Origin of the sequence: Pseudomonas sp. NY5710 (assembly GCF_013305665.1) — a bacterium.
Taxonomy (GTDB): domain Bacteria; phylum Pseudomonadota; class Gammaproteobacteria; order Pseudomonadales; family Pseudomonadaceae; genus Aquipseudomonas; species Aquipseudomonas juntendi.
This window is the reverse complement of sequence record NZ_CP045554.1, coordinates 3,530,877-3,582,604: the sequence shown is the minus strand read 5'-3', so window position 1 is coordinate 3,582,604 and position 51,728 is coordinate 3,530,877. Positions and strand designations below refer to the sequence as shown.

70 protein-coding genes, 1 tRNA gene and 1 pseudogene (2 of these 72 cut by a window edge) are annotated in these 51,728 nt (G+C 62.0%); 34 read left to right on the top strand and 38 right to left on the bottom strand.

Annotated elements, in window-relative coordinates; genetic code table 11:
* The 3 genes in view from GEV39_RS16505 to mfd are tightly spaced (at most 9 nt apart) and all read right to left on the bottom strand, a layout consistent with a single transcriptional unit that may run on beyond the window.
* Window positions 1-3,283 carry the 5' portion of a DEAD/DEAH box helicase gene (locus GEV39_RS16505; RefSeq protein WP_173890498.1) on the bottom strand. It extends 32 nt beyond the left edge of the window, so the window shows 3,283 of its 3,315 coding nt (coding positions 1-3,283); it begins with the start codon at window positions 3,281-3,283; its stop codon lies off the left edge, out of view.
* 4 nt (window positions 3,284-3,287) lie between these two features.
* Complete coding sequence (locus tag GEV39_RS16500; RefSeq protein WP_173890496.1) at window positions 3,288-3,860, bottom strand: CsiV family protein; 573 nt, start codon at window positions 3,858-3,860, stop codon at window positions 3,288-3,290.
* 9 nt (window positions 3,861-3,869) lie between these two features.
* Window positions 3,870-7,319, bottom strand: coding sequence for a transcription-repair coupling factor (gene mfd, locus GEV39_RS16495; protein WP_009686288.1), 3,450 nt, complete (start codon window positions 7,317-7,319; stop codon window positions 3,870-3,872).
* A 167-nt stretch (window positions 7,320-7,486) separates the two neighbouring features.
* On the opposite strand from mfd, the gene GEV39_RS16490 reads away from it, so the two are divergent.
* From GEV39_RS16490 to sthA, 3 genes and pseudogenes are all read left to right on the top strand, one after another.
* Entirely contained in the window at window positions 7,487-8,950 is a 1,464-nt protein-coding gene (locus GEV39_RS16490) for a glyceraldehyde-3-phosphate dehydrogenase (protein ID WP_173890495.1), read from the top strand.
* Between the two features lie 82 nt (window positions 8,951-9,032).
* A pseudogene (locus tag GEV39_RS26575) lies at window positions 9,033-9,240 on the top strand (FAD:protein FMN transferase); the annotation flags it as partial.
* A 203-nt stretch (window positions 9,241-9,443) separates the two neighbouring features.
* A complete protein-coding gene (gene sthA / locus GEV39_RS16485; RefSeq protein ID WP_173890493.1) occupies window positions 9,444-10,838 on the top strand; it encodes a Si-specific NAD(P)(+) transhydrogenase in 1,395 nt (464 codons plus the stop codon).
* 42 nt (window positions 10,839-10,880) lie between these two features.
* Here the strand turns inward: sthA and GEV39_RS16480 are convergent, their stop codons facing one another.
* A complete protein-coding gene (locus GEV39_RS16480) occupies window positions 10,881-11,603 on the bottom strand; it encodes a glycerophosphodiester phosphodiesterase (RefSeq protein WP_173890491.1) in 723 nt (240 codons plus the stop codon).
* Between the two features lie 30 nt (window positions 11,604-11,633).
* Window positions 11,634-12,218 (bottom strand): PilZ domain-containing protein, encoded by a 585-nt coding sequence (locus GEV39_RS16475; protein ID WP_173890489.1) that lies wholly within the window; start codon window positions 12,216-12,218, stop codon window positions 11,634-11,636.
* 93 nt (window positions 12,219-12,311) lie between these two features.
* On the opposite strand from GEV39_RS16475, the gene GEV39_RS16470 reads away from it, so the two are divergent.
* The 3 genes from GEV39_RS16470 to GEV39_RS16460 all read left to right on the top strand — a co-directional run bounded on the left by GEV39_RS16470 (window position 12,312) and on the right by GEV39_RS16460 (window position 15,556).
* Entirely contained in the window at window positions 12,312-13,562 is a 1,251-nt protein-coding gene (locus GEV39_RS16470; protein ID WP_173890487.1) for a lipoprotein-releasing ABC transporter permease subunit, read from the top strand.
* Between the two features lie 7 nt (window positions 13,563-13,569).
* On the top strand, window positions 13,570-14,253 hold the full coding sequence (gene lolD / locus GEV39_RS16465) for a lipoprotein-releasing ABC transporter ATP-binding protein LolD (protein ID WP_173890486.1): 684 nt from the start codon (window positions 13,570-13,572) through the stop codon (window positions 14,251-14,253).
* Window positions 14,254-14,314: 61 nt separating this feature from the next.
* Window positions 14,315-15,556, top strand: a complete 1,242-nt coding sequence (locus GEV39_RS16460; protein WP_173890484.1) for a lipoprotein-releasing ABC transporter permease subunit — start codon at window positions 14,315-14,317, stop codon at window positions 15,554-15,556.
* 53 nt (window positions 15,557-15,609) lie between these two features.
* Here the strand turns inward: GEV39_RS16460 and GEV39_RS16455 are convergent, their stop codons facing one another.
* Window positions 15,610-16,953, bottom strand: a complete 1,344-nt coding sequence (locus GEV39_RS16455; protein ID WP_173890482.1) for a heavy metal sensor histidine kinase — start codon at window positions 16,951-16,953, stop codon at window positions 15,610-15,612.
* Window positions 16,950-17,630 (bottom strand): two-component system response regulator CinR, encoded by a 681-nt coding sequence (gene cinR / locus GEV39_RS16450; RefSeq protein WP_173890480.1) that lies wholly within the window; start codon window positions 17,628-17,630, stop codon window positions 16,950-16,952. The genes GEV39_RS16455 and cinR overlap by 4 nt, the downstream gene beginning before the upstream one ends.
* 200 nt (window positions 17,631-17,830) lie before the next feature.
* Here cinR and GEV39_RS16445 point away from each other — a divergent pair, with 200 nt between their 5' ends.
* Entirely contained in the window at window positions 17,831-18,358 is a 528-nt protein-coding gene (locus tag GEV39_RS16445; protein WP_173890478.1) for a cupredoxin domain-containing protein, read from the top strand.
* A 68-nt stretch (window positions 18,359-18,426) separates the two neighbouring features.
* Complete coding sequence (gene queF / locus GEV39_RS16440) at window positions 18,427-19,257, top strand: NADPH-dependent 7-cyano-7-deazaguanine reductase QueF (RefSeq protein WP_173890476.1); 831 nt, start codon at window positions 18,427-18,429, stop codon at window positions 19,255-19,257.
* 43 nt (window positions 19,258-19,300) lie between these two features.
* On the opposite strand, the gene GEV39_RS16435 is transcribed toward queF, so the two are convergent.
* Both GEV39_RS16435 and pcrP read right to left on the bottom strand, forming a co-directional pair.
* Window positions 19,301-19,564, bottom strand: coding sequence for a DUF4404 family protein (locus GEV39_RS16435; RefSeq protein WP_009686300.1), 264 nt, complete (start codon window positions 19,562-19,564; stop codon window positions 19,301-19,303).
* 122 nt (window positions 19,565-19,686) lie between these two features.
* Complete coding sequence (gene pcrP / locus GEV39_RS16430) at window positions 19,687-20,250, bottom strand: HAD superfamily inactivated hydrolase PcrP (protein ID WP_173890474.1); 564 nt, start codon at window positions 20,248-20,250, stop codon at window positions 19,687-19,689.
* 200 nt (window positions 20,251-20,450) lie between these two features.
* Here pcrP and GEV39_RS16425 point away from each other — a divergent pair, with 200 nt between their 5' ends.
* Window positions 20,451-21,158 (top strand): MlaA family lipoprotein, encoded by a 708-nt coding sequence (locus tag GEV39_RS16425; RefSeq protein WP_173890472.1) that lies wholly within the window; start codon window positions 20,451-20,453, stop codon window positions 21,156-21,158.
* Between the two features lie 60 nt (window positions 21,159-21,218).
* On the opposite strand, the gene GEV39_RS16420 is transcribed toward GEV39_RS16425, so the two are convergent.
* Window positions 21,219-21,518: a PilZ domain-containing protein gene (locus tag GEV39_RS16420; RefSeq protein WP_173890470.1), complete on the bottom strand. Its 300-nt coding sequence runs from the start codon at window positions 21,516-21,518 to the stop codon at window positions 21,219-21,221.
* Window positions 21,519-21,798: 280 nt separating this feature from the next.
* On the opposite strand from GEV39_RS16420, the gene rssB reads away from it, so the two are divergent.
* Entirely contained in the window at window positions 21,799-22,980 is a 1,182-nt protein-coding gene (gene rssB / locus GEV39_RS16415; protein WP_029885859.1) for a two-component system response regulator RssB, read from the top strand.
* The gene (rssC, locus tag GEV39_RS16410; RefSeq protein WP_009686305.1) at window positions 22,977-23,459 is read left to right on the top strand and encodes an anti-sigma factor antagonist RssC; all 483 of its coding nucleotides are present in this window, start codon (window positions 22,977-22,979) and stop codon (window positions 23,457-23,459) included. Before rssB ends, rssC begins: the two co-directional genes overlap by 4 nt.
* A 77-nt stretch (window positions 23,460-23,536) precedes the next feature.
* Here rssC and GEV39_RS16405 read toward each other — a convergent pair whose 3' ends face one another.
* From GEV39_RS16405 to dusA, 3 genes are all read right to left on the bottom strand, one after another.
* A complete protein-coding gene (locus GEV39_RS16405; RefSeq protein WP_173890468.1) occupies window positions 23,537-25,387 on the bottom strand; it encodes an alkaline phosphatase D family protein in 1,851 nt (616 codons plus the stop codon).
* A gap of 180 nt (window positions 25,388-25,567) precedes the next feature.
* A complete protein-coding gene (gene tal, locus GEV39_RS16400; protein ID WP_173890466.1) occupies window positions 25,568-26,494 on the bottom strand; it encodes a transaldolase in 927 nt (308 codons plus the stop codon).
* Between the two features lie 195 nt (window positions 26,495-26,689).
* Window positions 26,690-27,700 (bottom strand): tRNA dihydrouridine(20/20a) synthase DusA, encoded by a 1,011-nt coding sequence (gene dusA / locus GEV39_RS16395; RefSeq protein ID WP_173890464.1) that lies wholly within the window; start codon window positions 27,698-27,700, stop codon window positions 26,690-26,692.
* 97 nt (window positions 27,701-27,797) lie between these two features.
* On the opposite strand from dusA, the gene GEV39_RS16390 reads away from it, so the two are divergent.
* Window positions 27,798-28,940, top strand: a complete 1,143-nt coding sequence (locus tag GEV39_RS16390; protein WP_173890462.1) for a site-specific integrase — start codon at window positions 27,798-27,800, stop codon at window positions 28,938-28,940.
* Here the strand turns inward: GEV39_RS16390 and GEV39_RS16385 are convergent.
* The 11 genes from GEV39_RS16385 to GEV39_RS16335 form a co-directional block, all read right to left on the bottom strand.
* A complete protein-coding gene (locus GEV39_RS16385; protein WP_173890460.1) occupies window positions 28,909-29,190 on the bottom strand; it encodes a pyocin activator PrtN family protein in 282 nt (93 codons plus the stop codon). The genes GEV39_RS16390 and GEV39_RS16385 overlap by 32 nt on opposite strands.
* Window positions 29,191-29,200: 10 nt before the next feature.
* On the bottom strand, window positions 29,201-29,377 hold the full coding sequence (locus GEV39_RS16380) for a hypothetical protein (protein WP_173890458.1): 177 nt from the start codon (window positions 29,375-29,377) through the stop codon (window positions 29,201-29,203).
* A gap of 38 nt (window positions 29,378-29,415) precedes the next feature.
* A complete protein-coding gene (locus GEV39_RS16375) occupies window positions 29,416-29,772 on the bottom strand; it encodes a hypothetical protein (RefSeq protein WP_173890456.1) in 357 nt (118 codons plus the stop codon).
* 51 nt (window positions 29,773-29,823) lie between these two features.
* Window positions 29,824-30,309: a class I SAM-dependent methyltransferase gene (locus GEV39_RS16370; protein WP_173890454.1), complete on the bottom strand. Its 486-nt coding sequence runs from the start codon at window positions 30,307-30,309 to the stop codon at window positions 29,824-29,826.
* Window positions 30,310-30,355: 46 nt separating this feature from the next.
* The gene (locus tag GEV39_RS16365; RefSeq protein WP_173890452.1) at window positions 30,356-30,619 is read right to left on the bottom strand and encodes an ead/Ea22-like family protein; all 264 of its coding nucleotides are present in this window, start codon (window positions 30,617-30,619) and stop codon (window positions 30,356-30,358) included.
* Window positions 30,616-30,885: a hypothetical protein gene (locus tag GEV39_RS16360; protein ID WP_173890450.1), complete on the bottom strand. Its 270-nt coding sequence runs from the start codon at window positions 30,883-30,885 to the stop codon at window positions 30,616-30,618. The genes GEV39_RS16365 and GEV39_RS16360 overlap by 4 nt, the downstream gene beginning before the upstream one ends.
* A complete protein-coding gene (locus tag GEV39_RS26145) occupies window positions 30,882-31,391 on the bottom strand; it encodes a hypothetical protein (protein ID WP_249414284.1) in 510 nt (169 codons plus the stop codon). Before GEV39_RS26145 ends, GEV39_RS16360 begins: the two co-directional genes overlap by 4 nt.
* Window positions 31,392-31,475: 84 nt before the next feature.
* A complete protein-coding gene (locus GEV39_RS16350; RefSeq protein ID WP_173890447.1) occupies window positions 31,476-31,700 on the bottom strand; it encodes a hypothetical protein in 225 nt (74 codons plus the stop codon).
* A complete protein-coding gene (locus GEV39_RS26140; protein ID WP_249414283.1) occupies window positions 31,697-32,608 on the bottom strand; it encodes a hypothetical protein in 912 nt (303 codons plus the stop codon). Before GEV39_RS26140 ends, GEV39_RS16350 begins: the two co-directional genes overlap by 4 nt.
* A gap of 22 nt (window positions 32,609-32,630) precedes the next feature.
* Window positions 32,631-33,662: a DNA cytosine methyltransferase gene (locus tag GEV39_RS16340; protein ID WP_173890445.1), complete on the bottom strand. Its 1,032-nt coding sequence runs from the start codon at window positions 33,660-33,662 to the stop codon at window positions 32,631-32,633.
* Between the two features lie 68 nt (window positions 33,663-33,730).
* A complete protein-coding gene (locus GEV39_RS16335) occupies window positions 33,731-34,327 on the bottom strand; it encodes a hypothetical protein (RefSeq protein WP_173890443.1) in 597 nt (198 codons plus the stop codon).
* 318 nt (window positions 34,328-34,645) lie between these two features.
* On the opposite strand from GEV39_RS16335, the gene GEV39_RS16330 reads away from it, so the two are divergent.
* Window positions 34,646-34,999, top strand: coding sequence for a hypothetical protein (locus tag GEV39_RS16330; RefSeq protein ID WP_173890441.1), 354 nt, complete (start codon window positions 34,646-34,648; stop codon window positions 34,997-34,999).
* Here the strand turns inward: GEV39_RS16330 and GEV39_RS16325 are convergent.
* The 12 genes from GEV39_RS16325 to GEV39_RS16270 form a co-directional block, all read right to left on the bottom strand.
* The gene (locus GEV39_RS16325; RefSeq protein ID WP_173890439.1) at window positions 34,996-35,520 is read right to left on the bottom strand and encodes a hypothetical protein; all 525 of its coding nucleotides are present in this window, start codon (window positions 35,518-35,520) and stop codon (window positions 34,996-34,998) included. The genes GEV39_RS16330 and GEV39_RS16325 overlap by 4 nt on opposite strands.
* A gap of 242 nt (window positions 35,521-35,762) precedes the next feature.
* Window positions 35,763-36,233: a hypothetical protein gene (locus GEV39_RS16320; RefSeq protein ID WP_125855385.1), complete on the bottom strand. Its 471-nt coding sequence runs from the start codon at window positions 36,231-36,233 to the stop codon at window positions 35,763-35,765.
* A gap of 17 nt (window positions 36,234-36,250) precedes the next feature.
* The gene (locus GEV39_RS16315) at window positions 36,251-36,760 is read right to left on the bottom strand and encodes a single-stranded DNA-binding protein (RefSeq protein WP_173890437.1); all 510 of its coding nucleotides are present in this window, start codon (window positions 36,758-36,760) and stop codon (window positions 36,251-36,253) included.
* A gap of 8 nt (window positions 36,761-36,768) precedes the next feature.
* Window positions 36,769-37,440 carry a 3'-5' exonuclease gene (locus GEV39_RS16310; protein WP_173890435.1) on the bottom strand — a complete coding sequence of 224 codons (672 nt, stop codon included), beginning with the start codon at window positions 37,438-37,440 and terminating at the stop codon, window positions 36,769-36,771.
* Window positions 37,437-38,303 (bottom strand): ATP-binding protein, encoded by an 867-nt coding sequence (locus GEV39_RS16305; protein ID WP_173890433.1) that lies wholly within the window; start codon window positions 38,301-38,303, stop codon window positions 37,437-37,439. The genes GEV39_RS16310 and GEV39_RS16305 overlap by 4 nt, the downstream gene beginning before the upstream one ends.
* 10 nt (window positions 38,304-38,313) lie before the next feature.
* Window positions 38,314-38,460, bottom strand: coding sequence for a hypothetical protein (locus tag GEV39_RS16300; protein ID WP_172227661.1), 147 nt, complete (start codon window positions 38,458-38,460; stop codon window positions 38,314-38,316).
* Window positions 38,461-38,578: 118 nt separating this feature from the next.
* On the bottom strand, window positions 38,579-38,773 hold the full coding sequence (locus GEV39_RS16295) for a hypothetical protein (protein WP_173890431.1): 195 nt from the start codon (window positions 38,771-38,773) through the stop codon (window positions 38,579-38,581).
* Complete coding sequence (locus GEV39_RS16290) at window positions 38,770-39,015, bottom strand: hypothetical protein (protein ID WP_173890430.1); 246 nt, start codon at window positions 39,013-39,015, stop codon at window positions 38,770-38,772. Before GEV39_RS16290 ends, GEV39_RS16295 begins: the two co-directional genes overlap by 4 nt.
* Window positions 39,012-39,266: a hypothetical protein gene (locus GEV39_RS16285; RefSeq protein ID WP_173890428.1), complete on the bottom strand. Its 255-nt coding sequence runs from the start codon at window positions 39,264-39,266 to the stop codon at window positions 39,012-39,014. The genes GEV39_RS16290 and GEV39_RS16285 overlap by 4 nt, the downstream gene beginning before the upstream one ends.
* Window positions 39,267-39,286: 20 nt before the next feature.
* Window positions 39,287-39,544, bottom strand: coding sequence for a DUF551 domain-containing protein (locus tag GEV39_RS16280; protein ID WP_173890426.1), 258 nt, complete (start codon window positions 39,542-39,544; stop codon window positions 39,287-39,289).
* A complete protein-coding gene (locus GEV39_RS16275) occupies window positions 39,541-39,807 on the bottom strand; it encodes a hypothetical protein (protein WP_173890424.1) in 267 nt (88 codons plus the stop codon). Before GEV39_RS16275 ends, GEV39_RS16280 begins: the two co-directional genes overlap by 4 nt.
* A gap of 477 nt (window positions 39,808-40,284) precedes the next feature.
* Window positions 40,285-40,581 (bottom strand): hypothetical protein, encoded by a 297-nt coding sequence (locus GEV39_RS16270; protein ID WP_020191074.1) that lies wholly within the window; start codon window positions 40,579-40,581, stop codon window positions 40,285-40,287.
* 514 nt (window positions 40,582-41,095) lie between these two features.
* Between GEV39_RS16270 and GEV39_RS16265 the strand changes: the two genes are divergently transcribed.
* Entirely contained in the window at window positions 41,096-41,422 is a 327-nt protein-coding gene (locus GEV39_RS16265) for a DUF1654 domain-containing protein (RefSeq protein WP_173890422.1), read from the top strand.
* A gap of 146 nt (window positions 41,423-41,568) precedes the next feature.
* Here the strand turns inward: GEV39_RS16265 and GEV39_RS16260 are convergent, their stop codons facing one another.
* Together GEV39_RS16260 and GEV39_RS16255 are read right to left on the bottom strand one after the other, a co-directional pair.
* The gene (locus tag GEV39_RS16260) at window positions 41,569-42,279 is read right to left on the bottom strand and encodes a DUF3800 domain-containing protein (protein ID WP_060537454.1); all 711 of its coding nucleotides are present in this window, start codon (window positions 42,277-42,279) and stop codon (window positions 41,569-41,571) included.
* Window positions 42,280-42,317: 38 nt separating this feature from the next.
* Window positions 42,318-43,160 (bottom strand): S24 family peptidase, encoded by an 843-nt coding sequence (locus tag GEV39_RS16255; protein WP_060537455.1) that lies wholly within the window; start codon window positions 43,158-43,160, stop codon window positions 42,318-42,320.
* 96 nt (window positions 43,161-43,256) lie between these two features.
* Between GEV39_RS16255 and GEV39_RS16250 the strand changes: the two genes are divergently transcribed.
* From GEV39_RS16250 to GEV39_RS16160, 20 genes are all read left to right on the top strand, one after another.
* On the top strand, window positions 43,257-43,505 hold the full coding sequence (locus GEV39_RS16250) for a transcriptional regulator (protein WP_016486618.1): 249 nt from the start codon (window positions 43,257-43,259) through the stop codon (window positions 43,503-43,505).
* Between the two features lie 27 nt (window positions 43,506-43,532).
* Window positions 43,533-43,724 (top strand): hypothetical protein, encoded by a 192-nt coding sequence (locus GEV39_RS16245; protein WP_012053015.1) that lies wholly within the window; start codon window positions 43,533-43,535, stop codon window positions 43,722-43,724.
* Window positions 43,725-43,742: 18 nt separating this feature from the next.
* Window positions 43,743-43,928 carry a hypothetical protein gene (locus GEV39_RS16240; protein ID WP_029885826.1) on the top strand — a complete coding sequence of 62 codons (186 nt, stop codon included), beginning with the start codon at window positions 43,743-43,745 and terminating at the stop codon, window positions 43,926-43,928.
* A gap of 129 nt (window positions 43,929-44,057) precedes the next feature.
* On the top strand, window positions 44,058-44,864 hold the full coding sequence (locus GEV39_RS16235) for a Rha family transcriptional regulator (RefSeq protein ID WP_457253071.1): 807 nt from the start codon (window positions 44,058-44,060) through the stop codon (window positions 44,862-44,864).
* Window positions 44,861-45,271, top strand: coding sequence for a DNA translocase FtsK (locus tag GEV39_RS16230; RefSeq protein ID WP_173890420.1), 411 nt, complete (start codon window positions 44,861-44,863; stop codon window positions 45,269-45,271). The genes GEV39_RS16235 and GEV39_RS16230 overlap by 4 nt, the downstream gene beginning before the upstream one ends.
* A complete protein-coding gene (locus GEV39_RS16225; protein WP_173890418.1) occupies window positions 45,268-46,002 on the top strand; it encodes a phage replication initiator YdaU family protein in 735 nt (244 codons plus the stop codon). The genes GEV39_RS16230 and GEV39_RS16225 overlap by 4 nt, the downstream gene beginning before the upstream one ends.
* Complete coding sequence (locus GEV39_RS16220) at window positions 45,999-46,742, top strand: replication protein P (RefSeq protein ID WP_173890416.1); 744 nt, start codon at window positions 45,999-46,001, stop codon at window positions 46,740-46,742. Before GEV39_RS16225 ends, GEV39_RS16220 begins: the two co-directional genes overlap by 4 nt.
* Window positions 46,739-47,500: a phiTE_015 family protein gene (locus GEV39_RS16215; RefSeq protein ID WP_173890414.1), complete on the top strand. Its 762-nt coding sequence runs from the start codon at window positions 46,739-46,741 to the stop codon at window positions 47,498-47,500. The genes GEV39_RS16220 and GEV39_RS16215 overlap by 4 nt, the downstream gene beginning before the upstream one ends.
* Window positions 47,497-47,922, top strand: coding sequence for a hypothetical protein (locus GEV39_RS16210; RefSeq protein WP_173890412.1), 426 nt, complete (start codon window positions 47,497-47,499; stop codon window positions 47,920-47,922). The genes GEV39_RS16215 and GEV39_RS16210 overlap by 4 nt, the downstream gene beginning before the upstream one ends.
* On the top strand, window positions 47,919-48,086 hold the full coding sequence (locus GEV39_RS16205) for a hypothetical protein (protein WP_173890410.1): 168 nt from the start codon (window positions 47,919-47,921) through the stop codon (window positions 48,084-48,086). Before GEV39_RS16210 ends, GEV39_RS16205 begins: the two co-directional genes overlap by 4 nt.
* Window positions 48,079-48,252 carry a hypothetical protein gene (locus GEV39_RS16200; RefSeq protein ID WP_173890408.1) on the top strand — a complete coding sequence of 58 codons (174 nt, stop codon included), beginning with the start codon at window positions 48,079-48,081 and terminating at the stop codon, window positions 48,250-48,252. Before GEV39_RS16205 ends, GEV39_RS16200 begins: the two co-directional genes overlap by 8 nt.
* Window positions 48,245-48,715, top strand: coding sequence for a hypothetical protein (locus GEV39_RS16195; protein WP_173890406.1), 471 nt, complete (start codon window positions 48,245-48,247; stop codon window positions 48,713-48,715). The genes GEV39_RS16200 and GEV39_RS16195 overlap by 8 nt, the downstream gene beginning before the upstream one ends.
* On the top strand, window positions 48,712-49,050 hold the full coding sequence (locus GEV39_RS16190) for a hypothetical protein (RefSeq protein WP_173890404.1): 339 nt from the start codon (window positions 48,712-48,714) through the stop codon (window positions 49,048-49,050). Before GEV39_RS16195 ends, GEV39_RS16190 begins: the two co-directional genes overlap by 4 nt.
* Window positions 49,041-49,643, top strand: coding sequence for a recombination protein NinG (locus tag GEV39_RS16185; RefSeq protein WP_173890402.1), 603 nt, complete (start codon window positions 49,041-49,043; stop codon window positions 49,641-49,643). The genes GEV39_RS16190 and GEV39_RS16185 overlap by 10 nt, the downstream gene beginning before the upstream one ends.
* Entirely contained in the window at window positions 49,640-49,762 is a 123-nt protein-coding gene (locus GEV39_RS26365; RefSeq protein WP_274297664.1) for a hypothetical protein, read from the top strand. Before GEV39_RS16185 ends, GEV39_RS26365 begins: the two co-directional genes overlap by 4 nt.
* Complete coding sequence (locus GEV39_RS16180; RefSeq protein ID WP_060709501.1) at window positions 49,759-50,295, top strand: hypothetical protein; 537 nt, start codon at window positions 49,759-49,761, stop codon at window positions 50,293-50,295. Before GEV39_RS26365 ends, GEV39_RS16180 begins: the two co-directional genes overlap by 4 nt.
* Window positions 50,296-50,659: 364 nt before the next feature.
* A tRNA-Gly gene (locus tag GEV39_RS16175) sits at window positions 50,660-50,736 on the top strand.
* A gap of 95 nt (window positions 50,737-50,831) precedes the next feature.
* Window positions 50,832-51,164, top strand: a complete 333-nt coding sequence (locus GEV39_RS16170) for a phage holin, lambda family (protein WP_054830717.1) — start codon at window positions 50,832-50,834, stop codon at window positions 51,162-51,164.
* 50 nt (window positions 51,165-51,214) lie between these two features.
* Complete coding sequence (locus GEV39_RS16165) at window positions 51,215-51,379, top strand: hypothetical protein (protein WP_012273044.1); 165 nt, start codon at window positions 51,215-51,217, stop codon at window positions 51,377-51,379.
* On the top strand, window positions 51,376-51,728 hold the 5' portion of the coding sequence (locus GEV39_RS16160) for an Ntn hydrolase family protein (protein WP_173890400.1). 100 nt of this gene lie beyond the right edge of the window; 353 of the gene's 453 nt are visible here — the first part of the coding sequence; its start codon is at window positions 51,376-51,378; its stop codon lies beyond the right edge, outside the window. Before GEV39_RS16165 ends, GEV39_RS16160 begins: the two co-directional genes overlap by 4 nt.

The window sequence follows — 51,728 nt, the reverse complement described above, 5'->3', positions numbered from 1 at the left end:
ACAGGGCATCGATCTCTTCATCCCCCAGTCGCCACTGCCCAGCCTGGCCGCCATCGAGCAGGCTCGCCGCCAGCGCGGCCTTCTCCTGCTGCAGTGCCTGTATTTTTTCTTCCACCGTGCCGCGGGTAATCAGCTTGAACACGAACACGGGTTTGTCCTGGCCTATGCGGTAGGCGCGGTCGGTGGCCTGGTTTTCGCTAGCCGGGTTCCACCAGGGGTCGAAGTGGATCACCGTGTCTGCCGCCGTCAGGTTCAGGCCCACGCCGCCGGCCTTCAGGCTGATCAGGAACACCTCGCTGTCACCCTGCTGGAACTGCTGCACTGGCGTACGCCGGTCGCGGGTATCGCCGGTGAGCAGGCTGTAACGGATCTGGCGCTTTTGCAGTTCCTGCTCGATCAGTGCAAGCATCGACGTGAACTGCGAAAACAGCAGTACCCGGCGGCCTTCGCTGAGCAGCTCATCGAGCATTTGCAGCAGTGCCCCCAGCTTGCCCTTGTCGGCCTGGTTACCCTTGCTCTCCGCGCCTTTTACCAGGCGCAGGTCGCAGCACACCTGGCGCAGCTTGAGCAGCGCATCGAGAATCACGATCTGGCTGCGCGCGGCACCGTTGCGGGCAATTTCATCGCGGACTTTTTTGTCCATGGCCACGCGCACCGCTTCGTAGGTGTCACGCTGGGCGTCGCTGAGCTCGACCCAGTGCACCATCTCGGTTTTGGCCGGCAGCTCGGTGGCCACCTGCTCCTTGGTGCGGCGCAACAGAAACGGCCGGACGCGGTTGGCCAGGTGGGCCATGCGCTCGCTGTCACCGTGGCGCTCGATCGGCGTGCGGTAGTCCTGGTTGAAGCGCTTCAGTTCACCTAGCCAGCCGGGCATCAGGAAGTGGAAGATCGACCACAGTTCGCCCAGGTTGTTTTCCATCGGCGTGCCGGTCAGGCACAGGCGCTGGGTGGCCTGCAGTTCGCAGGCGGCCAGGGCCGCCTTGCTGGTGCTGCTTTTGATGTTCTGTGCCTCGTCCAGCACCAGTACGTGCCACGCGTGAGCGCGCAGGTGCTGCAGGTCGCGGGGCAGCAGCGCATAGGTGGTGAGGACCAGGTCGTAGTCGCCCAGCTTGGCAAAATGCTGGCTGCGCCCTGGCCCGTGCAGGGCCAGTACACGAAGGTCGGGGGCGAAGCGCGCGGCTTCGTCCAGCCAGTTCGGTATGAGGCTGGTCGGCATTACCGCCAGGGCTGGGCTGACGAGGCGCCCGCCTTCCTTTTCCAGCAGCAGGTGAGCCAAGGCCTGCAGGGTCTTGCCCAAGCCCATGTCGTCGCCAAGAATGCCGCCGGTACCCATTTCGCGCAGGGCCTGCAGCCAGTTCAGGCCTTGCTGCTGGTAGGGGCGCAAGCTGGCCTGCAGCGCGACTGGCGGTGCGACCTGCAGGTCACGCGCGTCACGCAGGCGGCGGCCCAGGTCGCGCACATGCTCGCCACCTTCCCAATGCAGCGGCATGCCTTCGATCTGGTTCAGGCGCGCGGCGTCGGCGCGGTCCAGGCGCAGGGCCGGGCCTACGCTGCCTTCGTGCAGGTACAGCTCGCCGGTGCCCATCACCGCCTTGATACGGCCATAGGGCAGGGCGACGCGCAAGGGCGGGGCATCCAGGCGGCCGCGGTTCAGGTCGATCAGCAGGTGCTCGTCATCACTACGCCGGGCCAGTTCGCTGGGGCGTAACAGCTCTGGGCTGCTGCGCAGCAGTTGCAGCACGATCGGCAACAGGCTATGGCGCTGGCCATCGACCACGATGCCCAGTTCCAGGTCGAACCATTCATGGCCCGGCGCTTCGTCGATGGTCGCGTACCAGTCTTCCACCTCTTGCAGGTTGAAGGCGAAATCGCGGTGGGTGTCGATGGCCCAGCCGGCTTCGCGCAGGCGTGGCAGGCCTTCGCGGGCAAAGTGCAGCCAGGCTTCGTCGTCGGGCAGTTGATACATTTCCCCGGCACTGTCGGGCAATGCCTTGCTCTGCCGGGTTGCAGGCCTGAAGCCGAAGTCCCGCAGCACTTTGCGCAGGGCTTGTTCAGCCTGGGGCTGGCGGCGGATGCGCTGGCTGGTGTTGCCTGCAAGGCGGGTCAGCGGCTTGTCGTCGCTACCGCTGGCTTGCAGGCCGTCATAGTCGAACGCCAATGCGGCGCGATGTTGCATCTGCCGTTGCATGCGCCCGGTTTTCGGCATGTAGGCGGTGTACTCGAGGCTGCCGAGGGCCAGAAGGGCCTGTGGCTGGATGTCCTCGATCACTTGCTCTCGCACGGGGGCTGGGGTCGGCACCTTGTGGCTCAGGGCATTGAGTTTGTGGCTCAGGGGCACGACCAGGTGTTCCGGCACATCGGGGGCGATGGTCAGCTGCACGGCCACGTGCGGGTCAAGGGTGTGTTCGACCTTGCCCACCTCTTGCGCCTGCACATCGAAGTAGTACAGCGGCAGCAGCGGGATGACGCAGCGCAGCGGTTCCTCACCGCTGTACCACAGCCCCCGGTAGTTGCCGTTGTCCTGGCGTACCCAGCGGAACTCGGCGGGGCGCGGCGGGCCTTCGTGCAGCAGGGGCATGTTGACGTCGAACAGCATGCGCCCGGTCTCCAGTGCGCGCTGGAACAGTTCGCCGCCTTCCTGGCCTTTGAGTTGGTAGCCGCGGTCCTGGCCGGCACCCTGGTTCAATGCCGCAAGCAGGCGCAGGATGCGCGTGTCCTGGTCGGTGACGAAGCGCGGCGGCTCGTAGAGAAAATCGTAAAGTGACTGCACCCGGCTGAAGCGGATGCCGTCCTCGCTGCGTGTGCCTTTGCGCACCAGCAGCGAACAGCCGGCAGCATCGGTCAGTTGCAGCTGGTAGCAGACCATGCGCCCGCGTTTGTCATCGGCTGCGCCGGTCTGGGCCGGCGGCTGCTCCAGGCCGCTCAGCCAGTGCTGCAGTTCGGCCGACAGCATACCCGGTGGGCTTTGCACAGGCTCGGTGCTGATGTCGGGGCCGCTGAGGGTGAACAGTACCGCAGCGCAATGCTTGCAGTTTTGTCGTACCGGGCAGTCGCACTCACCCTCGACGTGGCAGCGGCCGCCTGCAATGTGCAGTTCGATGGTTTGCTGGTAGACATTGTCGCCGCTGCCTTCGCACCGGGCGGTGATGGTCTGGCGGTAGATAGCGTCCAGTTCTACCCGGCCTTCATCGGCATAGCGTTCTGCGCGCTGCAGGGTGGCCTTGCTGAACGACTGGGTCCAGTTCGGGTATTGATTCACCAACTCGGCGGCATCTGGCTTCATGCGCTTACTGCTCCATCATCTCCGGGTCCATGGCCGGCATTTTCGGCGTGCCCGGTGGCGTGATCTTCAGCAGCACCGCCAGGTGCCCACCGTCGAGGAAGGTCAGCTGCCCACCTTTGACGTTACTGTTGCTTTGCTTGAACTGCTCGCTTTGCAGCACGCTGCCGTTGCCATCCAGCTGGTTGACCCAGAAGTTGGCCTCCACCGCGATAAAGCGCCCTTGGGCAATGCTCAGGTTGCCTTCGATAGGGAAATGGCCGAATTGCTCGGTGCCTTCGCCCAAGGCGATGCGGCTGGGTTGGTCGCCCACCTGTTGCCGCCATGCCTTGTGCATCAGCACGGTGTAGTCTGCGGTCGCCTCCAGGCGGGTGGCTTCGTCTTCCAGCGCCGGGCGTTGCTCGGCGTCTTTGTGCAGGCGCGCAGCACCGCCGCTCCAGTCTTCCGGTGCGAACGGGCTGGTAAAGGCGGGCACGCTGTTCTGCCGCACCAGAATCATTTCTACCTGATACAGGCCTTCGGCGAAGGCGGCTGGCGCGAACAGCGCCAGCAGCAGGGTCAGGCAACGGATGGCACGCATGGATCTTCCTTAGGCAGGCTGTGGGGTCAGGCGCTCGAACAGCGCCTCCAAGGTGTTGAAGCGTTCGTCCGGGCGCTCCATCGGCACCAGGAAGCGGAACTGGGTCGCGCCTTCGAACTTGTAGCGTTTGGGCTGGCCCTGAATCAATTTGATCAAGGTCAGCGGGTCTACCGGGGTTTCAGCCTCGAACTCGAGCTTGCCGCCATTGGGGCCGGCATCGACTTTCTTGATGCCGAGCTTTTCCGCCTGCAGCTTGAGCGACGTCAGGCGCATGAGGTTCTTGGTGGGTTCCGGTAGCAGGCCGAAGCGGTCGATCATTTCGACCTGCAGGTCCTTGAGGCCCTCTTCGTCAGCCGCCGAGGCAATGCGCTTGTACAGGATCAGCCTGGCATGCACATCGGGCAGGTAGTCTTCGGGGATCAGCGCCGGCAGGCGCAGGTTGATCTCCGGGCCGCCGCCCAGTGGCTGTTCCAGGTTGGGCTGGGTGCCTTTGCGAATGGCCTTGACTGCGCGCTCGAGCATTTCCATGTACAGGGTGAAGCCAACGGCCTGGATCTGCCCGCTCTGGCCTTCGCCCAGCAGCTCGCCGGCCCCGCGGATTTCCAGGTCGTTGGTCGCCAGCACGAAGCCGGCGCCAAGGTCCTGGGTGTTGGCGATCGCTTCCAGGCGCTTTTCGGCGTCGGCGCTGACCTTCTGCCGGGTAGGCGTGAGCAGGTAGGCGTAAGCCTGGTGGTGGCTGCGGCCAACCCGGCCGCGCAGCTGGTGCAACTGGGCCAGGCCGAACTTGTCGGCGCGTTCGATGACGATGGTGTTGGCGCTGGGCACGTCGATACCGGTTTCGATGATGGTCGACGCCACCAGCACGTTGAAGCGCTTGTGGTAGAAATCGCTCATCACCTGTTCCAGTTCACGCTCGCGCATTTGCCCATGGCCGATGCCGATGCGTGCCTCGGGTACCAGTTCGGCGAGGTCGGCTGCGCATTTCTCGATGGTTTTCACATCGTTGTGCAGGTAGTACACCTGACCGCCGCGCAGCAGTTCGCGCAGCAGCGCCTCTTTGACGGTGCTCTTGTTCTGCTCCATGACGAAGGTGCGCACCGACAGGCGGCGCGCCGGCGGCGTGGCGATGATGGACAGGTCGCGCATGCCTGCCACCGCCATGTTGAGCGTACGCGGGATGGGTGTGGCGGTGAGGGTGAGGATGTCGACTTCGCTGCGCAGGGCCTTGAGCTGCTCCTTCTGGCGTACGCCAAAACGGTGCTCTTCGTCGATGATTGCCAGGCCCAGGTCCTTGAAGCGTACGTCGTCCTGCAGCAGCTTGTGGGTGCCGATCAGGATGTCGATCTTGCCCTCGGCCAGGTCTGCAGCGGCGGCGGCGACTTCCTTGGCGGACTTGAAGCGGCTCATCACTTCCACGGTCACCGGCCAGTCGGCGAAGCGGTCGCGGAAGCTGTTGTAGTGCTGTTGGGCGAGCAGGGTGGTCGGCACCAGTACAGCCACTTGGCGGCCGCTGTGCACGGCAATGAACGCCGCCCGCATGGCCACTTCGGTTTTGCCGAAGCCCACGTCGCCACAGACCAGGCGGTCCATCGGCTTGGGCGCGAGCATGTCGGCGCGCACGGCTTCGATGGCGGCCTGCTGGTCGGGGGTTTCTTCGAACGGGAAGCCGGCGCTGAACGTGGCGTAGTCGGCCGACGGGTCGGCGAAGGCGTAGCCTTTGCGCGCGGCACGCCGGGCGTAGATGTCGAGCAGTTCGGCGGCCACGTCGCGGACTTGTTCGGCAGCCTTGCGCTTGGCCTTCTGCCAGGCTTCCGAACCCAGCCGGTGCAGCGGTGCCAGGGCGTCGTCGCTGCCGGTGTAGCGGGCGATCAGGTGCAGGTTGGCAACTGGCACATAGAGCTTGGCGTTTTCGGCATATTCCAGGGTCAGGAACTCTGCAGCCTGGCCGTCGATTTCCAGCGTGGCCAGGCCCAGGTAGCGGCCTACGCCGTGGTCAATGTGCACCACCGGTGCGCCTTCGCGCAGTTCGGTAAGGTTCTTGATTACCGCGTCATTGGCGGTTTCGCCACGTTTGTCACGGCGCCGGCGCTGCATGACGCGCTGGCCGAACAGCGGGCTTTCGGCGACCAGGGCAATGGCCGGGTCGTCCAGCAGCAGGCCTTCGTCCAGTGGGGCAATGGTGATGGCCAGGCGCTCGGCACCGGTGATGAAATCGTGCCAGCCATCAACGGTGTGCGGGCGCAGCTTCAGCCGTTCGAGCAGCTCCAGCAATACCTCGCGTCGGCCGGCCGATTCAGCGGTGAACAGCACGCGGCCGGGGAACTGGTCGAGGAAGCTGGCCAGCTCGGCCAGTGGCTGGTTGGCCTTGGCCTCGATCGCCAGGTTGGGCAGGGCGCGCGCCGGGAAGCGCTCGCGCCCTGCGCCGGCTTCCAGGTCGTCGCTGCTGACCACCACCCGCGGCCACTGCTTGAGCCGGGCGAAGCAGTCTTCGACCGGCAGGAACAGCTCGGCCGGTGGCAGCAGTGGCCGGCTGAGGTCGCCACGGCGGTCTTCATAACGCCCGCGCACGTCGTTCCAGAAGTGTTCGGCGGCCTGTTCCACCCCCGGCAGCGAAAACACCTGGGTGTCCGCCGGCAGGTAGTCGAACAGGGTGGAGGTTTCTTCGAAGAACAGGGGCAGGTAGTACTCGATACCGGCGGGGATGATACCGCTGGCCAGGTCCTGGAAGATCGCGCTGCGGCGGAAGTCGACGTCGAAGCGTTCGCGAAAGCGTGCCTTGAAGCGGGTCACTTCGTCCTTTTGCATGGGGAATTCGCGCGCAGGCAGCAGGCGCACGGAATCCACCTTGTCTATCGAGCGCTGGGTCTCGGGGTCGAAGGTGCGCAGGGTCTCGATCTCGTCATCGAACAGGTCGATGCGGTAGGGCAGCTTGCTGCCCATGGGGAACAGGTCGATCAGTGCACCGCGCACGGCGAACTCGCCATGCTCATAGACCGTGTCGACGCAGCGGTAGCCGGTGGCTTCCAGCCGCGTGCGCATCTGCTCCACGTCGAGGGTCTGGCCCACGTCCAGCACCAGGCTGCTGCCCAGCAGAAAGCGCGTGGGTGCCAGGCGGTGCAGGGCAGTGGTCACCGGCACCACGAGGATGCCGTGGCTCAGCTCAGGCAAGCGGTAAAGGCTGGCGATGCGCTGGGAGATGATGTCCTGGTGCGGCGAGAACAGGTCGTAGGGCAGGGTTTCCCAATCGGGAAACGGCAGCACCGGCAGGTCGGGTGCGAAGAAACGCAGCTCCTGTTCCAGACGGTCGGCGGCCTGGCTGTCGGCCGTCAATAACAGGGTGAAGCGGCCAGCGCTGCTGGCGGCCTCGGCGATGGCAAGGCTGAGGGCGGCACCGGGCAGGTTGCCCCAGGTTTGTTTGCCGGCCGTGGCCGACATTTGCGGTAGGCGCAGAACTGACACGGGAGATTGCACTCCAAGCGTTGCGGCAAAGAGACCGATTGTACCGGTGACGGTGCCGGCTGTCAGGCTCCAAAGGGCATGAATGCTGGCTTGGCTCACTGCGACAGGCGCTCATTGCCGGTTCTGTGTTGGGGCGTCATAATGTAGCCCCTTTTTTCTGTCCCTACATGTGGAAGGTTCCCGTGACTCAGAAGCCCGACCAGTGTCTTGGTGAGTGGATCGATCGTGAAGCCCTGGCTGAAGCGATGATCCCGCTTATCGGTCAGCTCTACCGCAACAACAATGTGGTGAGCTCGATTTATGGCCGCAGCCTGATCAACCGTTCGGTTATCTCGATCCTCAAGGCGCACCGCTTTGCGCGTCATCGCCAAACCGACGAAACCGAACTGTCCGTCCACGAGACATTCCCCCTGCTCAAAGCCATGAGCGAGCTGAAACTGGGCGCCGCTTCGGTCGACCTGGGCAAGCTGGCCAACAAGTTCAAGCAGGAAGGCAATGGCCGCACTGCCGAGCAGTTCGTCCGTGAAGAGCTGGCCGAAGTGGTTGGCCAGCAGAACGCTTCGGCGCGCAAAGGCACTGATGTGGTGCTGTACGGCTTCGGCCGCATCGGCCGCCTGCTGGCGCGCATCCTGATCGAGAAGACCGGTGGCGGCGACGGCCTGCGCCTGCGCGCTATCGTTGTGCGCAAGGGCGCCGAAAACGACCTGGTCAAGCGTGCCAGCCTGCTGCGCCGTGACTCGGTGCATGGCCCGTTCGATGGCACCATCACCATCGATGAAGCCAACAACACCATCACCGCCAACGGCAACCTGATCCAGGTTATCTACGCCAAGAACCCCAGCGAAGTCGACTATACCCAGTACGGTATCGAAAACGCGCTGATCGTCGACAACACCGGCGTATGGCGTGATGCCGACGGCCTGGGCCAGCACCTGGCCTGCCCGGGCGCTGCCCGCGTGATCCTCACCGCGCCTGGCAAGGGCGCGCTGAAGAACATCGTGCATGGCATCAACCACGGCGATATCACGGCCGATGACAAGATCATCTCGGCGGCTTCCTGCACCACCAACGCCATCGTGCCGGTGCTCAAGGCCATCAACGATCAGTACGGCATCGTCAACGGCCACGTCGAAACCGTTCACTCGTTCACCAACGACCAGAACCTGATCGACAACTTCCACAAGGGCAGCCGCCGTGGCCGCGCCGCGCCGCTGAACATGGTCATCACCGAAACCGGTGCCGCCACCGCTGCTGCCAAGGCACTGCCAGTGCTCAAGGGCAAGCTGACCGGCAACGCCATCCGCGTACCTACACCGAACGTTTCGATGGCCATCCTCAACCTGAACCTGGAAAAGGCCACTACTCGCGACGAAATCAACGAGTACCTGCGCCAGACCGCAATGCACTCGGAGCTGCACAAGCAGATCGACTACGTTGCCTCGCAGGAAGTGGTGTCGACCGACTTCGTGGGCTCGCGCCACGCCGGTGTGGTGGACGCTGAAGCGACCATCGCCAATGACAACCGTGTTGTTCTGTACGTGTGGTACGACAACGAATTCGGTTACAGCTGCCAGGTGGTTCGCGTGATGGAAGACATGGCCGGTGTGAACCCGCCTGCGTTCCCACGCTGATTCACGTGTAAGGCAATGAAGAAACGGGAACCTTCGGGTTCCCGTTTTTTTTGCCTGCTTTTCATGTTCCTGCGGCCGTTGCAGGTGCGTACGCCCGGTAAATCACTTGGGCTCGGATGACGAGCGGCACTATTTCGAGGACAATGGCCGGCGCTATTGGCACCCCCTTTCGATGCCCGTGTCCGGCGCCCGGTGCGCATGACCGTGCCGCCGTTCGGGTGACTCGGCCCGGGGGTGGCTGCGTCTTCCAAGCTACGCCCGCGTTTGCGCAGGCGGTGAAAGGCGAGTGAAAGCGCAAGCAGGGATGATTGCCGCCAGGGATCGGTAAAGCATATGTAGTGCGGGCGAAATTGGCCTACGACGCGACCAAGGGTTAATGTGCGCGGCGTTCACGCTTGATTAGACTGCACCCGAATTTTCTCATGGCGCCCCGGCGGCATGATCGCGTCCCGCGAGCGACCGTGGCTTGCGGGCCAGTTCTGAAGGAGTACGCATGGCTGTCTACAACTACGACGTAGTGGTGCTGGGTTCCGGCCCGGCCGGTGAGGGCGCGGCAATGAACGCCGCCAAAGCAGGGCGCAAGGTTGCGATGGTCGATGACCGTCGCCAGGTCGGTGGTAACTGCACCCACCTGGGCACCATCCCGTCCAAGGCACTGCGTCACTCGGTGCGGCAGATCATGCAGTTCAATACCAACCCCATGTTCCGTGCCATTGGCGAGCCGCGTTGGTTTTCGTTCCCGGACGTGCTGAAAAGCGCCGAGAAGGTCATCGCCAAGCAGGTGGCTTCGCGCACGGGCTACTACGCCCGCAACCGCGTTGACGTGTTCGTCGGTACCGGCAGTTTTGCCGACGAGCAGACCGTGGAAGTGGTGTGCTCGAACGGCGTGGTGGAAAAGCTCAATGCCAAGCACATCATCATCGCGACCGGTTCGCGCCCCTACCGCCCGGCCGACATCGACTTCCACCACCCGCGCGTCTACGACAGCGATACCATCCTCAGCCTCAGCCACACCCCGCGCAAGCTGATCGTTTACGGCGCCGGTGTGATCGGTTGCGAATACGCCTCGATCTTCAGTGGCCTGGGTGTGCTGGTAGAGCTGGTGGACAACCGCGGCCAGTTGCTGAGCTTCCTCGACTCGGAAATTTCCCAGGCGCTGAGCTACCACTTCAGCAACAACAACATCACCGTGCGCCACAACGAAGATTATGAGCGCGTCGAAGGCCTGGACAACGGTGTGATCCTGCACCTGAAGTCGGGCAAGAAGATCAAGGCCGACGCCTTGCTGTGGTGCAACGGCCGTACCGGCAACACTGACAAGCTGGGCCTGGAGAACATTGGCATTAAGGTCAACAGCCGGGGCCAGATCGAGGTCGACGAGGCCTACCGTACCACCGTGCCGAACATCTACGGCGCCGGTGACGTGATCGGCTGGCCAAGCCTGGCCAGTGCCGCCCATGACCAGGGCCGCTCGGCCGCTGGCAGCATCGTAGACAACGGCAGCTGGCGTTTCGTCAATGACGTGCCGACCGGCATCTATACCATTCCCGAAATCAGCTCGATCGGCAAGAACGAGCAGGAGCTGACCCAGGCCAAGGTGCCGTACGAAGTGGGCAAGGCGTTCTTCAAGAGCATGGCGCGAGCGCAGATTGCCGGCGAGCCGCAAGGCATGCTGAAGATCCTGTTCCACCGCGAAACCCTGGAAATCCTGGGTGTTCACTGCTTCGGCTACCAGGCCTCGGAGATCGTCCACATCGGCCAGGCGATCATGAACCAGCCAGGTGAGCAGAACAACCTGAAGTATTTCGTCAACACCACGTTCAACTACCCGACCATGGCCGAAGCCTACCGGGTAGCTGCCTACGACGGCCTGAACCGGCTTTTTTGAGCGGCTCCGACCGGTGGCCTGAGCCGGTCGGAGAGACCGATTTCAACCCTGCCCGAGGGTGGTCTTGGCCAAACCGGGAAAGTCTGTAATCAGGCTGTCCACGCCAAAGTCAGCCAGCCGGCGCATCAGTGCCGGCTCGTTGACCGTCCACACCGACACGTGCAAACCTTGGGCCTGTGCTTTGAGCAGGCGTTCTGGGGTACATAGCGTCCAGTTCAGGGCCAGCAAGTCGCAGCCGTAGTTCTGGGCGACCTTCAACGGGTCGAGCCAGGCGTACTCCGCCACCAGCCCACGTTTCACGTCTGGCACCAGCTCCTGGGCTGCACCCAGTACTTCGCGCGAGCTGGAGGTGATGGTGACCTTGTCCAGCAAGCCGTACTGCTGGGCCAGCTCGCGGATGGCCAGAACGGTGGTGGCAGCGCGCGTGCGCGAGGCGCTTTTCACCTCCAGTTGCCAGTGCTCGAACGGGCATTTCTGGAACAGCTCTTCCAGCGTGGGAATCGGGCAGGGCTGCACGTGGCCTGGCCCGCCCTTGCGGGCATCGACCTTGACCAGGTCGGCGGCCGGGTGTTCGACCACCTTGCCGCGCCGGCCGGTGGTGCGCTTGAGGGTGGCGTCGTGGATCACCATCAGCTGGTTGTCGGCTGACAGGTGCAGGTCCAGTTCGCAGCGGGTCACGCCGTGTGCCAGGCATTGCTGGAAGCTGGTCAGGGTATTTTCGGGTGCTTCGCCCTTGGCGCCGCGATGGCCGTAGATCAGGGTCACGTTCGTTCCTTCAGATCAGAGAAAACAGGTTCAGGATGCAGGGCTGTTCTGTTCCAGTTGCTGGCGCCGTTGCTGCTGTTGGCGCTGCAGGATGTAACGGGCCAGCAGTTGCCGTTGGGCGTCGGTCATGTCGATGAACTCGGTGCCGACGTCGTAGCCGCCCCCCGGGCGCTGGTCGCAGTGGGTGACTTTACCGCGCAGCAGCAGGCCGTGGGCACGTGGCATCAGCACCATTTTCACCTTGACCCGGGTGCCGGGGGCAAGCGGGTTGTGCTGGGTAAATTCGATACCGCCTTCGGAAATGACCACTGGCTGGGGTTGCCCGACTGCGCCGAGCAGGGTCTGGGCAACCACTGCGCTGAGCAGGTCGAGGCGTTTGTTCTGCGCACGCAGGAAGGCGGCCAGCGTGCGGTCCTTGTCGCTCAGCTGGCGCAGCAGGTGCTGCGCCTCGAAGTCTGACAGGTGCAGCTCGCTGAGCAGGTTGAACAGTGGGGAATCATCTTGCAATACATCTGGGTCAAGGGCTTCGGCCGCGCTGAGGGGGCTTATTTGAAGTGCGATCCGATCGTCGATGCGGTAGTATTCGCGGCGATCTTCTTCGTCTAATGTCGTCATGGCGAACCCAAGGTAGCGGCGGTGGTCCGAGTGTAAAGCCGCCGTAGGCGCCTCGCCACAAGGACGTTCCCTTTCATCCGAACAAGCCCCGACATGTTCAGACCTCTTTTCGCATTTATCGGTACGCGTTATACCCGTGCCAAACGTCGCAATCACTTCGTCTCGTTCATTTCCCTGACCTCGATGATCGGCCTCGCCCTGGGCGTGGTGGTGATGATCGTGGTGCTGTCGGTGATGAACGGTTTCGACCACGAGATGCGTACCCGCGTGCTGGGCATGATCCCGCATGCCACGCTGGAGAGCGGCCAACCCATTGCCGATTGGCAGGCCCTTGCCCAACAAGTAAAGCAGAATCCGCAGGTGGTGGCGGTTGCGCCGTTCACCCAGATGCAGGGCCTGCTGACCCATGATGGCAAGGTGCAGAAAGTGCTGCTCAATGGCATCGACCCGGCCCGCGAGCGCGAGGTGTCGATCATCGACAACTTTGTCTTGCAGGGGCGTCTGGACCAGTTGGCGCCGGGCGAGTGGGGGATCATGATCGGTGACAAGGCGGCGGCCAAGCTGGGTGTGGCCATCGGCGACAAGCTCACCTTCGTTGCCCCCGAGGTCAGCGTGACCCCGGCCGGCATGTTCCCGCGCATGAAGCGCTTCACTGTGGTCGGCACCTTCCACGTTGGCGCGGGCGAGATCGACGGCTACCTGGGCCTGACCAACATCAGCGACCTGTCGCGCCTGCACCGCTGGAAGCCCGACCAGGTGCAGGGCCTGCGCCTGAAATTCGACGACCTGTTCCAGGCGCCGCGGGTGGCCTGGAGCATCGCCCAGCAGTTGGGTGACCAGGAGTTCTACAGCCGCGACTGGACCCGTACCCACGGTAACCTGTACCAGGCGATCCGCATGGAAAAAGCCATGATCGGCCTGCTGTTGCTGCTGATCGTGGCGGTGGCCGCGTTCAACATCATTTCCACGCTGGTGATGGTGGTCAACGACAAGCGTGGCGACATCGCCATCTTGCGCACCCTCGGCGCGACGCCCGGGCAAATCATGCTCATCTTCATGGTCCAGGGCACGGTGATCGGGGTGATCGGTACCCTGATCGGCGCCGTGGTCGGCATTCTTGCCGCATTGAATGTCAGTGCCGCCATCGCCGGCATCGAGAAACTGATCGGGCACAAGTTCCTCAATGCCGACGTGTATTTCATCGATTACCTGCCATCGCAGATCCAGGCCCAGGACGTGTACATGGTCTGTGGCGCGGCGCTGGTCCTGAGTTTCTTCGCCACCTTGTACCCGGCCTGGCGTGCGGCCCGCACCCAGCCTGCCGAGGCGCTACGTTATGAGTGAGTCGCGCATGAGTGATAAAGCCGTTCTGAGTTGCCGCAACCTGGGCAAGTCCTACGACGAGGGCCCGGAGTCGGTACAGGTGCTGTCCGGCCTCAACCTGGAGCTGCATGCCGGTGAGCGCATCGCCATTGTCGGCAGCTCGGGCTCTGGCAAGAGCACCTTGCTGAACCTGTTGGGCGGCCTTGACCGGCCCACCCAGGGCAGCGTCTGGCTGGCGGGCGAAGAGCTGTCGGCGCTGGGTGAGCGTGCCCGCGGCCTGCTGCGCAACCGTGAGCTGGGCTTCGTCTACCAGTTTCACCATTTGCTGCCGGAATTCACCGCCATCGAAAACGTGTGCATGCCGTTGCTGATCGGCCGCACGCCCATCCCGGAGGCCCGCGAGCGGGCCGAAGCGCTGCTCAAGCGCGTAGGCCTGGGCCACCGCCTGAACCACAAGCCGGCTGAGCTGTCGGGTGGCGAGCGCCAGCGTGTGGCCATTGCCCGGGCCTTGGTCAACCGCCCTGGCCTAGTCATGCTCGACGAGCCTACCGGCAACCTCGACCACCATACTGCCCAGGGTATTCAGGAGTTGATGCAGGAGCTGTCCAATGCTTCGCGCACAGCGTTTCTGGTGGTAACGCACGACCTCAGCCTGGCGCGCCAGATGGACCGTGTATTGAAGCTCGACGACGGCCACCTGGTGGCGATCTGAGCGACTGTACGGGGTAACAGGCGTTGCCCCGTTTTCCTGTTTTCATTGGGTGATTTCGTACATGTTCAGACCCTTGCCCATTTTCATCGGCGCGCGCTACACCCGAGCCAAGCGCCGCAACCACTTCATCTCGTTCATCTCCATGACCTCGATGATCGGCCTGTCGCTGGGCGTGCTGGCGATGATCGTGGTGCTGTCGGTGATGAACGGCTTCCAGCGCGAAATGAGCTCGCGCATCCTGGGCCTGGTGCCGCATGCCGCCATCCTTGGTGTGCAGCCACTGGGCGACTGGCACCAGGTTGCCGATGCGGCGCTGCAGAACCCGGCAGTGATGGCCGCCGCGCCCATTACCGAAATGGAAGGCATGCTCTCGTACAAGGGCGCGATGCAGCCGATTCAGGTGAGTGGTATCGACCCGGCCGAGGAGAGCAAGGTCTCCATCGTCGGCCAGCACATCGTCCAGGGCCGCTTGCAGGACCTGCAGCCCGGTGAGTTCGGCGTGGTCATCGGTGAGCTCACGGCCCGCCGTTTCCGCCTGAATACCGGCGACAAGCTGACCTTGATCGTGCCGGAAATCAGCAAGGAGCCGGGTGGTATCACCCCGCGCATGCAGCGCCTGACCGTGGTCGGCATTTTCAAGGTCGGCGCCGAACTGGATGGCTCGCAGGCCTATATCCATATGGCCGATGCTGGCCAGATGCAGCGCTGGGCGCCGGGCCAGGTGCAAGGCGTGCGCCTGAAGCTGCACGACCTGTACGCCGCGCCGCAGGTGTCCAAGGCCATCGCCGCCGGGCTGGGCGATGCCTACCGTGCCGATGACTGGTCCCACACCCAGGGCAGCCTGTTCAGTGCGATGAAGATGGAAAAGACCATGATCGGCCTGTTGCTGATGATGATCATTGCAGTGGCGGCGTTCAACATCATCGCCACCCTGGTGATGGTGGTGAACGACAAAGGCCCGGACATCGCCATTTTGCGCACCCTGGGCGCCACGCCAGCGCAGATCATGGGTACGTTCATGGTCCAGGGCAGCCTGATCGGTATTGTCGGCACGCTGATTGGCGGGGTGCTGGGCGTGATTGCCGCGCTGAACGTCAGCCAGATCGTCGGCTGGCTGGAGCGGGTGAGCGGGCAGCACATCTTCACCTCGGATGTGTACTTTGTCAGCAGTTTGCCGTCGCAGCTGGAGGGGAGCGATGTGCTGATGATCTGCACCGCCGGCCTGGTGATGAGCTTCCTGGCAACCATCTACCCGGCCTACCGGGCTTCGCAGGTGCAGCCGGCGATTGGCCTGGCCGTTTGAGCCACAGCGAAAGGCTTGCGCAGCGGGCTGCAAGGCAGCCTGTTTCAACGGCCTTACGTGAATTCGATCACGAAGCGCGTCCACCCCTGCGAGCACTCTGCGCGAATGCTGCCGCCATGGGCCTGCACGATCGACCGGGTAATCGCCAGCCCCAGGCCGGCATGCTCGCTACTGCCTTCGCGCCGTGCCGGGTCTACCCGGTAGAAGCGGTCGAACAGCCGTGGCAGGGCCGCGGGCTCGATGGCCACGCCGGTATTGGCCACGCTGATGCTGGGCCCCGCTGCCAGGGCCACCCGTATCTGCCCGCCTGCCGGGGTAAAGCGCAGGGCGTTATCCAGCAGGTTGGACAGAGCCCGGCGTAGCATGTGCCGGTCGCCGTGCAGCATGGCCTCACCTTCGCGCAGCATCTGGACGTCGCCGTCTTCGGCCAGCGGTGCGTAGTATTCCAGCAGCGCATCCACTTCCTCATGCAGTGCCAGTGGCGCTTGCCCAGGCACGAGCAGCCCATGGTCGGCCTTGGCGAGGAACAGCATGTCATTGATCATCTGCGCCATCCATTGCAGCTCCTCCAGGTTGCCATGCAGGGCCTCACGGTATTCTTCCAGGCTGCGCGGGCGGGTGAGGGTGACCTGGGTGTGTGTCAGCAGGTTGGACAGCGGTGTGCGAAGCTCGTGGGCGATGTCGGCAGAGAACGCCGACAGGCGCTGAAACGCGTCGTCCAGGCGCTGCAGCATGGCGTTCATGGTGCTGGCCAGCTCGGCCAGTTCTTCGGGCATCTGGGCCACTGGCAGGCGGGTGGTGAGCGAGCGAGCCGACACGCCAGCGGCCACCTGGCCCATTTGCCGCAACGGCCGCAGACCGCTGCGGGCCGCCCAGGCGCCCAGCAGCGCGGTGGCCAGCGCCGACAGGCCGACGGTCAGCCAGATCAGCCGCTGCATGCCTTGCAAGAAATGCTGGTGGTGCGTGATATCAAGGTACAACGCCAGTTGTGGCGATGCGTGGCTGCCCGGCGCCAAGGGCGCGGTCAGGCTGCGGTAGTCCGCCCCTTGGGCATGCTGGGTGCCCAGCCCCGTCGGCAGCACTGCCGGCGGCAGGCCGCTGCGGCTGGTGAACCAGGGCGTGCCGTCGGCACCGCTGATGCGCATGCCCAGGTCGGCTTGATGGCTCAGCACTTCGCGCAGGGCGGGCAGGCGCGCCTTCAGCGCTTCGGCGGTATGGATGCCGGCCAGTTGCGTGCGCAGCAGCGACAGCCGTGAGGCGAGTAGTTGTTGATCCAGTTCGATGAAGTGCTGCTCACTGGCCCGGTTGAACAACAGGCCGGCGCCCAGCGAAACGGCGGCGGTGCAGGCGGCGAACAGCAGCGCCAGGCGGCTACCGAGCGATACCCGGCGCATCACGCGGGCCGCTCTTCGAGTACATAGCCCATGCCGCGCACGGTGTGGATCAGCTTGTTGGGGTGCGGGTCGTCGATTTTCAGGCGCAGGCGGCGGATTGCCACTTCGATCACATTGGTGTCGCTGTCGAAGTTCATGTCCCACACTTGTGAGGCAATCAGCGACTTCGGCAGCACCTCGCCCTGGCGGCGCAGCAACAGTTCCAGCAGGGAAAATTCCTTGGCGGTCAGGTCGATGCGGCTGCCTGCGCGTTCGGCGCGGCGGCGGATCAGGTCCAGGCGCAAGTCGGCCAGGCTCAGGCTGGTGTCCTGGCTCGGGCTGGCGCCACGGCGCAGCAGTCTACGCACCCGCGCCAGCAGTTCGGAAAAGGCGAATGGCTTGACCAGGTAATCGTCTGCGCCCAACTCCAGGCCATGCACCCGGTCCTCGACGGCATCGCGCGCGGTCAGGAACAACACAGGCGTATCCCGACCGGCCTGGCGCACGGCCTGCAGGATCTGCCAACCGTCGCGACCGGGCAGCATCACATCGAGGATCAGCAGGTCGTGGTCGCCGCTCAGGGCAAGGAACTGGCCGGTTTCCCCGTCGCTGGCCAGTTCGGTGGCGAAGCCGGCCTCGTTCAGGCCCTGGCGCAAGTACTGGCCGGTACGGGCCTGGTCTTCGACGATCAGCAGTTTCATAGAGGTACCAAGGTTTCAGCTGGCTTGCGGTGGCGGTGGAAACGGGCGCACCCAGTGCCTAAGCCGCAGGGGTGGCTGAAATGATACGTGACGATGTGTCTGCATGCCCAACCTGACAAAGTTGTAATCTTGCTGTCAGCCAGTTGCCAGTCAGCGGTGACTAATGTGGCTTCATCCTGTCGTGTATTCCCGGAGTCATCATGAAGCGCCTGTTCATCGCCGCCACCCTTGCCATGGCCAGCCTGCCGGCCCTAGCCGGCGAGGCCGGCACCTTTGCCTTCGGCGCGCCAGCCCCGGCGGCCAAGGCCACGCGCACCGTAGAGGTGGTACTCAAGGATATCGTCTTCGAGCCCAAGAGCCTGCAGGTTAAAGCTGGCGAAACCGTACGCTTCGTGCTTGTGAATGAAGGCAAGCTGCCACACGAATTCAACCTGGGCGACAAGGCCATGCACGCCGAACACCAGAAGGAAATGCTTGCCATGCAAGGCAAGCTGTTCAATGAAGGCATGAACCACCAGGGCATGGACCATGGGCAAATGATGGGCCATGAACAGATGAAGGATCACGGCGGTGGGCACGCGCACGGCGGCGGCAACACGGTGCTGGTGATGCCCGGCCAGCGCGCTGAACTGACCTGGACCTTCCGCAAGTCGGCGCCTATCGAGTTCGCCTGTAATGTGCCGGGGCACTACCAGGCCGGCATGGTCGGGGCGCTGACCATCGAGTGACGGGGCCTGCAAGGCGGGGTGCAAAACCGGTAGACTAGGGGCAATTCCGAACCTCCAGGTCAGTTTACATGCATCCCGCTGCCGAACACTCCCCGCTGGGCAAAGCCAGCGAATACGTCGCTACCTACTCCCCGGAGCAACTGTTCCCGATCCCGCGTACCGCCAAGTGGGCCGAGCTGGGTGTTACCGCCCAGACTTTGCCGTGGCACGGTGTGGATTACTGGAACTGCTTTGAGCTGAGCTGGCTGCTGCCTTCTGGCAAGCCCGTGGTGGCGATTGGCGAGTTTGCCATTCCGGCCGATTCGCCCAACATCATCGAGTCCAAGTCGTTCAAACTGTACCTAAACTCGTTGAACCAGACAGTCTTCGCCACCCTCGACGAGCTGCAGGCATGCCTGGCGAAGGACCTGTCGGCAGCAGCGGGCAAGCCGGTTGGGGTGAAGGTGCGCACGTTGGCAGAGGTCGAGGCCCAGGGGGTGGTGGCGTTGCCCGGCCTGTGCATCGATGCGTTGGACGTTGCCATCAGCAACTACGCACGGCCGCAGCCAGAGCTGCTGCGCTGCAGCCCTGAGCGGGTGGTCGAAGAAACCGTACACAGCCACCTGCTCAAGTCCAACTGCCCGGTTACCGGGCAGCCAGACTGGGGCAGCGTGGTCGTCGAGTACAAGGGCAGGGCGCTGGACCACGCCAGCTTGCTGACCTACCTGATCAGCTTCCGCCAGCATGCCGACTTCCACGAGCAGTGTGTGGAGCGCATTTACCTGGACTTGAAGCACTTGCTGCAGCCGGAGCACCTGACCGTGTATGCACGGTATGTGCGCCGCGGGGGGCTGGATATCAACCCGTACCGCAGCACCGGTGCCATCAGCCCGGATAACCAGCGGCTGGTTCGCCAGTAAGGGCTGGTAACGCAGAAGGGGTGCAATGCACCCCTTCGTGGTGTCAGATCCCCATGCTGTGCAACGAGTTGGCAATGCTGCGCAGGGTGGCGGTAAGGTCGGGGTGTTCGGCCTCGAAGCGCTCGATCGCCAGGTTCACGCCATCCACCAGGTTGTTATCCGGGGTAGCTTCCTCCAGTTTCAGCTGAGCCTCGATCTGGCGCGCTTCTTCGTGCAGTGCGGCCAGCTCTTCTTCCGAAAGCGGTACGTTACGGTCCAGTTGCTCGCGCAAGGTGTTCAGGCGCTCTTGCAATTCGCGGGCAGGCATTGGCTTTTCTCCATCAATGGCTTGGCTAGCCATGGACCTCAGCGAAGCGGCAAAGGTTCTGGCCTGCTTTCAGCGTAATCCACCTGCCGGCGCTTTGCATGATCCGCGTCAACATGGCTGTATCAGGGTTTTTCACCTTTGGCCCGGCGCCGGGCGATGTCCTGCAGGCAGGTATCCAGCGCTTCCAGGTGGTCGATCACCGAATGCACGCCCAGGCTGAACAACGCCAGGGTCGCCTTGCCGCGCGCCAGGTCCTGTTCCGCAGGGGGCAGCGCTTGCCATTGGTCGGACCTGGGTTCGCACAGTGGGCTGCAGGCGGCCAAGCCGACCGTCCACAGCCCGGCGTTGAGCCCCGCCTGCAGCAACCGCGGGTCGCCACTGACCAGTACACAGCCTGCCAGGCGTTGGCTGCCCAGCTGCATCAGTGCTTGCCAGCAGGCATTGGGTGCTGGCAAGCCCGGGTCGGTCACCGTAAGCCCTGGTAGCCACTCAGGCAGCACCTGGGTCATGCGCTGGCTTGGCGGGTCGGCAAGCTCATCCAGCCAGATACAGGGTACGCGGCGCTGATGCAGGTTGGCGAGGATGGCCAGCGCACCGGGGGCCGGTGCGGGTGCGCCGTTGACAGCCTGTACCAGGCAACCGCGCAGGCCGAACAGCACAGCGGTGAAGGCGGGTGTAGCGTGCATGGCGGCGTCCCCAAATACGCCGCAGGCTATTGGCTGATTGTTACCGCGCTGTGACAGTGGGGTCTGCTGCAACAGTTGTTCACAAAATATTGAGCAAAAATGTGTAAAGCTGTCTAACAGCCCGTAAGCCTCTATACTGCCGCCTTAACGCCACGCGCCCCGTTGCGCTGGCGGCCGAGAAACCCGATGGAGAGACATCTATGCGTAGGATCGGTGCCAGTGTGATCGATCGAGTCACCCAGGCCTGTGTCTGTGCCAGCATGCTGCTGGCGCCCGTGGCCGCCACCCAGGCGGCCACCGAGGAAGATCCCTGGGAAGCGGTCAACCGCCCGATCTTCCGTTTCAACGATACGGTAGACACCTATGCCCTCAAGCCATTGGCCAAGGGCTATGAGGCCGTTACCCCGCAGTTTCTCGAAGACGGTATCCACAACATCTTCCGTAACCTGGGCGATGTGACCAACCTGGCCAACAACATCCTTCAGCTCAAGCCCCACGCAGCCGGCGTGGACACTGCGCGGCTGATCGTCAACACCACCTTTGGCCTGGGTGGGTTCTTCGATGTGGGCACCAAGATGGGCCTGCAGCGCAGCGACGAAGACTTCGGCCAAACCCTGGGCTACTGGGGCGTGCCGAGTGGCCCGTACGTGGTCATCCCGCTGCTGGGCCCAAGCACCGTGCGTGATGGCGTGGCCAGGTACCCGGACACCTACACCAAGCCTTACCGTTACATAGACCACGTGCCGACCCGCAACTCGATCTTCGCCCTGGACGTGATCGACACCCGCGCCAGCCTGTTGTCGGCCGAGAAGCTGATCCAAGGCGACAAGTACATCTTCATTCGTAATGCCTACTTGCAGAACCGCGAGTTCAAGGTCAAGGATGGCGAAGTCGAAGACGACTTCTGACCGATCGCGCTGTGCAGGGGCGCCCGCGCTAGGCCGCCCCTGCTGGCTTCGGGCGCCGCTTCAATGCATTGCCAGAATCTTCAGGCCGAACTTCTGCTGGCCGCCTGGCTGGTCGGCGATCCACACCACCTCGGTGCTGGCGTGCAGCCCCTTCAAGGCCGGGTGGTCGGAGTCGATTCGCACTTCGAGCTGTTGACCTACCTGAAAATGCTCTGGCGCCTGCACCTGCATGCCGCCGCTGGACAGGTCCAGGCAGCGCGCCGCGATGACCTGGCCTTCGTGCAACAAGCTGACTTCGGCGTCGATGCGCATGCGGATGAAATCGCGTTTCTCGCTGTGACTGGAGGGCGTGTGGGGCATGCTGCATCCTTCCCATCGGGTTGCGCTGGTCGACTTTCTTATAACTCCCGGTGATTTGCCCTGTAAAGAGCGATGAGGTCGAACCACGCATGCTTGAAACCCCTGGCGGATGGGAGTACCGTCTGCGCCTTACAAGGTTGCTCTCACAGTTGCCGACAGTTGCCGGGCAGGTGTTCTTGTCCTACAACTCAAGTAGAGTATGACCACAAAGAATTCCCGTAGCTGGCCGTCTGCCTTGCCGACACCGCTGCACCAACCTAAATCGGCGCCGTTCGCCCACATGCAGAATACCAGTGCAACGCTGCTGATCATCGATGACGACGACGTGGTCCGTGCGAGCCTCGCCGCGTATCTTGAAGACAGTGGTTTCAGCGTGCTCCAGGCCGGTAATGGCCAGCAGGGGCTTCAGGTCTTCGAAGAGCACCAGCCCGACCTCGTGATCTGCGACCTGCGCATGCCGCAGATGGGCGGGCTCGAACTGATCCGCCAGGTCAGCGAGCGTGCGCCGCAGGTGCCGGTGATCGTGGTGTCCGGTGCCGGCGTCATGAGTGATGCGGTGGAAGCGCTGCGCCTGGGGGCTGCGGATTACCTGATCAAGCCGCTGGAAGACCTGGCCGTACTGGAGCACTCGGTGCGCCGTGCCCTCGACCGCTCGCGCCTGGTGCTGGAAAACCAGCGCTACCGCGACAAGCTCGAAGCCGCCAACCGCGAACTGGAGGCCAGCCTGCACCTGCTGCAGGAAGACCAGACCGCCGGCCGCCAAGTACAGATGAACATGCTGCCGGAAAGCCCATGGGCTGCCGGCGAGTTTGCCTTCGAGCATCAGATCATTCCGTCGCTGTACCTGTCGGGTGATTTCGTCGACTACTTCCGCGTCGATGACCGGCGTATCGCCTTCTACCTTGCCGATGTTTCCGGGCATGGCGCGTCGTCGGCCTTTGTCACCGTGCTGTTGAAATTCATGACCACACGCCTCATGTTCGAACTCAAGCGCAACAAGATGCGTGAGTTCAAGCCGTCGGAAGTGCTCAGCCACATCAACCGCGGGCTGATCAACAGCAAGCTGGGCAAGCACGTGACCATGGTGGGTGGCGTGATAGACGAGGATTCGGGCCTGCTGACCTACGCCGTTGGCGGCCACTTGCCGCTGCCGGTGCTGTATACCCCAGGCAACGCCCGCTACCTGGAAGGCCGTGGCCTGCCGGTGGGGCTGTTTGACGAGGCCACTTACCAGGACCTGGTCGTGGAGCTGCCGCCGCAATTCAGCATCAGCCTCATGTCCGATGGCATTCTGGACCTTTTGCCGGGTGATACGCTCAAAGATAAAGAAGCCGCCTTGCCGGAGATCGTCAAGGCAGCAGGTGGTAGCCTGGATGGGCTGCGTCAACGTTTTGGATTGGCTACGCTTGGGGAGATGCCGGATGATATCGCCCTATTGGTGTTAAGCAGGAACCTTCAATGAGTACCGGTAGAATCCAGTTCGCCGAGCAGAGCGGTACCTTTGTACTGAAATTTGTCGGTGAAGTGCGCCTGACCTTGTGTTCGGCGCTGGATGCAACGATCGAGAAGATTTTCACGGCGCTGAACTTCTCGGCCATTGTCATCGACCTGACCGAAACCGAGAGCATCGACAGCACCACCTTGGGCCTGCTGGCCAAGCTGTCGATCCTGTCGCGGCAGAAGGTAGGCCTGCTGCCGACGGTAGTGACCACCAATCCGGATATCTCCCGGCTGTTGCAATCGATGGGCTTCGATCAGGTGTTCAACATCGTCGATCGGCCGATTCCCTGCCCCGAGTGCCTGACCGACCTGCCATCGCAGGACCAGAACGAAGACGTGGTGCGTTCCAAGGTGCTGGAGGCGCACAAGATCCTCATGGGCCTGAATGACTCCAACCGCGAAGCGTTCCATGACTTGGTGAATGCGCTGGAGCGCAGCTAGGTACTGTGCCGTGACGGGCGCGCGCGGTAGTAGCGGCGTCACTTCGCAAGAGGTTGGCCTGGCCACGCTCCGCCTGGCTACGGGGCCCTGACAAACTCGGTTGCCTGCGCGCCACCCGCATCCAACTGATACATGCGCTCTGGCCGCCCTTGCTGATCAAAAAACACCTGCCCCAGCCCTGCGCCGTTCCACAGCCGTTCCCCGGCCTTGCTGTGGCTGGGCGTGCGTGGCACGACCTCCATTTCCCGGCGTTTGGTAAACCAGTTAAGCGGCGAGCGCGGCGAGTACAGCCAGCGGTTAAGCCGGTCCAGCACATCCAGCAGGCGCCGGGGGAACTCATTCTTGATGCCGCTGCTGGTCACTTGCCACAAGTGCGGGCTGCGTTGGCGGTGGCGAATCAGCACTTCGTAGACGAATGAATAATGCACATCGCCCGACAGCACCACGTAGTGCCCGGGTGTGCGCGAGTGGCGGAATATATTGAGAATGACCTGCGCCGCCCCGCGGTGGGCCATCCAGTTTTCGGCGTCGACCAGCAAGGGGTAACCCAGCCAGCTGAAGACCTTCTGCACCGTCTCGATCAGCTTCACGCCGAAAATCGGCGCCGGTGAAACGATGACTGCCGATGGGTGGTCGAGCAGCGCCTGCTGCAGTTCACTCAACGCTTCCCAGTCCAGCAGGCCGGATGGCCTGGCCAGGTTGCTTTCGCTACGCCAGCGGCGGGTGCGGGTGTCCAGCACCAGCAAGGGTGGCTCGGTGGGCAGGCTGAACTGCCAGCCCTGAAAGCGCAGCAGCTCACCGATCACTGCATCCTGGTTCTCGCCGGTCAGTGCCTGGCACTGGCCGAGCAGCGGTTTGCAGGTGTCCGGGGCATTGCCCCAGGCCTGGCACAGCAGGTAGCCGAGCAGGGCATTGCCGATGATCCGCCGTGAGAACGGGTGGCCGTAGGCGGTCTGCTCCCATTGTGCCGACAGGTTCCAGTCGTCGGTGATGTCGTGGTCGTCGAAGATCATCAGGCAGGGCAGGTGGGCCATGGCCCTGGCCACTTGGCCAAGGTTGTCGGCAAACCCGCGGACTAGCGGCAGCTCGTGCTGGTAACGGGCCTGGTGCTGGTCGCTGAGCCCGGCTGGCATGGCCAGGTCGACCAGCTGCCACGGTACGGGTGACCACACCAGCAGGTACATGGCCATGACTTCGGCGAAGGTCACCAGGTGGTTGTCAGCGTTGCTGGAAGAGAAGATCGGTTTGCGCTTGCCACCGAAAAACCGCTCGCGCAGGGTTTCGTTGAGCTTCTGTGCTGGCAACAGGTCTGCGCGGTGATAGTAACTGGCCGGGTGCTGGTACAGCGCCTGGCTGTCGGTGACCACCGCACCTTCAAGTTGCTCGTCGAACAGGCCCAGGCGCGCGATCAGGCTGTGGATGGCACGCAGCATCGGCCCGGCCACGTCGTCGGCATACACCTGGTCGCCGGTCATCAGCAGCACGGCGGGCCGGTCTTGCGGGGTTGTGCAAGCCTGCAGCAGGCGGTCGGCGCACAGCAGGCCGTCGGCCGCAGGGTGGTGCGGTTTGCGGCAGGAGCCATGCAGCAGGTGGTCGAGGCGCTCGCGCAACACCAGGTTGGGGCGCTGGTTACCGGGGTAGAGCAGGTGAGGTGCCCAATCGGCGATGCCCCTGCCATCGATTAGCAGGTCATAGTCCAGCAGCTGGTTGCAGGGCAGGGGGTCGCTGAAATGGATGTCCAGCAGGTGAATGAAGGCCTGCTTGCCTACGGCTACCACCTGGCAGTCGACCTGGGCCTCGCTGGCGGGGCAGACGAATTGCGCGTGCAGCGGTTCGGTGGCAACCAGCCAGATAGCCAGGCGCTGGGGTTCCAGGCGCCGCAGGACCGGGCCGGCGAGTACGAGGGGCAGCAGTGTAGGGGCGGTCATCAACAGCTCGGGAAAAGTATGGGCCTGGTCGCAGGTAAAGCCGCCCCTGCATAAACCGATGCAGCAGCGGATGTACTCGCGATCAGGCCCTGGAATTCAAAACACGATCAGGTGCTCGGTAGAACGAATGGGGCGCAAGGTGCTTGCCACCTTACGCCCGCCTGGCAAGGCCGAGACTACTCAGGCCTTATCAGCCATGAGTTTTTCCAGCTTTTCCTGGTCCCGGGCAAACTGGCGGATGCCTTCGGCCAGTTTCTCAGTGGCCATGGCATCTTCGTTCATTGCCCAACGGAACTGGCTTTCGTTCAGCATCTGCTTGGCTTCGCCAGCATTGCCTGGCTTGAGCATGCGCGGCAACTCACCTTGGTCGCTGCTCAATTGGTCGAGCAGGTCAGGGCTGATGGTCAGGCGATCGCAGCCCGCCAGTTGTTCGATCTGGCCGATGTTGCGGAAGCTGGCACCCATGACGACGGTGTCGTAGCCATTGGCCTTGTAGTAGTTGTAGATGCGCGTGACCGATTGCACACCCGGGTCTTCGGCGCCCACGTAGTCCTGGCCGGTGCTTTTCTTGTACCAGTCGTAGATCCGGCCCACGAACGGCGAAATCAGGAACACCCCGGCATCCGCACAGGCCTGGGCCTGGGCGAACGAGAACAGCAAGGTAAGGTTGGTCTGGATACCTTCCTTTTCCAGCTTCTCGGCAGCGCGAATGCCTTCCCAGGTCGAGGCCAGTTTGATCAGCACGCGGTCACGGCCGACGCCGGCTTTTTCATACAGGTCGATCAGCGCCCGGGCCTTGGCCAGCAGGGCCGGTTCGTCGAATGACAGGCGGGCATCCACCTCGGTGGAGATACGCCCGGGAATGACCTTGAGGATGCCCGAACCCACGGCCACGGCAAACTTGTCGCAGGCCAGGTCGACATTGCCCTTGGCGTCTGCCTTGACCTGCTTGAGCAGGTCCGCGTAACCCGTGATGGCGGCGGCTTTGAGCAGCAGCGACGGGTTGGTGGTGGCATCGACCGGTTTCAGGCGGGTGATGGCGTCCAGGTCGCCGGTATCGGCGACCACGGTGGTGAACTGCTTGAGTTGTTCCAGCTTGGAGGTCATGGGCGTGCTCTGTCCTGTGCAATGACTCGACATTACCCGAGCCCCGACGGCCGCTCAAGGGCCGGTAGGCGCGGGCCTGCCACGAAGGGTGGTGTGAAGATGATATTCGAGTCCGGCGCCACCCCGAGGTTCCGCACACCACCAAACCACCGCGCGCGCTGGCGTCATCTGCTACCGCTGTCGTTACACGGCGCATCAGCGCCCCTGAAGCAGCTCCATTGCCTGGTCGAACACGGCCAGCGGCTGCGCCGCCTTGTGAATGTCCGCCGACAGCAACTGACGGAAGCGCCGGGCGCCCTTGAACCCCTGGGCCAGCCCCAGAATGTGCCGGGTAACATGATGCATCGCGCCACCACTTTCCATGTGCGCCACGATATACGGCCGTAGCTGCGCCAACGCCTCGCTGCGGCTGATCACGGCAGCTTCGCTGCCGAACAGTTGTTGATCCACTTCCGCCAGCAGGTACGGGTTGTGATAGGCCTCACGCCCCAGCATCACCCCGTCGAAGGTTTGCAGGTGCGCCTGGCACTCGCCGAGGGTTTTGATTCCGCCGTTCAGCACAATCTCCAGGTCCGGGAAGTCGGCCTTCAATTGTGCTGCCACGTCGTAGCGCAGCGGTGGAATCTCGCGGTTTTCCTTCGGCGAAAGCCCTTCCAGAATCGCGATGCGCGCATGCACGGTAAAGCTGCGGCAGCCCGCCTCGCGTACTTGGCCAACGAAGTCGCACAGCTCGGCGTAGCTGTCGCGCCCATTGATGCCGATGCGGTGCTTGACCGTCACCGGGGTGGCTACCGCATCGCGCATGGCCTTCACGCAATCGGCCACCAGCGCCGGGTGGGCCATCAGGCAGGCGCCGATCATGTTGTTCTGCACCCGGTCGCTCGGGCAGCCGACGTTGAGGTTGACCTCGTCGTAGCCGGCTTGCTCGGCAAGGCGGGCACAGGCCGCCAGGTCGGCAGGCACGCTGCCGCCCAGCTGCAGGGCCAGCGGATGCTCGGAAACGTCATGGCGCAGGAAACGGTCAGCGTCGTTGTGCAGCAGGGCGCCGGTGGTGACCATTTCGGTGTAGAGCAAGGTTTGCTTGGACAGCAGGCGCAGGAAGAAGCGGCAATGGCGGTCTGTCCAGTCCATCATCGGAGCAACAGAAAACCGCCTTACTACCGTATCAATTGAGCGGGCCGCGTTTTCTGGTGTTTCGGGGTGCATTCGGGTTTCTCTCATTCTCTATCGTTTGCCACCTTTTTTGCTTATTCTCCAAACCCCGTTGCTGAATTTCAGCAAAGGCATCGGAGGATTTAGCAAAATGGGCACTATCACTACCCGCAAAAGGAAAGACGGGTCTACCACCTACGACGCCCAGATCAGGATCATGCGCAAGGGCGTGAAAGTCTATCAGGAAAGCCAGACCTTCGATCGGAAGACTACGGCCCAGGCCTGGATCCGAAAGCGCGAGGCCGAACTGCACGAGCCGGGCGCGATCGAGAAGGCCAACCGGAGCGGGGTAACCGTCCGTCACATGGTGGAGAAGTACCTCGACCAGTACGAGAAGCTCAGGCCGCTTGGCAAGACCAAGCGCGCCACCTTGCTGGCCATCAAGGAAACCTGGCTGGGCGATGTCATCGACAGCGAACTGACCAGCCAGAAGCTGGTGGACTACGCCATGTGGCGCATGGAGAAGGACGGCATTCAGGCGCAGACCGTGGGCAACGACTTGGCCCACCTCGGCGCCGTGCTGTCTGTTGCTCGGCCTGCCTGGGGCTATGAGGTAGATCCGCACGCCATGCCGGATGCAAGGAAGGTGCTGCGCAAGATGGGCGCCGTCACCCGGAGCCGTGAGCGTAACCGCCGGCCTACCCTGGGCGAGCTCGAAAAGATCCTGAAGTACTTCGAGGAGATGCGCGAACGCCGCAAGCAGGAGATCGACATGCTGCGGGTCACGCTGTTCGCGCTGTTCTCCACCCGCCGGCAGGAGGAGATCACTCGAGTCCGCTGGGACGCGCTAAACGAGAAGGATCGGTCGGCGCTGATCACCGACATGAAGAACCCGGGCCAGAAGTACGGTAACGACGTCTGGTGCCATCTGCCGGATGAGGCCTGGCGGATCCTGCAGTCGATGCCTCGTGTAGCCGATGAGGTGTTTCCGTACAACTCGAAGTCGATTTCGGCATCCTTCACCAGGGCCTGCAACTTCCTGGAGATAGACGACCTGCACTTTCACGACCTGCGCCACGATGGCGTCAGCCGCCTGTTCGAAATGGGGTGGGATATCCCGAAGGTGGCCTCTGTTTCTGGTCACCGGGATTGGAACTCGATGCGGCGCTATACGCACCTGCGGGGGAATGGCGATCCATATAAAGGATGGGAATGGATCGAGAAGGTGATAACGGGCCCCGTGATCGAGGCCCAGAAGAGGATCAAGAGACGCGTCGAAGACCGCGACCCATGAGCTTGTCGTGCTCGGTCTTGGCCTTCTGGTGCTGCGCGTCCAGATAGGCAGCCAGATCGTTCAGGTGCACGCCACGTGCTGACTTCTGGCTGCTCTCCATGCAGACCAGCGGCAGGTTGATCTCGCCCCGCGCCACCTTGCCCTTCATCTTTTCCGGGGTCAGATGGCTGAAGTAGTCGAGGCACACGCGCTCGAGTGGGATGATTGCCTGGCCGCCGTACTGGGCCATGAGCAGGAAATAGGTGTTCATGTGAGCCTCCTCAGGCCGTGAAGTGGTGCCCGACCTTCGCCGCGCGGGCGGCGTCCTCGGTGCGGAACATGAGTTCTTTGGTTCCAGGCCAGCCCTCGGCCGTGTATTCCACCGATACCCACCAGGCGCCGAACTTGCGGTACGGCTCGCCGAGGATCTTCGTGACGTAGCAGTCGATCAGGTTCATGGATGGTCTCCACGCCGCCGGTGGCGGCAGGTTGGTGGTCAGGCTGCTTTCTGTGAGTGCGCAGCGTCACGGCGGCGGCAAATTTGCACCTGCAGTCGATAGGCTCGGAAACGGCGGCCGTCACCTGGTGAAACCTCCGGAGCCAGGTTGGCCAAATCCTCTTCCAGCATGCCGAAGTAGTACAGGTGCTCTCCGTCACCCATCCACTCTGGTTGGGCTGTCGCCCAATCGCGGGCCTGAACGCACGGAAGGCAGGTCTTGAAGCTTTCCATCGAGCCTTCCCAGCAGCCAGCCACCAGCTGGTACCGTTGCCCGGGATCGATGTGCCCGCGGCATTCGCAGCAGGTATGGCGCTTCCGGGCCACGGGCTCGGTCGTGGTCTGAAAATCAGACATGGTTGCTCCTCGCCCGCGCATGTCGGCGGGCTTGAGTTGTAGGGGAGGGGGTTAGTCCGAAGCTGGGCGCTTCATGAAGGTGATCCAGTGCGTCTTTTCGCGCTTGCCGGACTTGTGGCCAAACAGGGGCTTTTCATCGGTGAGGGCCAACAGCTCGCTGACCAGCACCTGGGTTTCGTTCCACTTGAAGATCAGGATTCCCTCGGGCTCCAGCACGCGGAAGCACTCGGCGAAGCCCTGACGGATGTCCTCCCGCCAGTCGCTGGTCAGTAGTCCGTACTTGGCGCGCATCCAGCTATCGACGCCGGCCCGGGTTAGGTGCGGCGGATCGAACACGACTAGGCGGAAGGTAGAGGCCTCGAAGGGCAGGCGACGGAAGTCCATCAGCACATCGGGCTCAACCTTCAGCACACGGCCGTCGCAGAGCAGGTGCTCTTCGTCGCGGATGTCACCGAACAGGGCGCGCTGGTCTTCCTTGTCGAACCACATCATGCGGCTGGCGCTGCAGGGGTCGAGCACCTTGGCAACTGCGCTCATCGCGGCCCCCTGTAGATCAGGTAGGCCATGTACATCAGGGGCAGGATCATAGGAGGTGTGCTCCTGCTTCAAGAAGGCCGTCGCGGTCCTCGGTCACTCGGGCCAGAGAGCTGGTGAGGTGCTCGATTTCCAGAATGAGGTTGAGCACCACCGCAGGCTGAGCAGCCACAACAAAGGCGGCATCCGGCACGCTCATGAAGGTGGCTAGAGATTTGCTCTGATCCGCCACCGGGCAAACCTGATTACCGTCTCGCTCCCACTCGCCCTTGGTGGCTGCGCGGGCCAACTGCTTGAGTCGTTCTTTGTTCACAGCTCATACCTCTCATCAATCCAGCGCCCAGGCGCCAGAGCGGGTGTAGGTTCGGGTTGGTTTTCGTGCGGGGAGAGCTGGCGCTGGTTGCCGGCCTGCAGCTGGCTGTCGGGGATGCAGCTCAGCCCATTCGAGAGCTTCCAACAGGTCACTCCACGTTGGTCGTCGTGGTAGACATCTGCGCTGTAAGGCAGTTGTCGGGTTTCCCGGGGGTCTGCGCTGGCGCCGGTGGTCAGCAGCAGGAGGCAGAGGGCGAGGCGGATCATTTGCGCAGGCCCTCGTCCGGGTCCAGCCCGTAACGCCGACACAGCGCTTGGGCTACGCCTGAGCCGCAGACAAAGGCGTCCATCATGAGTACCCAGCGCGGGGTCTTTTGCCTGCTTGTTCCGCTGACGCACCGAACCGCAGTACCGATGAGGTCATCTTCCGTGTATTCGCAACCCGCCAGGGTGATGGTTCGGCTCTGGCCCTTGAGTCGTTCAATTTCCGCCTGCAGCTCGGCAACTTGGCCGTGTTCGCATTCGTCGCTTTGGTCGTCGATCAGCTTGAGGCCCACCATTTCGTCGCCGCGCCAACCACCGTAATCGTGGTCGTACCGCTCGCAACAGAAGCCTTCGTCGCCGTCGCGGGTCGGGATCGTGTAGCTGTCGAAAGGACCACCATAGGTCGGCACCATCCCGCCATCTGGGTGCTCGATCCACATGAAGAACTTGCGGCCTGTTATCGGGCATTCGTCCGGGCACCACCGTGCCGCCGTTTGTGCGCTGGGCATACGGATTCCTTGGCCGCCATATCGCGGCAGTGAATAGAGGGGAGAGGGGTTACAGCTTGGAGTACAAATGTGCTCCGTGGTGGTCTAGCCTTGTGCGCGCATGAATGCAGCCATGTCGCCCATCTGCTCGACGATGAAGCGCTCTTCGTCTGCTGCGGATGCGAGGATCTTTTTCTTGCGTTTCTGGCAGAGCAGGCAATCGACTTCGGACCAGTCGCCTGACAGCTCGGAGGACTCCCCTAACCAGGTGCCGCAGGGCGCTTGCTCGAGGCCTTCCAGGTCGGTGAATGGTACGAAGTGCGTCCTCACGACTTCACCTGCGGCTTGCGCTCCAGGGCTGCGCGAGCCTTCCAGGCTTGCCACTCGGGATTCACACCCCAGTCTTCATAGTTGCCGTCTGGTCGCTGCTTGAGGTGCTGAGACAGCCAACCTTTGTCGAGCGCATACGCTTCGAAGCCTGCCCGGTCGTCGATCTCAACCGGCGCGCTCGGCTCTGCGCTGGCAGGAGCTGTGGAATCCAAATCCTTGGCCATATGTCGTAGCAGGCAGGCAACGTCATTGAGTGCATCAGGATTACCACTGCCCATCTGGATAGCGTTCAAAGCGGCATCGCACCAGTGCTTTGCGAGCCTTAAGGCATCGCGCAGCCGCTCAACCTCGACAGGATCGGCGTGGGTCCAGAGCTTGGCCCCGAGCCGTGGCATGCGCCCGGCAGCCCAAGCAATTTCATGCAGGCCCTCGCTGAACGCTACGACTTCGCCCACTGGAGTGTCCTGGTGCTGTTCGCCGGATGCCGCTACGGTAATCGGCCCCAGCCCAACAATCGGCAGCCCAGTCTCCGCCGCATCCCTCTCTGCCTCTTCTTTGGTCCACCAGAAGGCAGTATCAACCATCCAGGCTATAGGCTCGGGGTGGGCTTGCTCAGCTGCAAGGTGGTGCCAGCTCTCGACCTCGAACTCTGCCGGTCGCAGGCCAAGTCGCATGCCGTCGCCCATTACCGCCGTGACGGCGCCGTGGCTATTCGTCCACACGGGATAGGTTTGACCTTCCTTCGCCACCGGCGCATCGCCCTTGATGTAGGCGAGCCCGATGCCAGGCATTGGGTCGGCGGTGACGGTCTTCAGCATCTTGACCGTGCGCGGCACTCGATCGCCATACGGGTAGCTATCGCTGCGCTGGTGGAGTGCAGGGCAATTGATTTTGTTTTCTGTGGGCATGAGTAACCTCGCCGGAATGGCTTCAAATGGATTCGAGATACGCGGCTATGAAATGCGTTGCCGCTTCCGCATTGATGGCGTTACCGTAGGCGCGCAGGCGTCCCACTCGGCTGGTAGCCCCATGAGCCAGCGGGAATGTGCCGGGTTCAACTGGCCGCCACTTTCCATCCCGGCAGAAGAGCCAGTCAGCATCTGCCCAGAGGCCGTTAACCGGGCCGGCTGTGGCGACTCTCGCAAGAGAGCTGCAGTCTCCGACAGACCCATCATTCCCGGGCGCGGCGCTACATTCCCCTGCTTTATGGCATCGGTCGCCGTGCAAGTTGGCCACCCTGCAAGGGTGAATGCCTGTTCGCTCAAGGGCTTGCCCCTGGATTGCTCCAGGCGGCCCGCTAGGAACTCCGACGATCCCGAGGCGCTGATCCAATCGCGCGCAGCCTGGGTTGCCCAGCCCGTTAGGCACGCTGCCGCTGCCAGATCCGGACCATGGTTGCGCATCGCCTCCATGAGGCCGCCCTCGAAGGTGCGCACCCCTTTTTCTGCCAGTGCTGCCGTTGGCGTGGGCCACCCAGTACGTCCTATCCCGGATGTGCGGAGCACCGACGCCCGCAGACGGGAACGCGATAGCCCCGAAGGCATAATCCATGGCTTCCACGTCAGTTTGTACAAGGTCGAGCCAAGGGTCTGCGTCCTTGCTTGCAACCTGCTCTCCAAAGACGACTGCAGGCTGGCGCTCACTGATGAGCCAATGGAAGTGGGGCCACAGGTGCCGCTCGTCATCAAACCCAGCTCCCGCGCCTGCCGCGCTGAAAGGTTGGCACGGACAGGAACCAGTCCAAACAGGTCGATCATCGGGCCAGCCGGCGCGGCGAAGGGCGTAGGACCAAACGCCGACGCCGGCGAAGAAGTGGCATTGGGTGTAAGGCTTGAGGTCATCGGGGTGCACATCCTCGATTGATCGTTCGTCAACGTCGCCTGGAGCGATATGGCCCGCGGCAATGAGGTTGCGGAGCCACTGCGCGGCGTATGGGTCGATCTCGTTGTAATACGCGGGCATAGGCGGTACCTCGCCGGGGAGGCGTTATCGTTGAATAGGGGAAGGAGCTGGCGGGCAGGGCGGAAGGGTTAGGCCGTAACGCGCGCGCCGATTACCTTGGTGCTAAAGGTGACCTCATAGTTGAGGGTCAGCTCGAACTGGCCGTCGCACACGTCGCAGGACATCGTCTTGTCGCCGTAGTCCTCGGTTTCGATATGGATGACAGAGGCGCAGTGCGGGCACTTGCACTGGTCCTGGTACTCGAAATCTGAGTCGTCGTATTCAGCTTCTGCGAACTTGGCCAGAGCATCAGCCTTGGCCGCCGCATCAAGTCGCTCCTGGCAAGGCTTGCAGTTGAAACCGTCGCGAGTACCCCATGGTGTGTCGGTCAGCTGAGAGCGGTGAGTTCCGCAGCTGCTGCAGACATTGTGGACATCGCAGACTATGTAGCTCCACTTGCCGACCTCGCCGTTGCACTTGTTGCAGCCAGATACCCAGTACCAGGCGCCGTCGATAAGTTCGGCGTACAGCCCTTTTTCTGGCGGGTCGAGCTTCACTTCCTGCAGGCCATTACGATGCGGACGGTCGTGGCTCATCGCGTTCCAGATATTGGTATGCCCGGACCTGATCCTTTCAGTCCATTCGCCGGGAATCTCGGGGATAAGGATCTTGGTGTGCTTGTCCATGGCTTTCTCCATGCATGCGCCGCCCTCCGTGGCCGGATGCGGCATGGTGTTGGTATGAGAGTTGCTCTACCCCTGAAACACTAAGAATTTGGGGGAATGCCGTAATGACCCAGGGCGATTTTCGCTACATGGTCTTCGTGGTAGTAGCTGTGGTGGTGCTTACGATTGTGGGGTCATGGGTGTTTCTTGAATTCATTAGCTGAGCCCCACCGGCGGGTCATGTCACACCCTAAATCGGGCCGGTCCACATGGTGGCAATTTGGTTTGGGATGGGGTATTACGGGTGACCGGCATGGGGCCGGGCACAAGGAGTGATGAATGAAGCTGAATGATGATTTCAAGCCGACATGCCAAGCAGAGGGATGCGGAAGTCTCAACTTCGTTGGAAAGATCGCTGAAGTCGATAGAGCAGATAAGCCGATCGGTCTGCTTTCTTGCGTAGAATGCGGAACTGTTGTTGGAGCGTTTCCCGGAGCACTTCAACGTGACCCTGAGCAGCCGGCAAAAACTGCCGCACCCAAGTCAAGTTGCTGCGGTTCTCATAAATTTGTCGCGTACCTTGACCGCTACAGTTCAGGCTTTATCGACCAGCCAGCTCTGATTCTCTGCGGCGACTGTGAGAAGACAGTAGTTGGAAACATTCCTTCTGATGCGGTATGGAAGGACTACTAGGGCTGATTTGTGCCTGGAGCGATTATCTGCTCCCCTGGATCCTGCTGAATCATCAGCATGCTCTTCCGGTCGAAGGCCAGGGCCAGGCGCGGTGAGATGCTGATCTTGTGTCGCGGCGGGGTGAGAAACTTCGCCGCGTGCATCCGGCCCAGGGCGTGGATGCCGTGGATCAGCGCCTCCATCATCTGGCTGTAGGTGGCGTCAGCCCAGCCGCAGATGGCGCGCAGGTGCTGTCCGGTTCGCTTCCTGGCTGACAACCGAAGTGGCTCAGTCCGCGCCACAGATCGGTGAGCATCGATTTCGTGGCGCGCGATCCTGAACAGCGCGTGATGCCCGAGCGCTTCGATGTGATGAATCATGAGCGTCATCGCCTCGCCCTGTTCCTCGATCCCGGCCCACTCCATCAGCTCCAGCAGGGCCTGTTTAGTCCCTGGTCGAACCTTCAAGCGTAGGTCTTCTTCCTGCAACCGGGCGGCTTTGGCGCGGCGTTTCTCGTCGCGCTCCTTGGGTGACATCGCCATACGGCACCTCCATGATTCCGCTGGGCGGGATGTGTATGTGCAGCTGGCGGCGACGCTGCTGCGTGAGCTTCTGGATGCGTCTCATGGGTGGCACACCTCAATGGGCGTTTTCTTCGTCGAGCCAGACGGCATAACCACCAGTAGACGCTTGTTTCCTCGGTATACGCCCCAAGGCTGACCAGTGGATCTGGCCATGGCCGCCGCGTACTTCACGGCTGGCACAGGCTGAGACATGGTGGCGATCATGTCTCAGCCATACCTTGCATTAGGCGGTGTTCCCGATGCAGTTGTGCGTGGCACTTCGCGCACAGCCACACCACAGATAGCGGGTCTTCGTACTGGGCGTGATGGCCTTGGATGTTGGTGGTGCTGAAGCAGTCGGGAGCCATGCAGCATGGTGATTTCCAGAGGTCGCCTCGCTTCACGGCATTTTCGACCTGCATGTGAGCATCGCGCTTTGCACGGTTGCGCTCGATGTAGGCAGCCTTTGCTGCGTTAGATCGATCCCTGCCTGATTTGCTTGCGGCGTATCGGTTTCGAGCTTCTACACGGTGCTGGCTTTGAAAACGACTGCGCTCATACTCACGGTAATGTTCACGATTTTGCGCATAGTTCAGGCGCACCTTGGCTTTCACGCAGTCTTTGCAGGCCGCGCGCCGAGGGTAGAAATCACTGACCGCTTTCTGGGCGCCGCACTGGTTGCAGTGCTTCATGGCGCCTCCGATAGGATTTAGAAGGGGATGTCAGAATCGAAACTGTCGTCTGGATCTGGCTGTTGCTGCGGCGCCTGGCGCTGCTGTTGGTACTGCTGGCGCTGCGGCTGCTGACGTTGTTGCTGTCGTTGCTGCTGAGGCTGGCGTTGCTGCTGTTGCTGCTGGCCGCCGCCTTGGTTGTCAGGCCGCCCCCCGAGCAACTGCAGGGTGCCGTTGATGTCGACGTGCACCTCTGTGGCGTAGCGCTTGATCCCGTCCTTCTCCCACTCGCGGGTTTTCAGCTTGCCCTCGATGTAGCACTGGGAACCTTTACGCAGGTACTCGCCGGCGATCTCCGCGACCTTGCCGAACAGCACCACCCGGTGCCATTCGGTTTTCTCGACCTTCTGGCCGGTCTGCTTGTCTGTCCACGCCTCGCTGGTCGCCAGACTGAGGTTGGTGACCGCGTTGCCGTTCGGCAGGTAGCGGACCTCGGGGTCCTGGCCGCAGGTGCCGACCAGGATGACTTTGTTTACTCCGCGGGCCATGGTGTCTCCTAGCGCTGCAGTGCTTTGCGAACGAACGGGTCGAGGTCAGGTTGGTTGAGCAGCCAGCGGCGGTAATCGGCTGGCAGGTCTCTGAACTTGGCCCCACGATGCTTGCCGAAGCCAATCACGGTCGGGATGCGGGCGTCTTCCGATATGCTCCAGAGCTCTTCCCATTCGGTCACCGGGCGGCCCAGCTCAGTAGCCAGTGCATCGAGGATCTTGACCAGCAGCAGGCGGCAGTTTTTCACGTCGTCCAGCGCGGCGTGGGCGTTGCGCAGGAGGCCTGGCGCTTGCTCGCGGTAGTGGAGGTAGATCATCGCCGATTGCGAGTGGTTGTCGGCGTCAGGCCACAGACGACGGCTCAGCGCCGCGGTGCAGATGCGCTTGAGCTCTGGCTTTCCGATGACGCCCCAGTCGTAGTCGACGTTGTGCCCGACCAGGTATTCAATCTCGGCGGGCAACTGGAATTCCTTATGGTCCGGGCAATCCGCCAGCTCCTCGTCGAGGATGTGGCTGGTGGCCAGGGCACCGAGCTCGATCGGCTTGCCCGGCTTGTAGCGCTGGAGGAACTCGGTAGCCACCGGCAGGCCAGGAATGGCAGCCAGTTGCAGGTAGGCGGCCTCGACCAGTTGAGGGTCGTTCAGGCCGGTGGTTTCGCTGTCGAAGATGCAGGCTTTCATGCTGATTGCTCCTGAGGGGTGAGTTCGTACTTGCGCTGGTCCTTCGCGGCATTCAACTGCGCAAGGAGGTGAGGGGACTGCTCGAGGACGCGATAGGCTGCCGAGAACACGCTCTGCAGCTCCTGCATCGTTTCTGTGATCGGAATCTTCGACAGGGCGTCGTCGAGTGCCGCAGCCTGGAGATCAGCTTGAGACTTGCCATCGTTCAGCCAGGCCAAGAGGCGCCGGCCGGTTTCTGGGCTGATCACTTCAGGCTGATCGAAGAGCCGGGTACGGTCCTTGGTGGCCACGGCAACGTTGCCGTCGTGGAGGAGGTCGAGCACTACGGTGAACTCGTAGTCAGATCCGTCACGCTGCTCGGACTTCATGCCAAGCTTGAGGATCTTCTTGCCTTCGCCCTGGACCGTCTCGGTCTTGCTGCGCATCGTGCAGATGATGTGCAGCGGGCTGGTCAGGATGGTGTCGACCAGCTTGCGATGGCGCGGCGTCGTCTCGTTCCAAGCCGACCAGGTGTTGCCCTTGTAGCGCTGCTTGGCGATCGTGTCGTTGATCTCAAGGCAGCCACCGGAGCCGACCCATTCATGCGAGTAGCTGTCGATGATCAGCGTCGAATAGCCGCCGGCCTCAGCGGCCTTGATGGCCTCGATGTACCGCTCCGGCGAGTACGGCGCGCTCAGCCCCATGACGTCGAAGTCGGTCAGGTCGGCGTACAGCGAGGCGCTTTCGTGCTCGGTATCGATTACCGCGATCGGGCCGCCCAGGCCGATGGCCAGTTGCAGCGCGGAATAGGTCTTGCCTGATCCAGATGGGCCGGTAAGTGCTAGCCGTAGCCTTGCCTGCTTACGTTCGGCTTTCTTGAACATTGGGATGCCCTCAGTTCGGTTGGTTGTCCCACTGCCGCTCAATGCGAGCGGCCTCTTCTTCGTACTCTTTGCGCTCTTCGCCCTGGTACCGCTCAGGCGAGAACGAACCGACCGTCATCCAGTCGAGCTGGGCGGCCAGGCGGGGTGTTGTGTTCATGGGGTGCCTCAGGAGGTGATGCGGTCGGCGTATGCGCTGGCCAACATCCATGCGGTGCACAGGGATAGCGTAATGAAGCTGCCGCGCCAGAATGCCCAGCGTCGCGCTTGCTGGCGGGTCACGGCCTGACCCTCACAGCGATGCGCCGGCCTTTCATAGTGGCGCTCAGTTGGCGCTTCAGGCTGGCCACTGGCAAGTCACGAGGTAGCCCGATCACCTCGTTGAAGGGGCGCCCGAAGCTGATGATGGCCAGACTTCGCTCGATCTGCTCAAGTTGCTCGTCAATCAGCGATTTGACCGGTGAGGTGCTCATGAGAACCTCCGGGCTTGCTGCCCCCACTGCTGGTGATCGTGAGCGATCATGCGGTCACGGCGCTGGATAAAGTGGTTGCGCAGAGGGAGGTCGATGGCGCCGGTGAGGTGCGCCAGGTCGATGGCGATTTCAATCTCACCCTCGAGCCGGGCACGACCGCTCAGAGAATCTGAACCCTTGGCCATGGCCTCAAGGCGAGATTCGATCATGCCGATCACATCGTTACGCGTTGAATTGTTCATGCTGTCCTCCGGGCGGCGCCTGAGCCGCATATGGCTTCCATCTTGTCGAGTGCCGCGCTCAGCACACGGCGGCTTACCGCCCGCTGGCGTTCATCACGCTCGCGGATCATGGTGTTCCAGGCCTCGTTGTTCGCCCTGGCCTGTTCAGAAGTAAGGTGATCCGACCAGCTGGTATCGCCGAAAAGGCGCATCTGGCGGTCGACCTCGCGCGCCTGGGCGCTGTCTGCGTAAAGCTCCTGCTCGTGAGCCATGGTCGCCTCCAGGTGGTGGGTTACTCGGTGGGTGGTTCTGGAAGTGGTTGCCAGTGGGTGACGCCGTTGCTCAAGTACATCTTCGTGTAGAGCTGGTTGCCGGCGTCATCCAGGCCAGCGGTGACATCGCCGAAGTAGTCTTCGATGTGCACCATGTCCATCCCGCCCTTCGGCCATGCATTCTGCCCAGCGTGCGGTGAGGTGCCGTCGGCGTAAGCGAGAACAGAGTCATCCTGTAGCTCGGGCAGCCTGTCGCTGCACTTGATCCATCCGCTCATGCCGCCTCCGGGTACTTCTCACCGCAAAACATGCAGTAGCTGCCGATCATCGACAGGTCCTGCTTGACGGTCTTGAAGCCGCCGGCGCGCTTGGGCGCCTGATACTCAACGTGCAGGTTGAGCTTGTTTTTGGTCTCCAGCGTTTTGCCCAGGATCATCGCCATGCCCTGAAGCTCGACTGTGAGCGACTGAGCCCCATCGGGTAGCTGGGTGGCGATCTTTTCCTTGGCTCTGGCTTCGACTTCAGATGCGCAGTTGCACATTGGGATGTCCTCGTCTGGACCGCATGAGGCAGGCTCCAGCGCAGGTGACCAAACCTACCGCGCGCCGTGAGAGCGCAGGGCTGGAGCCTGTCTGATGCGGTCGTATGTGAAGGGAAGGGGTGAAGCGTGAAAGCCCGAGGGTCGCCCGGGCTTTCATCAAAGGTATTGCTCTCTGAAGCAGTGCCCAGCTGGTAGGCCTGGGCGTGCTGTCCTGTTACATGGCAAATCCTCCGGTGATCACACGCTGGGATAGCAGCGGCACTCAAGAAGGGGATGCGGGATGCATCGGGGTGTGATCTGGCCGGTGCTGGTCTCCGGCTCGGGGTGTCCGCCTGCTCAGGGTCATTACCAGAGCTCAAACACCCGGCTTGTTGTCGGATGCGTCCGCGCATCAGCCTGCGCATTCAGATCACGCCCCGATGCAGCCTGCGATGGGGAGCAGGGCATCGGGCAGTTAACGTCAGGCTGACATGGCGCTTACTCGTTGTTGAGCCAGCGCAGAACCTCTTCCTCGCCGATAGCGCTGAGGAATTCGGTCGGATCAACATCGCTGCTGGCAAGCCATTCTGAGATCTCGGCCTCGTCCATGGTCTCCAGCAGCTTGCCGGCGCCGACGTGGTTCACGATTTCGTGCGGCTCCAGGTCGTGCAGGCGGTCGTCGATGTGCAGCGCCTCGGCAATGTCGCTGCCTTTGCCGTCAACCGTCACACGCACTTGGCTGTTCCGGCCCACGCTCTCCACGCTGACGCTATCCGCGTCGAATGTGATGCTCATGCTGTGTTCCTCCAGTGGATTCCCAAAGCACCCGGTCGCCCAGGTGCTTCAGTGAATCGTTCTGTCCCATTACCGCCGGGGTGGCGGGGCGCATTGCATGCCCGGGTCGTTCTCTCGGTTTAGGCGTTTCGCCTTCGTCAGCCGTACAGGGTTGTCCCTGTCGTGGGCAGCCTTTCGGGGCTGTCTGATCGCCGGTCGCCGGTAGAGGCAATGCGGTCTGCTCACCAGTTCCAGAGCTGGCATGGGGATCGAATTTATTGCTCGCGCTGTGCCGTTGCCGGGATCGATCCGCGAGGTTCCCATCAATGTGAAAGAGCGGTGAGGCTTGAGGGCCTCCCGAGGGGCTGTGTAGCGCCTCGATGGAATGAACGATAAGCCAATGCCTAATTCTTGTAAATAGGTAATGCCTAACTTTTTTCATAAGTGCCTAATCCGCTCTCCGGGCTTGCATCGTTCGATGGCTCGGGTAAGCTCTGCCTAATACTGGATGGATGTACAGTTAACGGAGGAAGGTATGGCCAAGCAGAAGAAGTCGACCCCACAAGCGCGCCAAGAGATGACTGCCCTTGAGCGGCTGGGTCTGCGGGTGTCGTCCATGATCAATCACCCGATCGCGCAGTCGCAGCGCTGGGTGACAATCCATCGCCTGGACACGGATGGAGACATGGAGTGGGAGGAGGTGATGGGGCTGCTGGCTGAAACGCCGGAGCTGGACCTGACGTTCAATGATGACGAGAGCGTCACGGTGCGCTGGGAGGAGCAGAGCGCCGATGATCGAGACGACCTGGTCGTGGAGAAGGGCTGGGAGGAAGAGAGGGTAGAGGAGGCGGCGCCTTTCTAAGTTAACCTTTACGGGTTAACCAATATCTGTTGTAATTTATGAAAGGATGCGCGAATGCTACGGCTTCGCGAATCCCAAATGGGTTGCGACTACGCGGCCGGCGCTAGGCTCCTGGGACATTCTCAGGAGCCTTTCGCTTTTCTGGCTTATGGGAAAACCTTTTTTCCGTACTGACCGAGCTTTTTGGTCAGGACTTCATATGCACGATTCGCCTGATCAGGCCTAAGAACCGACAACCCTATCGGCCTTGCAGTTAGATCGGCTATCTGGAGGCCAACCGAGTTGGTTCTCTTGTCGGCAATGCAAATCTGGAATGGGTACCTGTCACCATTCCAGTTCGCACCGTCGCAGACGCGTCGAAATGCGAGCTCGAGGTCGGCGTCCTCTTTGCTTCCTCGTGCCTCAAACACGAAATGCAGCTCACGATCACCTTGGCCAATCTTATTCATGTGCCTGGAAATTCGCTCGAGCCCGAACTGCATGGCTAAATGGTAGGGGTGCACCGGGTTGGCATACCTGGCTTTGTGCGCGACCTTGTCGATTATGACCGCGTAGAGATTTAGGGCAGTTTCGTCGATGATTTCGGAAAGCCGAGTCATCAGATGATCACGCTCCTCCTTCCCCATTTTCGAGAACTTGCCTTTTTTGCGGACGATCTCAGCCTCATGGAAGACCACGTGATCATGCCCGAAAAGGTCGAACTTGAGCCTGTTCACCTTCGGAGACAGTCGATCAATGTACTCATCCTTGTGGATGAGGCAGAAGGTGAGAGCAAAAATCGGATACTTCTCGTCTATGGAGGCGAGGCTGTGGTCACCACTTTCGTCTACGAAAACTACCCAGTCACTTTGTGCCATCCGCCGCGCCTCCAACGCGCATTGTTTCTATGTTTCCCTCAAACCAGGTGCGCATTCCACACCAGCAGCACCCGGGCCTGGATGTAGGTCATGTCCCGGCGGATCAGCCGATCCTTGTGCCGCGGGTTGTCCGAAATCATCTCGTAGTGCTCCTCATCAGCCACCTGCAGGCGCTTGATGTAGAGCAGGTCATCCCAGACGAATAGGTACACCCCATCGCCCACGAAGTCGCGGACGTTGATGTTCACGATTAGCGGGTCACGGTGCTTGATGGTGGGCTCCATCGACTGGCCCCAGCCGGTGACCACCTTCAGGTGGTAGTGCTCTTCGAACTCGACGCCGATTTCCCGCAGGTGACTGGGGCTGACGCGAATGTCTTTGAGCATTTCCGGGTAGTCGTGGGGGAGCTGGCCGCCACCCATTGCAGCCCGGATATCGTAGTGGGCGATCCGGACCTCATCTCCGACCAGGCCAGGTCGGGTGAAGTCTACGGTAATCACATTTCCATCATCGGTCGCTTCGGCGGCTGCAATCAACTGCGCGCGCGCCGAATCCGACAAGTTCTTGCCTTGCTTGGCGAGCATGGCGCGAACCATGTCGGCAGCTGAAGTTGGCGCCGGCTCTGCGACAGGTTCCGAAGTGACGTCCTGAATGCTCTCGTAGGAGAAGCCAGGGCGAAGCCCCCAGTGCTCAGGACCCACCACGTCAGAAAAGTAAGCGATCACGTCCATCAGCTTGGACTTGTCGATCCGGCCGTTTTTCACCCAGCCCTGTACCGACGGAGGCTTCACCTGGAAGTCGTCTGCGAGCTGTTTCTTAGATACGCCCTTGGCGATCCGCGCAGCATCAATGGCTGCACCTAATTCTGGTCCGGTAAGCATTGCCTAATTAGGCCTATCGCTAGCGCGATTAGGCAATGGCTTGTACGAAATAAGGTAATGCCTTATATTCATCGGTAAATCTCCAGGAGAGAACTCATGAAATCAGCAGAAGCAGCCAAAGAAGCATCCCGCGTGCTGGGCAGCCAGGCGGAATTGGCGCGCCGGCTGAATGTTGCGGCACCCACCGTCAACCAATGGTGTTCAGGAGAGCGCACGGTCCCAGCCAAGCGCGCACTACAGATTGAGGCGCTTACGAATGGCGCTGTGAATCGTGCCGATCTGTGTCCTTCGTTCCCATGGAGCCAGATCGACAGCAACCCGACCCACGCGCTTTCCGCCGCTTAACCACTTTCAACCACAAAGGAACCCACCGTGTCGTACTTCGACCCCGACCACCTGCACAACAAGCCCACCAAGGTTCGCTTGGATGAGGCTGCCGACGATCTGCTGTCGGCGATGGCTCGCTTCAAGCGCACGCAGAAGGCAGTGCTCGCCAGGGAAATTCTGGAGCGCGGTCTCGACCAGATGATGCAAGAGCTTAACGCGAAGACTGACGTGGCCTGAAGTGGCCGAGGAGGCCCTGTGCCAGAAAGCAAAGAGCTGGAGATCCAGCTCGACGGGAAGGGCAATTCGGATCTGGCGTATCTCGCCAGGCAGAAGGGCTTAACCCCTGAGCAACTGGCGGCACAAATCATCAATGAGGCTCTCAACCGGATGACGAGAACAGAGCCTGGCCGAAGCAACGTTCGGTCGTTTCGCAAGGGCTAATAAGCCCCTGAGGGACTCATGAGGAACTGCCGTTGAAAACAACAGCACCCAAACCGCAGACGCAAAAAAGCCGGTGGCTAGACCGGCTTCTTGTACTGCATCCGTAACGCTTGTGTGAGGTCATCATATATGCATCAGACCATCCAAAGCAATACCGTGGCATTCGCGCCACAAAATTCGAACCACGATTTCGTGGCGCGCACGATGTCGTCGCGTGAGATAGCCAGCTTGACTGGAAAGCGTCACGCCAACGTCAAGCGTGACATTGTGGCCATGCTGGCCGAACTGAAAGCAGATGTACTCAGTTTTGAGCACATCTACTTGGACGGGCAGAACCGCGAGCAGGTCGAGTATCTGCTCGATCGCGAGCACACCGACTGCCTCCTTACCGGCTACAGCGCCGGACTGCGCATGAAGGTAATTCGCCGCTGGCGTGAGCTTGAAGGCCAGTCCGAGGCGCGCCAGGCGGTAATGGCCAACGGTACCAAGGTCATAGGCGAAATCGCCATCATGGAGTGCTTCACACGCCTGCTGAAGCCCGCTGCCTCCTGTCAGATGCAGATGCTGACCAAGATCGCTGAAAACAACGGACTCGATCCGAAATTCCTGCCCAGCTATGCCGTGGATGCGCCGGATGACGCAGCTGGCGGAAGTTCGTTGCCAACCAAGGCCCTGACCGCTTTGCTAAAAGACAACGGTATCCGCATGTCGCCCGCGTCGTTCAACAAGGCCCTGCAGCAGGCCGGCCTGCTCAAGGTCATGCAGCGCAAGAACTCCAAGCAGGAGACGGTCACGTTCTGGGCCATCACTGACAAGGGCCTTCGCTACGGCAAGAACCTGACCAGCCCTCAATCCCCGCGCGAGACGCAGCCTCACTGGTATGTGGACCGCTTCGCTGAGCTTGCCGACCTGGTGGTCTCCAGAGGTGCAGCATGAGCATCCACGACATGCCAGATGGCATGAAGGCCGAGTTCCTGGCCGCCTTCCGAGCTGAATTCGGCTTCGGCGAGATGACGGCCACGGCCAACGATGATGCCGCCGCAATGCTCAAGGCTGCCGCCTGGGCCTGGCAGGCCTCCCGCGAGGCTGCGCAGGACTCCGCAATCAGCCCGGAAGTCTCGGCGCTAATGCAGCGTATCGACGACGAGGAGCGTGGCCAGGCACTGCTGGCTGAAGCGTTCGTCCGCGAATCGGGGCGTGCCTCGATCTCCGCCCTTCAGCGGCATTTCAAGATCGCCTACGGGCCTGCGTGCCGGCTTATGGATCGGCTGGTTGCTGACGGAGTTGTGAGCGCAATTGACTCAGAAGGTCGTCGCCAGGTTCTGCCAAAGGTGTCGCCATGAGCATGGAACTGATGGTCAAGGCCATGAAGACCAAGGTCGGTAATCCGTTGCGCAAGCTGGTGCTAATCAAGCTGGCCGACAACGCAAGTGATCAGGGCGAATGCTGGCCGTCGTACCAGCACATTGCCGATCAGTGCGAGATCGACCGGAGCACCGTTCGCAAGCATATCAAGCACTTGGAAGCGCAAGGCTTGGTGCGCATCGAAAACCGCGAAGGGCCAAAGGGCAACTCAACCAACCTGTACTACCTGACCCTGCGCAACCCTGTAGGCCAAAACAGCACCCCTGTAGGCCCAGAAAGCACAGGTGTAGGCCCACAGCCTACACCCCCTGTAGGCCCAGAAAGCACCAGAACCAGTCACTCTTTTGAACCAGTCACTGAATCAGTAGAGCAGACGGTCGCTGCCGCTCCCTCGGCGAAGAAGAAAGCTTCGAAGTTTGACCCGATGACCTGCAAGCCCGCCAACGTGAGCGAGCAAACCTGGGCCGACTGGTGCCAGCACCGCAAAGAGATCCGCAAGCCGCTGACGGCCACCACCTGTGCGAAGCAGGCCAAGACCCTGGCTGGCCACCACGCGCCTGACGCCGTGATCAACCAGTCGATCAGCAACGGCTGGACCGGCTTGTTCCCGGAGAAGGTGCTGCCCGGTGCACAGCAGGACCGCACTGTCCGCAATGGCCCCGACTTCAGCGACACCAGCTGGCGCCACGACACGAGTGATGACCTATGAAGAACGTCACCCAAATGATTCCCGCAGCTGCACGTGCCCTGCAGGTCAGCCAGCCAATGCCGGTTGCCGGGGTGCCGCTGGGCGTGGTCGACGACGCCACCGGCGAGGTGGTGGAGAAGATCTTCCGTCAGCTGCAAGCCATCTTCCCAGCCCACAAGCAGGCCTGGCCGGATGACAAGGCGCTTAAGGCTGCCAAGCGCAGCTGGACGAAGGGCCTGATCGACGCCGGCATCAGCGACATCAATCAGGTGCGCTACGCCATCGAGGAGTGCCGCCGTAGCGGTTCGCCGTTCGCCCCGAGCGTTGGCCAGTTCATCGGCTGGTGCAAGCCGTCGCCGGAGCGATTGGGCCTGCCCGCCGCTGATGACGCATGGATGGAGGCGCTGGAAGGTCGCTACAGCCACGAAGGTGTCCGCCTGGCTGCCGTAGCCACCGGCCTGTTCGATCTGCGCGCCGCCCAGCCGACCGACAAGGCTCTGCACCGTCGATTCGACCGGGCCTACGAGATCATCGTCCGCCGCGCCCAGGAGGGCGAACCACTGGACGGCAAGATCGCCACCGGCATCGGCCACGACAGCCAGAAGAGCCTGGTTGAGCTGGCCGACGAGTATGCAAGCCAACGGCAGGCCCGCCTGCTGGAAGTCCAGCAGGTCCCGTCGAGCGCAGCCGCGTGTCGAGCACACCTACTGGCCAAGTTGAACATCAAGCGCGCCGGGCAGCCGGCCGGGGAGGGGGTGTGAGTAAGCCGGACAACCAAGTGAATGAGCTCCACCTTCGAGAGCCGCAGCCAGGCGACTTCTGGCACGAACGGTTTTGCCCGTATCACATCGTCTTGGCAGTGACGCCTGACGGGGTTGTGATAACCGACAAAACGAAGCCCGACGGATCCTCGCATTACACCTTCGAGCTCGAGGCGGCCAAGGAGATCACCCACGAAGAACACGCCAGGGCCGTGCGTTATTCATCCGGCAATGGCTTTGCCGCCGACGTGGTCCCAGCGCGAGCGGCTGGATCGGTTAGGGAGTGGAAAGCGGCAGGAAGCAAATACATCCCCATAGCCGAGCAGCAGGCCGCGCCGCATGCAGGAGAAGCACTGATGGACACCAACAAGATGCGCGAGCAGTTCGAGGCAGCCTTCATCGCAGAGCAGGTGGCCAAGTTCGGCGAAGGGTTCATGGATTCTGCCATTCATCTCCTCAAGCGGGACGGCGCTTTCCTCACCAATCCATCGTTCTACGAGGTGCGCAGGCGTGAGCAGGGAATGTACGACAACTACTGGGTAGAGATGGTCTGGTGGGCCTGGCAGGCCTCCCGCGAAGCCGTGGTGGTGGATCTGGGCGCACCATCGCACTGGGTTGCCGACTACGTGGCCTGCGGTGGCGGCATGACCGTGTTCGATGCCGAGAAGGCTGCCAAGGTGACCGACCCCATGTGCTCGAAAACCCCTTCTTACACGATCCATGCGCTGGAGAAAGCTGGCCTGAAGGTGGCGTCATGACAATCGACAAAGCACAGCTCAAGGCACTGGCCGAGGCTGCCAACGCAGTCACGAGCGATGTGAACATCACGATGGCTGTGGGCACCGACCCTGATGAAGTCAAAGCGGTGCAGGATTATCTCCAGGTGGCGATGCCAAAGACCATTCTGGCCCTGATCGTAGAGATCGAGCGGATGGAAGAGGAATTCGACAAGGCTTGGCGCCATGACCTGAACAATGCGAACAACGTACAAGCTCTTTCCGCTGAAGTCTCCCGACTGCAGCGCGAGAGCGAGGCGCTGCGCAAGGCGCTTCTGGAGGCTTCCGAGGAAGTGGCTACCTGGGGCGCTTATGCAAGCGAGTATTTCCAGAAGAAACACGACCTTTCTGGGTGCGTGGCGAAGATTCATGCGGCGGCCATGGGCAAGGAGGCATCCCAATGAGCAGAACTCAGGTTGCATTGTTTCTGTGCGCCCTCTACGGCGTCATTGGCGTTGTTGTCGATGGCGGCCTTCGCCCCATGACCATTCTGATGGTCGTCACATGCGGCCCGCTGGCGCTGCACTGGCTGACTAACCCGGCTGGAAAGGAGGCATCCCATGGCTGAGTTCTTCATGGCGGCCACCGGCCTGGTGGCGTCGATTCTCATCGTGCTCGTGGTGGGCGTACTGCCAATCGCTTGCTACCGACTCCAGTCCGCGCGCTTGGATCTGATGCGCTTGCTGTGGGCTGACTTCCGCCGTCGCCACGGCAAGGAGAATGACCATGACTGAGAAAATCTCTGTGAACTGCCAGGCCAAGCTCTCCGAGGCCGTGACCATGCTCACCCGCCTGTTCCGCGACAAGAAGTTCGTCGTAGTCAGCATGCGCCCGGGCAAGGACCGCACCTTGGACCAAAACGCCCTGTGGTTTGCGATGTACGACCGCATCGCCAAAAGCACCGAGATGGGCGACATCGAGGATGTGCGTCGGTACTGCAAGCTGCACTTCGGCGTGCCGATCGTGCGCGCTGGCTGCGAGGAGTTCCGCACCGGCTGGGCCGAGTCGTTCATCCACCTGCCGTATGAGGTGAAGCTTCGCCTGATGGGACCGTGCGCCATGTTCGGGCCGGATGGCTTCCCGGTGACCCGCCTATTCGACCGAGCCCAGGGTTGCCAGTACACCGACCGCATCGTGGCCGAGTTCGCGCCGCAGGGTGTGGTGTTCAGCGATCTTCTGAGCGAGGAGGCGGCATGAGTCAGGGATTCGCATTTTGGTTCGCGTGGTGGATGTTCCTGTGCGGTCTTGGCCTGCACCTCTGGATCTTTGGTCGAGCCATAGGTTCAGTCATCTACGCCGCTATCGTCGCCGGCTCATTTGTGAGGTTCGCGTGGGCCTGCGGAAAAGAGCACGGATTCCGCCCTATTCCATGCCCACGCTGGATGTACGCACCGATTATCTGGGGTGAGATGTTCATGACCGTCCTAGGCGCACCCAAAGGCAGCGTGCGGCATATGGGCGGCGCCGGCGTATGGAATGGCATTGGCAACTGGACGGTTTACCCGAAGCAGGAGGCCGAGCCATGCGCGTAGCCGAGATCAAGCCGAAAAAGTGCAAGGCGCCAGGTTGCGGCAAGCCCTTCAAGCCGTCCATGACCACACAGAAGGTGTGCAGCATCGCCTGCGCCAAGGCAATGGCAAAAGACCCGAAGCTGCAGAAGATCGCGGCCAAGGCCATCACCCGGCAGTCCCGGGAAGAGCTCAAGGAGCGCCGGGAAAAGCTGAAAGATCGGCGCGAGCATCTAGCCGAAGCGCAGAAGGTGTTCAACGCCTACATCCGCGAGCGCGACGCCGGACTGCCGTGTATCAGCTGCGACTCGGTGCCCAGCGACCACGACCTCATCACCGGCAGCCGTTGGGATGCCGGCCATTACCGGTCGGTGGGCGCCTGCCCGGAGCTGCGGTTCGAGCCGCTGAACGTCCACCGCCAGTGCGTGAAGTGCAACCGGAACCTGTCGGGGAACGCGGTCGAGTACCGCATCCGTTTGGTGAAGCGCATCGGCGCCGACCAGGTTGAATGGCTCGAAGGGCCTCATAAGCCCCAGCGCCTGACCATCGAAGACCTGCAGGCCATCAAGGCCCTGTACCGCCAGAAACTTCGCGAACTCAAGAGGGCAGCAGCATGACCGGGACTATCGCAGATACGGCCGGCCTGTTGCTGCTGGCCATGACAATCGCTTCCACCTGGTGCGTCGTCCGCGCCAAGACCATCGCAAGCCGCCGCAAGAATGAGGAGCAGGCATGAACAAGACTTCCGTGTTGATCCGCATCCTGCTGGCTGGATCGGAAGGGAAAACCGCTTCGGCGGCCTGGGTCGACGCTGACCAGGGATGCGCAGGCTACGGCGGGTTGAGTCGCCAGGAGCGCTTCGAGATGGACTGCGAGTATCGCAGCCTGCTTCACAAGCGCCTGCTGCCGCGGCACTGGGATGCGCTGATTGCGCGCTACACCCTGGACACTACAGAGAGGGGCCATGCCATCAAGGGGCTGGGCCGGGTGATCGCCACCCACGCACACCAGCACTTCAAGTTCTATGCAGTGCTGACCTGGGCAGAGCCGCAGAAGCCTGGAGCAGACGGAAAGCGGTCCTCCGCCATCCTGCAGGCGAACATCTATGACATGAACCTGTGGGATGACAACAAGGGCACCCCGGAGCGCACTCGCCGTGACTGGCGGAGCAAGATCCACAAGGCCCTGGAGGAAATGGTAGGCGAGGCCATAAACGCTGGCGTAGAGCTTCTGGAGCGAGAAGAGCTATTTGTGAAGATGGCAGCTTGACATCCTTTGCCGCATTGCCGAATATATCCCCATCCTGTCATTCCTGCGCGTGTTGAGGAGTGATACACCAGAACCCGGCCATTGCGCCGGGTTTTTTATTGCCCGAAGAGGGCCTCAAGAGTCCCGGCCAAGCGCCGGGATTTTTGTTTCAGCAGTAAACGCAACTGCAGCCAGGGCAGGCCCTAACGGGACAGCCTGGACACTGCTAGCCGGTAGTGTGGTGTACGGAAAAACACCGGCAGCCCGCGCACCCATTCCATCACTGTGCTGATGGGTGGCGCGAGATCGGATCGGCGAGACTGGTGCATCAGGGTGCCAGCGCTGGGATGGTCTTTGGCGGACAGGTGGGGAGAGACCCACACATGCAGATGTAGCTCAATCGGTTAGAGCGCCGTCCTTCCAAGTCGGAGGCTCAGGGTTCGAGTCCCTGTATCTGCTCCAATTTCGTTATGTGCTGCTCCGCACGTTTGCCCGGTCCCTGAATAGGGCCTCCCTCCGGGCCTTTTCTTCTTGCCGCCCCTCAGGGGATATCGAGTATGTCCAACATGCCAGACAAACCAGACACCTGGGCGATTGCTCTTGCGTGGTTGAGCCAGCATTCGCCCCTCCTGTACGCGGCAGGCCTTTCCTGCGCCATGGCTGTTCTGCGAATCACCTACGGAGGTGGCACCCGTCGCCAGATGCTGGTCGAGGGTGCGATCTGCGGCGGCCTGACCCTGACGATCATCAGCGGCCTGGAGTTCTTCGGCCTGCCGCAGAGCATGTCCACGTTTGTAGGTGGATGGGTCGGCTTCCTCGGTGTCGAGAAGGTGCGCAACATTGCCGACCGCGTCACTGACTTCAAACTGCCGGCCCGCAAGGCTGATTGATCCGCGCCACAAAATAGACATGCGCCGTTTCGTGGCGCGAGGACAGCCAAATGGCATCGGTAACCGTGCGCATCGCTTGCCGCCATAAGTGGTGGCTCAAGTACTACCTGGCCGGCGTCCTCGTCATGGCCCGGCTGACTGGCCGAGAGCCATGCCCTGAGCGCTTCAGCTACTGGGTGGGGCGCGGCATCAAGATCGAGGTTCATCCTGAATGACCACCATCGCCTACAAGGATGGCGTGATTGCCTACGACTCCCGCCAGACCCGCAGTGGCTCCATCGTTTCCGATGATTGCCAAAAGCTCACCGTCGTGGATGGCGTCAGCTTCTTCCTATCCGGTGCCGTGTGTGACGAGAAGGCCCTGATTGCGGCCTACTTCGGCACGCCATCGCCGGTGCCTGTCGAGTGCTCGGGCTACGTGGTGGATGGCGGCAGGCTGCAGATGGTAGGCCATGACGACAAGACCGGCGTATGGCGGCATGACCTCGACCCGGCCAACCCTGACGCGATCGGCAGCGGCTCGGCCTATGCCCTGGCAGCAATGGACATGGGCGCAAGTGCCGA

Bases quoted from the DNA above. Each gene is read 5' to 3' on its own strand.
- GEV39_RS26145 (WP_249414284.1), bottom strand. From the start codon at position 31,391: ATGCCCAGCGCACAAACGGCGGCACGGTGGTGCCCGGACGAATGCCCG.
- GEV39_RS16425 (WP_173890472.1), top strand. From the start codon at position 20,451: ATGCGTAGGATCGGTGCCAGTGTGATCGATCGAGTCACCCAGGCCTGT.
- GEV39_RS16475 (WP_173890489.1), bottom strand. From the start codon at position 12,218: ATGACGACATTAGACGAAGAAGATCGCCGCGAATACTACCGCATCGAC.
- GEV39_RS16200 (WP_173890408.1), top strand. From the start codon at position 48,079: ATGGCTGAGTTCTTCATGGCGGCCACCGGCCTGGTGGCGTCGATTCTC.
- lolD (WP_173890486.1), top strand. From the start codon at position 13,570: ATGAGTGATAAAGCCGTTCTGAGTTGCCGCAACCTGGGCAAGTCCTAC.
- GEV39_RS16335 (WP_173890443.1), bottom strand. From the start codon at position 34,327: ATGGACAAGCACACCAAGATCCTTATCCCCGAGATTCCCGGCGAATGG.
- GEV39_RS16260 (WP_060537454.1), bottom strand. From the start codon at position 42,279: ATGGCACAAAGTGACTGGGTAGTTTTCGTAGACGAAAGTGGTGACCAC.
- GEV39_RS16190 (WP_173890404.1), top strand. From the start codon at position 48,712: ATGAGTCAGGGATTCGCATTTTGGTTCGCGTGGTGGATGTTCCTGTGC.
- GEV39_RS16360 (WP_173890450.1), bottom strand. From the start codon at position 30,885: ATGATCCGCCTCGCCCTCTGCCTCCTGCTGCTGACCACCGGCGCCAGC.
- GEV39_RS16470 (WP_173890487.1), top strand. From the start codon at position 12,312: ATGTTCAGACCTCTTTTCGCATTTATCGGTACGCGTTATACCCGTGCC.
- GEV39_RS26140 (WP_249414283.1), bottom strand. From the start codon at position 32,608: ATGCCCACAGAAAACAAAATCAATTGCCCTGCACTCCACCAGCGCAGC.
- GEV39_RS16305 (WP_173890433.1), bottom strand. From the start codon at position 38,303: ATGTTCAAGAAAGCCGAACGTAAGCAGGCAAGGCTACGGCTAGCACTT.
- GEV39_RS16380 (WP_173890458.1), bottom strand. From the start codon at position 29,377: ATGAACCTGATCGACTGCTACGTCACGAAGATCCTCGGCGAGCCGTAC.
- GEV39_RS16270 (WP_020191074.1), bottom strand. From the start codon at position 40,581: ATGAGCATCACATTCGACGCGGATAGCGTCAGCGTGGAGAGCGTGGGC.
- GEV39_RS16180 (WP_060709501.1), top strand. From the start codon at position 49,759: ATGAACAAGACTTCCGTGTTGATCCGCATCCTGCTGGCTGGATCGGAA.
- GEV39_RS16165 (WP_012273044.1), top strand. From the start codon at position 51,215: ATGGCATCGGTAACCGTGCGCATCGCTTGCCGCCATAAGTGGTGGCTC.
- GEV39_RS16290 (WP_173890430.1), bottom strand. From the start codon at position 39,015: ATGAACAATTCAACGCGTAACGATGTGATCGGCATGATCGAATCTCGC.
- GEV39_RS16255 (WP_060537455.1), bottom strand. From the start codon at position 43,160: ATGCTTACCGGACCAGAATTAGGTGCAGCCATTGATGCTGCGCGGATC.
- GEV39_RS16195 (WP_173890406.1), top strand. From the start codon at position 48,245: ATGACTGAGAAAATCTCTGTGAACTGCCAGGCCAAGCTCTCCGAGGCC.
- rssC (WP_009686305.1), top strand. From the start codon at position 22,977: ATGAGTACCGGTAGAATCCAGTTCGCCGAGCAGAGCGGTACCTTTGTA.
- GEV39_RS16420 (WP_173890470.1), bottom strand. From the start codon at position 21,518: ATGCCCCACACGCCCTCCAGTCACAGCGAGAAACGCGATTTCATCCGC.
- GEV39_RS16310 (WP_173890435.1), bottom strand. From the start codon at position 37,440: ATGAAAGCCTGCATCTTCGACAGCGAAACCACCGGCCTGAACGACCCT.
- GEV39_RS16325 (WP_173890439.1), bottom strand. From the start codon at position 35,520: ATGGCGATGTCACCCAAGGAGCGCGACGAGAAACGCCGCGCCAAAGCC.
- GEV39_RS16295 (WP_173890431.1), bottom strand. From the start codon at position 38,773: ATGAGCACCTCACCGGTCAAATCGCTGATTGACGAGCAACTTGAGCAG.
- tal (WP_173890466.1), bottom strand. From the start codon at position 26,494: ATGACCTCCAAGCTGGAACAACTCAAGCAGTTCACCACCGTGGTCGCC.
- GEV39_RS16225 (WP_173890418.1), top strand. From the start codon at position 45,268: ATGAGCATGGAACTGATGGTCAAGGCCATGAAGACCAAGGTCGGTAAT.
- GEV39_RS16185 (WP_173890402.1), top strand. From the start codon at position 49,041: ATGCGCGTAGCCGAGATCAAGCCGAAAAAGTGCAAGGCGCCAGGTTGC.
- GEV39_RS16315 (WP_173890437.1), bottom strand. From the start codon at position 36,760: ATGGCCCGCGGAGTAAACAAAGTCATCCTGGTCGGCACCTGCGGCCAG.
- GEV39_RS16220 (WP_173890416.1), top strand. From the start codon at position 45,999: ATGAAGAACGTCACCCAAATGATTCCCGCAGCTGCACGTGCCCTGCAG.
- queF (WP_173890476.1), top strand. From the start codon at position 18,427: ATGCATCCCGCTGCCGAACACTCCCCGCTGGGCAAAGCCAGCGAATAC.
- GEV39_RS16280 (WP_173890426.1), bottom strand. From the start codon at position 39,544: ATGAGCGGATGGATCAAGTGCAGCGACAGGCTGCCCGAGCTACAGGAT.
- GEV39_RS16375 (WP_173890456.1), bottom strand. From the start codon at position 29,772: ATGTCTGATTTTCAGACCACGACCGAGCCCGTGGCCCGGAAGCGCCAT.
- GEV39_RS16170 (WP_054830717.1), top strand. From the start codon at position 50,832: ATGTCCAACATGCCAGACAAACCAGACACCTGGGCGATTGCTCTTGCG.
- GEV39_RS16445 (WP_173890478.1), top strand. From the start codon at position 17,831: ATGAAGCGCCTGTTCATCGCCGCCACCCTTGCCATGGCCAGCCTGCCG.
- GEV39_RS16340 (WP_173890445.1), bottom strand. From the start codon at position 33,662: ATGCCCGCGTATTACAACGAGATCGACCCATACGCCGCGCAGTGGCTC.
- GEV39_RS16390 (WP_173890462.1), top strand. From the start codon at position 27,798: ATGGGCACTATCACTACCCGCAAAAGGAAAGACGGGTCTACCACCTAC.
- GEV39_RS16500 (WP_173890496.1), bottom strand. From the start codon at position 3,860: ATGCGTGCCATCCGTTGCCTGACCCTGCTGCTGGCGCTGTTCGCGCCA.
- GEV39_RS16385 (WP_173890460.1), bottom strand. From the start codon at position 29,190: ATGAACACCTATTTCCTGCTCATGGCCCAGTACGGCGGCCAGGCAATC.
- sthA (WP_173890493.1), top strand. From the start codon at position 9,444: ATGGCTGTCTACAACTACGACGTAGTGGTGCTGGGTTCCGGCCCGGCC.
- dusA (WP_173890464.1), bottom strand. From the start codon at position 27,700: ATGCACCCCGAAACACCAGAAAACGCGGCCCGCTCAATTGATACGGTA.
- GEV39_RS16250 (WP_016486618.1), top strand. From the start codon at position 43,257: ATGAAATCAGCAGAAGCAGCCAAAGAAGCATCCCGCGTGCTGGGCAGC.
- GEV39_RS16210 (WP_173890412.1), top strand. From the start codon at position 47,497: ATGACAATCGACAAAGCACAGCTCAAGGCACTGGCCGAGGCTGCCAAC.
- GEV39_RS16275 (WP_173890424.1), bottom strand. From the start codon at position 39,807: ATGTGCAACTGCGCATCTGAAGTCGAAGCCAGAGCCAAGGAAAAGATC.
- GEV39_RS16205 (WP_173890410.1), top strand. From the start codon at position 47,919: ATGAGCAGAACTCAGGTTGCATTGTTTCTGTGCGCCCTCTACGGCGTC.
- rssB (WP_029885859.1), top strand. From the start codon at position 21,799: ATGCAGAATACCAGTGCAACGCTGCTGATCATCGATGACGACGACGTG.
- GEV39_RS16405 (WP_173890468.1), bottom strand. From the start codon at position 25,387: ATGACCGCCCCTACACTGCTGCCCCTCGTACTCGCCGGCCCGGTCCTG.
- GEV39_RS16300 (WP_172227661.1), bottom strand. From the start codon at position 38,460: ATGAACACAACACCCCGCCTGGCCGCCCAGCTCGACTGGATGACGGTC.
- GEV39_RS16265 (WP_173890422.1), top strand. From the start codon at position 41,096: ATGGCCAAGCAGAAGAAGTCGACCCCACAAGCGCGCCAAGAGATGACT.
- cinR (WP_173890480.1), bottom strand. From the start codon at position 17,630: ATGAAACTGCTGATCGTCGAAGACCAGGCCCGTACCGGCCAGTACTTG.
- GEV39_RS16230 (WP_173890420.1), top strand. From the start codon at position 44,861: ATGAGCATCCACGACATGCCAGATGGCATGAAGGCCGAGTTCCTGGCC.
- GEV39_RS16490 (WP_173890495.1), top strand. From the start codon at position 7,487: ATGTGGAAGGTTCCCGTGACTCAGAAGCCCGACCAGTGTCTTGGTGAG.
- GEV39_RS26365 (WP_274297664.1), top strand. From the start codon at position 49,640: ATGACCGGGACTATCGCAGATACGGCCGGCCTGTTGCTGCTGGCCATG.
- pcrP (WP_173890474.1), bottom strand. From the start codon at position 20,250: ATGCACGCTACACCCGCCTTCACCGCTGTGCTGTTCGGCCTGCGCGGT.
- GEV39_RS16460 (WP_173890484.1), top strand. From the start codon at position 14,315: ATGTTCAGACCCTTGCCCATTTTCATCGGCGCGCGCTACACCCGAGCC.
- GEV39_RS16320 (WP_125855385.1), bottom strand. From the start codon at position 36,233: ATGAAGCACTGCAACCAGTGCGGCGCCCAGAAAGCGGTCAGTGATTTC.
- GEV39_RS16435 (WP_009686300.1), bottom strand. From the start codon at position 19,564: ATGCCTGCCCGCGAATTGCAAGAGCGCCTGAACACCTTGCGCGAGCAA.
- GEV39_RS16285 (WP_173890428.1), bottom strand. From the start codon at position 39,266: ATGGCTCACGAGCAGGAGCTTTACGCAGACAGCGCCCAGGCGCGCGAG.
- GEV39_RS16330 (WP_173890441.1), top strand. From the start codon at position 34,646: ATGAAGCTGAATGATGATTTCAAGCCGACATGCCAAGCAGAGGGATGC.
- GEV39_RS16370 (WP_173890454.1), bottom strand. From the start codon at position 30,309: ATGAGCGCAGTTGCCAAGGTGCTCGACCCCTGCAGCGCCAGCCGCATG.
- GEV39_RS16235 (WP_457253071.1), top strand. From the start codon at position 44,058: ATGCATCAGACCATCCAAAGCAATACCGTGGCATTCGCGCCACAAAAT.